A 57,671-nucleotide genomic window follows, 5' to 3' on the forward strand; every position below is an offset into this window, starting at 1 on the left:
ACGTTCTTCTTCTCGTTGGTCAGGAAGTAGTTTTCGACCTGATGCGCGACCGCGTCGGTGCGCTCGGCGGTGGCGCCGGCGGGGAGCGTGAACTGCACCAGCGCCTGCCCTTGGTCCTCGGTCGGCAAGAAGCCGGTCGGCAACCGCACGAACAGTACGGCAAGCACAACGCAGATCACCGCATAGATGCCCAGATGCACGGCACGACGCCCGACGACAATGCGCACCGCGCCGACATAGCGCGCGGTCGTGCGGGCGAACCAGCGGTTGAATTTGCCGAACGGCCCCTTGCGCGCGAGCGGGTCCTGGTGGTTCGGCTTGAGCAATGTCGCGCACAGCGCCGGCGTCAGGATCAGCGCGACGAGCACCGATAGTAGCATCGCCGAGACGATCGTGATCGAGAACTGGCGATAGATCACCCCGGTCGATCCACCGAAGAACGCCATCGGCAGCAACACCGCCGACAGCACCAGCGCGATGCCGACCAGCGCACTGCCGATCTCGCCCATCGACTTGATCGTTGCGTCGCGCGGCGACAGTCCCTCCTCGCTCATGATGCGCTCGACATTCTCGACCACGACGATCGCATCGTCGACGAGCAGGCCGATCGACAGCACCATGCCGAACAGCGTCATCGTGTTGATCGAATAGCCGAACAAAGCGAGCACGCCGAACGTGCCGAGCAGCACCACCGGCACCGCGATCGCCGGAACGAGCGTCGCGCGCCAGCTCTGCAGGAAGACGAACATCACGATCACGACGAGCACGATCGCCTCGAACAGCGTCTTGACGACTTCCTCGACCGACAGCTTGATGAAGTCGGTCGTGTCGCGCGGATAATCGATGACATAGCCGCTCGGCAGGCCGGGCTCGAGTTCCTTGACCTTGGCCTTGACCGCGGTTGCGGTGGCAAGCGCATCGGCGCCCGGCGCGAGCTGGATCGCGATCGCGCCGCCGGGATGCCCGTTGACGCGTGACACGGTGTCGTAGCTCTCATTGCCGAGTTCGATCCGCGCGACGTCGGACAGCCGCACGACCGAACCGTCGGTCTGCGCCTTGACGATAATGTTGCGGAACTGCTCGGGCGTCTGGAACCGCGACTTGGCGGTGACGGTGGCGTTGAGCCGCTGGCCGGCCGGCGCAGGCTTCTGCCCGATCTGCCCGGCCGAGACTTCGACGTTCTGCGCGCTGATCGCGGTCTGGACGTCCGACGGCATCAATTTGACCGCGGCGAGCTTGTACGGATCGAGCCAGATCCGCATCGCATATTGCGACCCGAACACCTGGCTCTGCCCGACGCCGTTCACGCGGGCGAGCGGGTCCTGATAGGTGTTGACGAGATAATCGGCGATCGCGGTCTGGTTGGCGCGGTCGGTCTTGTCATAGATCGCGACGATCATCAGGAAGTCGCTGTTCGACTTGGTGACGGTCACGCCCTGCTGCTGCACCTGGTTCGGCAGCCGCGACAGCGCCTGCTGGACCTTGTTCTGGACCTGCACTTGCGCGGTGTCGGGATCGGTGCCCTTTTCGAAGGTCACCGTGATCGACGCGCTCCCCGCCGAGCTCGAGCTCGAAGAAAAATAGAGCAGGCCGTCGATCCCGGTCAGCTGTTGCTCGAGGATCTGCGTCACGCTCGTCTCGACCGTCGCCGCCGATGCGCCGGGATAGGTCGCGCTGACCGAGACCGAGGGGGGTGCGACGTCGGGATATTGCGCGATCGCCAGCGACATCGCCGAGGCGATGCCCGCCAGCATGATCCCGATCGCCAGCACCCAGGCGAAGATCGGGCGGTTGATGAAGAAAGTGCTCATCGCTCAGTTCGCCTTGACGGCAACGGGCTTGACCAGGGCACCGGGCCTGGCCTTGTCAACGCCCTCGACGATCAGGCGGTCACCCGCCTTGAGCCCGGCGGTGATCAGCCATTTGTTGCCGATCGCGCGGTCGGCAGTGACGGTCTTCTGCACCACCTTGTTGTCCGCGCCGACCACGAGCGCGGTCGCGGCCCCCGTCGGATCGCGACTGATCCCGTCCTGCGGCGCGAGGATCGCCTTGGGCACGATCGCCTCGGGCGAGACGATGCGGACGAACATGCCCGGCAGCAGCAGATTGTTGGGATTGGGGAAGCGCGCGCGGATCGTCACGCTGCCGGTATTCTGGTCGACCGTCGCCTCGGCGAACTCGACGCGGCCCGCCTGCGGATAGTCGGTGCCATTCTCGAGCTTGAGCCGGATCGTCGCGCTCGCGGGCAATACGCCGCCCGAGGCCAGCGCCTGGCGCAGCGCGATGATCTTGGCCGAGGATTGGGTGATGTCGACGAAGATCGGGTCCAGCCGCTGGATCGTCGCGAGCGCGTCGGTCTGGCTCGCCGTGACGAGTGCGCCCTGGGTATAGGCCGAGCGACCGATCCGCCCACTGATCGGCGCGGTGATCCGCGTGAAGGCGAGGTTGATCCGCGCGGTGCGCAGCGTTGCCTGTGCCTCGGCGACCGAGGCGCGGGCCTGGCCAGCCGCGGCGATGACATCGTCCTTGTCCTGCTTGCTCACCGCCTCGATCTCGGTCAGCCGGCCATAGCGCGCCGCCTTGGCGGTCGCGGTAACGGCATTGGCCTGCGCGTTGGCGAGCGATGCGGTCGCCTGCTGGACGGTCGCGCGGTAGAGTGACGGGTCGATCTGGTAGAGGGGCTGCCCCGCCTTCACGAGCGCGCCTTCGGTGAACAGCCGTGCCTTGATCAGCCCCGAAATCTGTGGCCGGACTTCCGACGACATGAACGCCGCGGTCCGCCCGGGGAGCTCGGTCGTTAGCGTCACCGACCCGGCGGCCAACGTCACCACGCCGACCTCGGGCGTCGGCATCGCGGGCGGCCCTGCCGGCTTGCCGCACGCGCCGAGCCCCAGCAGCAGCGGCGCGACAAGCAAGGCAGCCGAGCGGGCTGGCATCGAACGGGGCATCGTCATCTCCGGGGCAGTCGACCGAGCTGTCACACCTGCGCAGCGTGCCCTGCACCTCGCGGGCGGGTGCAAACAGGCAAGGTTGATGTCGCGACCAGTGGATCGGTATTGCCGTGTAGCGGCGCACGACGCGGTGTATCGACGTGTATCAGCCCCCCGGATTTGAAGACTTGGTCATCACGCGATGCTATCGACAGCCATGGTCCCAAGCCTCGATCCCGCTCAGAGCCGCGTCCTGGTCGTCGATGATGACGAGGATATCCGCGAGCTGATCATCGCCCAGTTGGTGCGCGACGGACATGAAGTGGTCGGCGTCGGCACGGTTGCCGATATCCGCCCTGCGCTCGCCGAACGCCCCGCCGACCTGATCGTGCTCGATCTCAACCTGCCCGATGGCGATGGCCTCAATCTGTGCCGCGAGCTGCGCACGCAGGGCATCACGATCGGCGTGATCATGGTGACGGCGCGCGACAGCGCGATCGATCGCGTGCTCGGGCTCGAACTTGGAGCCGACGACTATCTCACCAAACCGTTCGAACCGCGCGAACTCGTCGCGCGAGTGCGCAACCTGCTGCGCCGGACGCGGGACGAAGCGAGCAACAAGTCGCGGAACGCGCGCACCGCGACCTTCGGCGGCTGGCGGCTCGATCTGGTCCAGCGCCGCCTCGTCGCGCCCGACGATCGTCTGGTGATGCTGTCCTCGGCCGAGTTCCGCTTGCTCAGTCGGTTCACCGAAGCGCCCAACGTCGTGCTCACGCGGGAGGAATTGCTTCCCGAACGCGCCGCGACGGTCACCTTCGATCGCTCGATCGACCTGCAAATCAGCCGCTTGCGCCAGAAGATGGCGAGCGTGCCCGGCGGGGACGCGCTGATCCTGACCGTGCGCAACGAAGGCTATGTACTGGCGAGCGATGTCACTTACGACTGAACCCCCGACGCTGCTCGCCCGCGCGCGCGATTTCGTCGGGTCGATGGCGGGGCGAATCTTCCTGATCCTGGCGATCGGCATGTCGGTAGCATCGATCGGATCCTTGTTCGTCGCGGAACAGGCCCGCCTTCACGATTTCGAGCATGTTCGGTTGGAGCGCGTAGCGCTGAGCACGGTCGACGTGGTCAATCGGTTGCAGCAATCTCCCGATGTCTTTGGCAGGCTGCTCGCCGAACGGCGGATTTTCGGTGCGATCCCCGCCCCGGCCAACATTGCGAAGGTTCGTCCGAATTCCGATCTATCGGAGATCTTGCGGCTGCGCCTTGGCGCCGCGGCCCGGCCTGAGGCGGGTCAAGTGCCGAGCCGTCTGTGCTTGCCGCAACCAACGCGCGACATCGGCCGACTCGCTGCCGGCATCGCCGACCTGCCCGAGCCGGATTGCTGGGTGATCCGCTTCACCGACCATGCAGGCGTCGCGCACGCGCTTGCGATCCTGCTTCCGGCCTTGATCCTGCCGCGCAGTTCGACGCTCGACCCCGCGTACCTTTCGATCGTGATCGGTGCGAGCGCCTTGCTCGCGATGATCGTCGGGCGGCTCGCCGCGGCACCCCTGCGGCGGCTTGCCGAAGCCGCACGCGCGATCTCGATCGCGTCCGAACCGGAACCCGTCGTCGAGCGCGGCCCGACCGAGGTGCAGGCGGCGCTGCATTCCTTCAACGTGATGCAGCAGCGCGTGCGCGACGGCGTGCGTGATCGAACGCAATTGCTCGCGGCGATCAGCCACGATCTGCAGACCCCACTGACCCGCCTCCGCTTGCGGCTGGAGCAAGTCAGCGACGAAACGCTGCGCGAGCGGCTTACCGCGGATCTCGTCGCGACCCAGACCCTGGTTCGCGAAGGGCTGGAGCTGGCGCGTAGCAGCGAGAATCGCGAGCCCTTGTCGAGCGTCGATATCGATTCCCTGCTCTCGAGCATCGCGGAGGATTCGCGCGACGTCGGGTCGGATGTGCAATTTGTCGGCGGCTGCAACGCCGTTACGCGCGTCAAGCCCAACGCGCTTGCCCGCACCATCGTCAATCTGGTCGACAATGCCGTAAAATATGGCGGTAGCGCACGGATCGACTGTTGGGAAACGCCGGGCAAGTTGACGATCACGATCCGCGACTTCGGATCTGGCATTCCAGACAGTCGTATCGAAGCGATGTTCGCACCGTTCGAGCGCGGCGAGGCAAGTCGCTCGCGATCGACCGGCGGAACTGGCCTGGGCCTGACGATCGCGCGTGCGCAAGCACGGACGTTCGGCGCGGAAGTGACGCTGTCCAACCATCCTGCGGGAGGTTTATTGGCAACGATTGTGGTCCCTCGAGTCACGCGATAATCTTTGTTGACGAACACCGCCGTTGCGCGGCGCCATGCCCGCGGCCAAGCCGAGGGCACGGCGTGCGCAGATCAGGACTTCAACTTTGTCACAGGTGCGATCCTGACAGCGCCTTACCCCGCATCACGCGGGATGGTACGTCGATCTCATCGAAGATCCCGTGCGCCAAGCCATAGGACGTCGTCCGTGACGGTCGCGCCGGCAGGAGACAGCCGGTCCAGTCCCATCGCCTCGTAGAAGCCGATCGCCGAAGCGTTCCTCGGATCAACGCCAAGGTGAAATCCGGTGGAGCCCATCGCTCGGGCGCGCGCATGCCAGGCGATCAACAACGCGCGACCGTGGCCCCGGCCTTTGAGGCGCGGGAGAAGGTTGATGTGGAGATGGGACGGGTAGGCATCCACCAGCCAATCGGGGGAACGGGGCGGATGATGGGTCATCTGGATGATGTTGGAGTCCCGCGCCGTACGCCAATCCGCGCCGCTGACCGGTGACAAGGGATAGCGCCGCCGCAACGCTGGCCACCATCGTAGCTCTAGCAGAGCCTCAAACGTTCGGCTGTGCAGTGCACCCACGCAGTATCCCGCCACTCCGTGCTGATCCTCGACCACCAATGCGAGTTCGGGCTCGAAGGTGCCGTATGGGGCAGCGTAGACATGCCCGAGCAGATCCCGGTCGTTGAATTCGCGAGAGGCGTCAGAGCCACTATCGCCGGTTGCGATAGCGATGGCGTACAGGGCGTCGATGTCGGTCGACGCATAATTGCGGATGATCGGCATGGGCGGGGCGTAGACTTATCGCTTCAAATGGACCGAGGACAGCTCGGCCCTGGTCAAGCTGACCCTCCACACGAGCGTTACCCTCTCGGCCGATACAATGCATCGAGCGTGCTCGGCCCTTTGCCCGTTCGTACCAGATGCGGGTAGCGCAGCCCCCCGGTCCACGTCACGGCGACGGTGCGGTAGGTCTTGCCCTGCTTGATCAGGAGCGCGATCGGCTTCCCATCGTTCTTGGCCCGCGTGATCGCCGCCTTCAGCCCATCATCGTCATAGGCATCGCCATCGACCGCGGTAATCTTACTGCCGACGCTGAGCCCGGCCGCGAACGCCGGGCCGTTCCAGATCACCCCGGTGACGGCGCCTTCCTTGCCGACTTTCAGGCCGAGCGAGTAGCTCAAGTCGAGGGTCTCGCCGGCCTTTTCGCGCGCCGTCCAGACATGGCCAGGCTGGTCCGAATAGGTCAGCGCGTAACCACCACGCGCCAGCCCGTCGAGCGGTGGCTGCGGTGCGAGCTCATCCACGCGGGCGTGGAGAAAACTCGCCCAGTCATAGGGTTGGACCTTGTTCAAGGTCGCGACGACATCGTCGAAGGTATAGGTTAATTCGCCCCAATCGCGGTCGCGCACGCCGAAAAAGGCCTTGGCGAAATCGTCGAGCGAGCGCTTTCCGCCCGACTTTTCGCGGATCAGGCTGTCGGCGTCGAGCCAGATCAACTGACCTTCTTCGTAATAGGCTTCATCGCGCTGGTAGCTCGGGAACGGCTCGGGCCGACGGTTGGACAGGATTTCCTCGTTGGTCGTGTCGACCAGCGGACGCCAGTTGCGCCCAACCTGCGCCGCATATGCGGCCGCGGTCTGCGCCAGGGAATCATAGGCATCATCGCGCGAGATCAGCCCGGCGCGGGCGGTCAGGACCTTGCCCCAGAATTGCGTCTGGCCCTCATAGACCCACAACAGGCTGTTGCGCATCGGCGTGCGGTAATCCGGCGTCCAGAGATCGGCGGGCCGACGAAACTTGCCATTCCAGCTGTGGGTGTATTCGTGCGCCAGCAGATCGCGTTCGGCGACGCCGTCGGTCCAGTTGAGGAAGCTGTCCGGTGCCATCTGGTCTTCGGACGAGCGGTGATGCTCGAGCCCGACACCGGTCAGCACGCGATCGCTCAGCGCGACGAGGAAGTCGTAGTGACTGTAATGCCGGGCGCCGTAGAGTTTGGTCGCCTGCTCGACCAACGCGCGTTCGAGCGCGAGTTGGGCCGGCGCGATGGCCAGCTGATCCGGGCGGTCGGCGACCATGTTGAGCGTGACGTCGGGCGATAACTGCTCGCTACGGGCGAAGCGGCCCGCGAACACGGGGGAATCTGCCAGCGTATCGAGCGCGACCGGCTTGTAGTGAACCGTTCCGCCCGTGGCTGGCTGGACCGGGCGCAGCGCCGTCGCGGCGGTCCAACCGGCCGGAAAGGTCGCGCTAGGCTCGACCACGATCTGACGAACGTAATGGCCGGCCGGGTACAGCATCGTCGAGATCCACTCGAGCCCAAGGAGATTGGGGGACGTTACGACCTGACCCTGATCGGCGTCGGTCGCCGAAACGAAGTCGAACGTCACGCTGATCTCGCTTACGCCGGTCGGGACGTCGACGTGGAATGCGTACATGTCGGTCTGGTCGCGTCGCCACGCGAGTACGCGGTTACCGGCGTGAAACGTCAGACCGGCGACCTTGTCGATCTGCCCCTGCGGCGCATGCGCTCCGGGCAACCATTGCGGATAGAGCAGGACGATCGGCCCCGCCTTGACCGGAATGGTTTCCGACACGCGGAACACGCCATGCGCGACGTCGGTGGCATCCACGGCGATCTTCAGTGACCCCGGATACGGCAGATCGCGCGGGGGCGGTATGCTGTCGGTTGGCAGCGTCGGTGTCGGCTTGCTCGTGCCGGTGGCCGCGGACGAATCCTGCGCGACGGCGGAAGCCGAAACGAACGGTGCAACCATCAGGAGGGAGAGGCGGGCGATCGAGAATGGGCGTGGCATGGCAAGGTCCTGCGCACGAAAGACGACATTGTCCAGTGCCGCGATCGGTCGGCTGGCGCACAAACTCGGACGGTCGTGCGCCTGCCGGAAGCGTCGGGCAATCCGCTTCCGGGCGACCGCTGCCGAACGCTTTCAGCAAGCCGACGGCAGCTGTAGCGAGGGAAGGCGGACCATGCTTATCGCAGTGGCAGGAACAGGTCCGTGATCGCTTCATGGGCTGGCACGACTGGGAAGAATTTCTTGCGTTCACAATAAAGCGGAAAATCGCGCAGGTCCTCGCCACTTCCAGGCAGCCAGTCGCGGTATAGAAAGAGCGCTGCCGGCTCGAGGTCCTCGCCAGCCGTGCCCAACACCCGCAGGGCGGCTACCCTGCCGCCGGGGATGGTTGCGGCTTCTACGCCATCGTCATTGGGGGCGATCTCGCGATCGGTGGCGACGCAGATCTGCATCCGGAACTCCGCCGGTGCGGTGACACGTGTGTCGGTCGGGAAGATCCCGTAAATCGGCAAGTCGGGATCGGTCAGGCCGTTCGCTTGGCGCCACGCGATGAAGCGCGCCACCGTGGCGGGGATCGTCGCGGGGTCGCCAACATGCGTCATGCTCGCCACCGTCGTTGACGGCAGCTCGCGGATGGTCACGTCGTCGGATGAAAAGCTCGGCATCAACTGGCTCCTTGCGTGGTGGAAGGTCGAGAACGCCGCGTCCAGCGCGGCCCAGTCCGGGGCCGCACGAAAGGCCGATGGGGCTTGTCCAAAGCGCTGACGGAACGCGCGGGCGAACGCGTCAGGCGCGTCATAGCCCGCCTCCAAGGCGACATCGGTCACGCTCGATCCACGCGCCTGTGCCAGACGGTGCGTGGCGCGCTTGAGGCGGGCAAGCTGGACGTAGCGGTGCACCGTCAAGCCGAACACTGCCGTGAACTGGCGGTGGAAATGGTATTTGGAAAACGCCGCGATTCCGCTCAGCACATCAAGGTCGAGATCATCGTCCAGATGCCGATCGATGTGGTCGAGCACGCGCACCATGCGAGCGCGGTAGCGTTGAGGCGGATCGACCAGGGCGTTCTTCATATGTGTTCCGTAGCGCGGGTCGAGCAGCGGGCGCTCGATCAATCTTGCTATTCTGCGGGAAACGCGCGCGCGGGCTCGGCAGCGCCGCTCGCCTCACGGGACGGATGTCGGCTGACCGGCAGCGCAGATGACCCCTGCGGGGGCGGACTGTGGGTCATTCGGGCGTGGACGGCGCATGACTGAACCGTGCCACGGGATCCTGGTCGGTCCCCCGCGCGAAGATCACCGTGTCGATCGGATGCATGTCCTGCTGCGCCCAACGGTCCCAGTCGCGGTGGATGAAGTCGGGTTTGCCCCATATCCGTACGGCGGAGTGATATTCCTCGCCTCGGAAGCCAACGAAGTGGAGGGCGGGCGTAATCTCGAACAGCTCTGCCATGACGTTCGTTCGCGCTCCTTCGGCGAGCCGGGCTTCCCGCAGGCGTCGGGAATGGCGGGGCTTGGATTGCAGGCACGTCCGGCCAGCGACTCCACCCGGGCTATAGCAATAGGACGCTTTTTCCGCGTAATCAGCAGAATGATCGAGCAGGCGCACACTGTCGTGGATGCCCTCGCCAAGCTTCTGGAGCTGGTGGGGGCGGCGATAATCCTTGGCGGTGTCGTGCTTGCCTCGGCAAGGTTCGCTGTCGACGGCCGGAGGACGAACTGGCGCGATGCGTATCAGCGGTATCGGGCAGGGCTGGGGCGTGGCATTCTCCTGGGGCTCGAGCTCCTCGTCGGGGCGGACATCATTTCGACGATCACCGCGCCGCTCACCTTCGCGAGCGTTGGGCTCCTTGGTGCCATCATCGCGATCCGCACCTTCCTGAGCTTCTCGCTCGAAACCGAGATTGAGGGGTGTTGGCCATGGCGGCGAACCGCGCGTGACGCGGATCGCAACAGGAGCCGCGAGCAGGGGCACGGCTAGCGTCTCGTGGCGAGGGTCCGCGCGCCGGATGGCGAGCGCTGCCGTCCGCAGGCGTCGCTGGCAATATCCGCGATGACCCGATACGGCGGACGCAGAGATCAGTGGGTGACCGACCCACGCGCCAACGCCAGAAACGTCAACTCGATCGCGGTGTCTTGACCAAAGTAAAAAACATCACGGATCTCGCCAAGCTTGCCGGGGTCAATCCCGCTACGGTCTCGCGGGCCTTGTCGAACAGCACGCTGATCAAAGCCGCGACCAAGGCACGCATCGTCGCCTTGGCGGAGGAGCACGGGTTTCGCGTGAATCAGATGGCGCAACGCTTGCGCACGCAGAAGACCGGGGTGATCGGCGTCGTCGTTCCCCTCGGCCACGAGCGCCGCCAGCATCTGTCCGATCCGTTCTTCATGGCCATGATCGCGAATTTGGCCGATGCGTTCGAGGAATCAGGGCATGATCTGATGTTGTCACGCGTCATACCCGATGCGGACGACTGGCTGGAGCGGGTCGTCGATTCGGGCATGATCGACGGGGCCTTGTTATTGGGCCAGTCGGATCAATTCAGGGCGATCGAGCGGGTCGCGGCCCGGTATCGTCCGCTCGTGGTATGGGGGCGGCACTGGCCGGAGCAGGTCCACTGTTCGGTGGGCAGCGACAATGTCGTGGGCGGCCGGATCGCGGGCGATTGCCTGATGGCGACGGGCGCGCGCAAGATCGCCTTCCTGGGGCAGCTCCGGGCGCCGGAAATCGCGCTGCGCTATCAGGGGCTTTGCATGGCGCTGGCGGCAGCGGGGGTGGACGCGCCGCGTCATCTGGCGGTTCCCATGGCATCCGAAGGGATGGAGCAGGAAATCGCTGACCATCTGGACCGGGTCGGAAAGGATATCGACGGGATCTTCGCCGCCACCGACGTGATCGCCATGCAGACGCTGCGGTTGCTCGCCGATCGCGGTTTTGGCGTTCCGGAGCAAATTCGCGTGGTCGGCTATGACGATCTGCCGATCGCGATCCAGACCGTCCCGCGGCTGACGACGATCCGGCAGAACATCGAGGAGGGAGCCAAAATCATGGCGGGAGCGCTGCTCGCCCGTCTGGCCGGGGAGGATACCCCATCCGTCCAGATGCAGCCCGTGCTCGTGCGGCGGGACACGGCGTAGCGCGCGATCCGGAAGGGGGCGTCCGCGCGCACCGACGACCCACCGTGGGACGCGTTGCAATCGTTTGATTCGCGCCATATTGCGCTCGGGCCTGGCGACTTGCGGCAGCGGGTGCCTGGCGTGGGACATGACCCGCGTGGGGACGCTGCCGCGCGCGAAAGTGAGCAAGCCGATGGGACGACCGATCATGCCGATGACGGCACGGGACCTTGATCCCGATGCGCACGCAGCCGTCGGCAGGCGGAATGCCGCGTGACGCGGGTCCGCAAGGTCGTCATCCTCGGGGGTGGAACCGCCGGCTGGATGACCGCCGCGGCGCTCAGCGCCACCTATGGCCCGTCGCTCGCCATCAGCGTGCTCGAGTCCGACGCGATCGGCACGGTAGGGGTCGGTGAGGCGACGATCCCGACGATCCACTGGTTCAACGAATTGATCGGCCTCGACGAAGCCGCCTTCGTTCGCGAAACCAAGGCGAGCTTCAAGCTCGGGATCGAGTTCGTCGACTGGACTCGTCCCGGGCATCGCTATTTCCATCCGTTCGGACGCTTTGGGGTCGATCTGGGGACGGTGCCGTTTCACCAACGGTGGCTCCGCGCACAAGCTGACGGGCTGGACCGGCCGCTCGCGGCCTATTCGCTGGCGACGCAACTGGCGGAGGCGGGGCGCTTCGCCAAGCCGGTGGGCGATCCGCGCTCGATCCTGTCGACGCTCGGCTACGCCTATCATTTCGATGCGGGGCTGTACGCGCGACACTTGCGGGGATTGGCGGAGGCGCGCGGCGTCACGCGGCACGAAGGAATGCTGACCCGGGTCGAGCGCGATCCCGCGACCGGGTTCGTCAGTGCGCTGGAGACCGACCGGGGCGATACGCTGCGCGGCGATCTGTTCGTCGACTGTTCCGGCTTTCGCGCCCTGCTGATCGGCGGAGAGATGGGCGCGCCGTTCGAGGATTGGTCGCACTGGCTGCCGTGCGACCGCGCGGCCGCGGTGCCGTGCGCGCGGATCGCCCAGACGACGCCGTTCACGCGCTCGACGCGGCGGGAAGCCGGGTGGCAGTGGCGCATCCCGCTACAGTACCGCACCGGCAACGGTTATGTCTATTCCAGCGCATTCCTGTCCGACGATGCGGCGATCGCGACGCTCCTTGCCAATCTCGATGGGGAACCGCTTGGCGATCCGCGCCTGCTCCGCTTCACGGCCGGGTTCCGGCGCGAGGCGTGGCGCGGCAACGTCGTTGCGATCGGGCTGTCGTCGGGGTTTCTCGAGCCGCTCGAATCAACCAGCATTCACCTGATCCAGAGCGGCATTGCCAAGCTTATCACGCTCTTCCCTGATGCCCAATGCGATCCCGCGCTGGCGCGGCAGTATAATGCGCTGCTGGGGCGCGACATGGATGGCATCCGGGACTTCCTGATCCTCCATTATCACGCGACGCACGGGCACGACGCGCCGCTGTGGCAGCATACGCGGACCATGGCGGTTCCGGAGACGCTGGTGGAGAAGATGAGGCATTATGCGCGGACCGGTCGGCTGATGCTGGACGCCGAGGAACTGTTCCGCGAGGCCAGTTGGCTTGCCGTGCTCGATGGTCAGGGCGTGCACGCGCACGGCCATGTACCGCTCGCGGATACGCTCGATGGCGCGACCAACCGGCGGCAGCTCGACCAAATCGAAGCGGTCGTCGCGCGCGCCGTGCCGACGCTGCCGATGCACGACGCGGCGATCCGGACGCTCACTGGCGCAGCGACATGAGCGGGCCGCGCGTGGTCGCGCGCCGCGTCGGCAAGGAAGCCGAGCCGGTCGTGATCATCGACAATTTTGCGCCGGATCCGCAAGCCCTTCGCGACTTCGCGGCCGGGCAGCCGTTCGTGCCGGCGGGGCGGCATTACCCGGGGATCAAGGCTGCGCTGCCGCCGGACTATATGCGGTCGCAGGGGCCGCTGATCGGCAAGATCCTGCGGGAGGTATTCGGCGTGCTGGGCAAGGTTTCGGTGCTGGAAGCCGACTTCTCGATCGTGACCGCCGCGTCCGACCAGCTATCGATCGAACAATGCCTGCCGCATGTCGATGCGCTGGAGCCCGGGAGGCTCGCGCTGGTCCAGTATCTGGTCCCGGAGGGGACCGACGGCACGGCGTTCTACCGGCATCGCGCGACCGGGTTCGAGACGGTCGATGCCGGGCGCAGCACGGCCTATTTCGCCAGTCTGCAGCGGGATCTGGCTGCGGCCGAAGCGGCACCCAGGTCCTATATCGCGGGGGATACCGCGCTATTCGAACAGACGGCGCTGGTTCCCGGTGTTTTCAACCGGGCGCTGCTGTATCGCGGCCGGATGCTCCATTCCGGTGCGATTGCGCGCGATGCCGCGCTGCCGGCCGATCCCGCACGCGGCCGGCTGACGGTCACCGGGTTTTTCGCGGCCGCCTGAAAACGGGCATCGTTCGTCCGGGTCCGCCCCGTGTGATCCGCCGACACCGACCGGGAGCGGAACGGTGGAGCGGACGTATCGCGGATGCCAAGGCGCGCGCTTACCCCCGCTTCGGCGGCTGGACCGCGAGATAGACCGTGCTCCACAGTTGCGCCGCGTTGGACTCGTCGACGTCCGCCTTGCCCGCGCCGAACGGAACCACGGTGTAACGGCCATCCCGGTACGCCCAGGACCACAGCTCCGAACTCTGTACCGCGCGGGTTGCGCCGATCGCCTTCCACAAGGTGGTCTGCGCGCCCACGAGCCTTGCGCGCGTTGCCGCGGGAAGGTCGGCGCGCATCAATTGCCGTTCGAGCCCGGCCGCCAGCAAAGCCTGCTGCCACGACCACACCACCGCCCCGTGATATGCTCCGGCGGTAAAGCGCGCCTGCGTCGCTGCATCGGCAAAGGCGGCGTTGGCGACGACGAGCCCCACGTCGGTCATCAGCCCGGCAGGGAAGGGGCGCGTGATCGCACCCACGAAGGTGTCGAGATCCGCCGGCGATGGCTGGCCGAACAACAGCGCGAACCCTTCGTCGGAATTGACGATCGGTACCGGGCTGCCGTCCGCGAGCAGCGACAGCGCATGAAAGACCAGTGATCCCTGCCCAAGTGCCGCAACCGGCCCGGCAGCGGGGACGCCGAGCGTCGTGGCATAGCGCCGGACCTGCGCCGCCGCGGTCGCCGCGGGAATCGAGACCTGGAACAGCCCGGGTGCCTTTGCCCGCCACGTCTGCGCCATTGCACTGGCCTGCGCGAACAGTGTCCGATCGGCGGGGGTCACATAGGCGTTGAGCAGGCCGGCGCGCTGCAGCCGATCCGCCGCCTCGAGCGCGGCCGGAACCAGCGTCGCATTGACGTCATAGGCATAGATGCCGCCGCCAAGCCCGTCATTGCTGTCCCGCCATTCGCCGGTCATGCGACCGGGTTTGATCGCGACCAGATTGCGCCAGGCCGGCGCTGCGGCGAACGCCCGTCCTTGCGCGAGCACGAAGCGCAGGTTGCGGACCAGCGCCCTGCCGACCGGCTCGGTCTTGCCCGGCTGGCTCTCGCTTGCGAGGGGGGCGGCAAGATAAGCGCGTGCGCGTGCCTGGCCAGGGCCGAGCAGATAGTCCGCCGTGATCGGCCCGAGCATGTAATCGTCATCGACCATGCCATAATCGAGATCGGCGGCGGCACCGGCGCGGCCGGCCTTGCGGTTCTCGAGCACGGCGAACTCGCCGATCCCCTCCTCATGCGCGACCTCGCCACCCGGCGACAGCCGCGCGATGACCGCGTTGAGCCCTGCTTCGATCGATCCCGTCTGGAGCGCGGGCATCAGCAGCCGCACCGACATCAGCGTATCACGTCCGAAATACGTGTCAAAACGCCACGACCCGGCCAGAAACTTCTCGCGATAGCTAAGGAAGGCGAGCGCATTGCGCGCTGCGGCGTCCTTCGCTGCCGTATCGTTGAGCAATTGCGCGAGCGGGATCGGCGTGAGCGGGGTTTCACCGGTCAGCGCGGTAATCTCGATCCGGATCCGGCCGTCCGCGCCGGCAACGATCGCGCCTTGCTCGATCCGCCCGCCGAGAACGCGCACCGCAAGCGCATAGCCCGGCGCGCCGTCGAGCCGCTGGCGACGATAGGTCAGGGTATTGCCGCTGATCTCGGGCGCTGTCGCAAGCTCCGCCGGGAAATGCCCGACCGCCTGATAGTCCCGCAGAAAACGGATGTTCGACAACACCGCCTGCCTGGGCACCAGGCGCGCCGCGTCGATGCTGGCGACCGCAAGGATCCCGTGCATCGCGCCACGAGTCAGCGGCACGGGCGCAGTATCGAGCTGCCAGGTCGCTGCCTTCTGTGTCGGTTGGAACCACAGTCCCACGCCGCTGTTCCCGGCCGGGAACGCCACCAGGATCCGCGGATCCGTGCCGTCGCGTAGGAGCAGATGCGCGGCAACGGCCTTGTCGCGGACGAACGCGTTGAGGTTCTTCCCCTCGACGACCTGATAGGCAAGCTCGGGGCGGGGGGCCTGTTGCGCGACGCTCCCGCTGGCCAGCGTAAGGAGCGCAGCGGTCGACAGCTGCAGGATCTTGTTCATTTCGCCATTCCCTCAGCAAACGGGCGGGTGACGCGTTGCCACGTCCCCGCCCGCCGGTCTTGCCGTATCGTTCAGAACTTCATCGTGATCGTGCCGCCGTAGGTCGTCCCGACGATCCCGCGGGCGTAGAAATAGCCGTCGTTGATCGCCTGCGTCTGGCCCTGGCGCGGGTTGCCTTCGGTCAGGCCGATGACGTTGAAGATGTTGTCCGCGTTGAAGCTCGCCTGGAGCTGCTTGGTCAGGTTGAAGGTGATCCCGGCGCTGGTCACGCCATAGCTCGGCAGCGCGACCCCATTGCCCGCGTCCGCGAAGATCCGGCCGATGTACTTATAGCGGCCGTACACTTCGCCAAGACCGTGCGGCAGCTTGATCGACGGCGTGATCGTGAACAGCTTGGCCGGGGTGCGTTCCGGACGATTGCCGGTAAAGCCCGACTGGTTGGCGCCGTTGATCTGCAGGTTGACCAGTTTGGGCTCTTGGAAGACGCCTTGGAGATCGATCGAGAACCAGTTGATCGGCCGCACGCTGGCATCGATCTCGATCCCGCGGGTCTTGAGATCGGCGTTGATGTTGCTCTGCACCGCCGGGTTCAGCGGATCGGCGAAGTTGTAGTTCTGGTTCTTGAAGTTGGTGCGGAACACCGTGGCCGACCCGCTGAACAGACGGCCGTAATTGTAGCGGACGCCTGCCTCGTAGAGCTCGATCGTCGTGATCGGATCGGTGGTATTGGTCTGGAACCCCTTGGCGTAGCGCGCATACAGCGCGAAGCGCGGCGTGATCAGATAGTTGGCGCCGACCGTATAGGCGGCCTTGGCGCGCGTGCGGTGGAGCGTCGTATAGGTGCCGTCGAAGGTCGATCCGACCGTGCGCACCACGCCGACGACGCCCGGCTGGACCGGCTGGTTGACCAGCGCCGCATTGCCGTCGATCGCGGTCGCGTCGTCATTCTCCCAGCGGATGCCGCCGTCGATGTGCAGATCGCCGAACGAGAGTTCGTCGTTCGCGTAGAGCGAAACCGCCGAATTTTTGCGGACGCGGATGCCAGCGCCCCAGTCGCCATAGGAGACCAGGCCGTTGTCGCTCAGCGTGCCGACCACCGCATTAGCCGCGTTGAGCGCGACGATGTCGTAGATGTCGCTGTTGGTCTTGACGTCGTTGACGACGCTCGCGGTCGCGGACTGGTCCTGCGAAGTCTTGACGTTGTAGTACATCACGCCGACCGTGAGCGAGTTCTTGAAATTGCCGTGGTCGACGTCCCAGCGGCCACCGACGTTGAGCCCGAAATCGCGTCCGTCGATAGAATCGTGGTTGAGCGTCGTACGCTGCAGGAAGCCGTTGCCGTTGAGCGCGTTGAGCGTTGAGGCCTGATCCGATCCGATCAGCACCCCGGTGCGCAGGTCCTTGATCCCGAAGTGAGTCGCGTTCGGGAAGGCGGCCTGTCCGGCGGTCAGCAGGTCGTTGATCGGCGAGGAGGCGCCTGGCGTCAGATAGGAGAGCGCGCTGGCGAGGCCTGCGTTGCCAGTCCCGGACCCGGGGAACAGGCCGTTGAAGTCATACGAATACTTCAGATAGCGCGTGTGCAGGAACAGGTTGATCGAATCGCTCGCCGGCTTTTCGATGTCGAACCGGACCTGCGCGGTCTTGGCGACGATCCCCTGGTCGTAGCGGAACGGGCGGAAACCGCTGGCGTGCGCATTGGTCGACACCGGTACCGCGATGTTGGTGAAGGCGTCTCCGCCGACATTGCCGAACTGCGTGTCGAGGCTGGGGATGCCGGCGGGCTTGCCGTTGGTGAAGCGATAGGGCTGGTCGGCATAATAGGCGTTCTTGACCTCGCCACCCTTGGCCGAGAGGCTCATGTAGCCGCCACCGTCGAACTTGTATTCCAGCGTGCCCTTGATCCGCCAGCCCGGATAATCGAACGGATTGTCGCGGACGCCGGGGCTCGACTGGACATAGCCGCCCACGTTGAACGCGAGCTTGTCGCTGATCGGCTGCGAGTAATAGAAATCGCCGCGCTTGAGGCCGTAATTATAGGCGGTGACGCGCGCCATGCCCTCGGCATGGTCGAAATTGGGGCGCTTGGAGACGAAGTTGATCGTCGCGCCGGCGCCATTGACGGTAAGCACGCCCGACGACCCGCCCTTGACCGCCTCGAGCCGGTCGATCGTCAGATCCTGATCGAAGAAGAAGTCGGCGCCGCCGCCGCTGTAGAGGATCGGCAGGCCGTCTTCCTCAAGCTGGACGAAGCGTTGCCCGCCGCCCTGCAGGCCGCGGACGGAATAGTTGTTCGAGACCGAACCCGCCGTGCTCTCGACGAAGATGCCCGGGACGAGCTCGAGCATGTCGGCGGTCGAGCGCGGCGCCTTGCGGTCGATGTCCGCGCGCGAGGCGAGCGTGATGTCGGCGGATGCGGTGATCAGCGGGCGGTTCCGGCTCGTCTGGCCGGTCACGACGATATCCTGATTGTCCGCGGGGGCAGCTTGTGCCGCGTCCTGGACTGGAGCGGCGTCCTGCGGTGTTGCCGTTTGCGCAAGCGCCGGAACGGCGATCGTTGCGCTGCCTGCGAACAGGAGGCTGCGGATGGTACGACGGTTACGCAACGGGAATCCCCTCAAACGATCGGCCTTCTTGTGAAGCCGGTGTAACGATGATGGCGCGCAAATCTCAAAACCGGCAATCGTTTGCAACTTGCGCTTCCGTAATCTTTACCATTTGTGCAGGAGGGTGACATTTGCGTCACACCCAAGCGGGTTGCGCGGCGTCTTTCACAAGGAGGGCGTTTCGGCGCGCCGGGTCGCCCGCGGGTTGCGCTACCGGAATGCAGGCCTGCGGTACGGATCTCTCGCCAGCCGTTTTGCGAGCGTCACGCGGCCGGATGGGCGTCCGTTTGTGCGCTACCGGCGGTTCGGACGATCTTGAGGAAATGCTCCCCCGACAGCGACGGCGTGTCCGCATGGACCAGCCACATCGCCGACGTCGCGCGATCGTCGAGGAGCGGGACGTATACCAGGCCGGCCGATTGCAGCGCGGAAAGCGATTCCGCGACGATGGTGATCCCGACCCCGGCCGCGACGAGCCCGAGCAGGGTCGACACTTCCCGCACGCTTTGCGCTACCAGCGGTTCGACCCCGGCATTGCGCATCAGTGCGAAGAGCGCCTCGGTAAAACCCCCGCTGCGGTCGCTGGCGTAGACCACCAAGGAATGATCGCTCAAGTCGGACAGGCGCAACCCCGCACGGTTGGACAGCGGATGGTCGGGCCGCATCGCGACGACCAGCCGTTCGCTGAGGATCAAAGTAGCGGTAAGGCCCTGCGCCAGAACCGGGCGGGCTGCGCTGCGCAGGAACCCGAGGTCGAGCAGCCCGTCGACAAGCGCTTCGATCTGCGCGGGACCCGCGACTTCGGTCAGCGATAGCTGTACGTCGGGATAGTGCTGCCGGAACGCGTGGATCGCCGCCGCGACCTGTGGAATGAACGGCGCGGACGCATTGAAGCCGATCCGCAGGTCGCCAAGCTCCCCCTGCGCGGCGCGGCGCGCGATCAGCACCGCGCGATCGGCTTCCTCCAGCGTACGCCGCGCCGCTTCGAGAAACAGCGCCCCGGCGGGGGTCAGCGCGACTCGTCGGCTGGTGCGTTCGAGCAGCAGCACCCCCAATTCCTCCTCGAGCAGGCGGATCTGCTGGCTGAGCGGTGGTTGCGAAATACCGAGATGCGCGGCCGCCCGGGCAAAGTGAAGGTCGGTGGCGACCTGAACGAAGTACCGAAGGTGGCGCAATTCCATCAATAGCTTTTACGTCTCAATCATGTGGGAAACAATATTAGACACACCAGCAACATTGGCCGAATGGTGCAGTGCCGCATCGGTCCCGGTGATGGTCAACGCATAGCTCAGGTGTCCTCCCCAAGCATGAACGATCGTTCCAAGCACGGGCCCGCCCAAGCCCCGACCCTTCGCAGAAGCGCCGCATGATCGGGATCGTCCGCGTCGCGTTGATGCGTCCGTTGACGTTCATCGTCATGGCGATCCTGATCGCGATCGTCGGCGTGCTCGCCGCGATCCGGACGCCGGTCGACATCTTCCCCGACATTCGCGTGCCGGTGATCGCGACCGCGTGGCAGTATAGCGGGCTTTCGCCCGACGAGATGTCGGGCCGGATCATCACCCCGTTCGAACGCGTGCTGACGACGACGGTCAACGACATCGACCATATCGAAAGCCAGTCGCTTCCCGGCATCGGCGTCGTGAAGATTTATTTCCAGCCGGGCGCCGACGTCCGCACCGCGACCGCGCAGGTCACCTCTGTCTCGCAAACAGTGCTCAAGCAGCTTCCGCCTGGCGTCACGCCACCGCTGGTGCTCAACTACAGCGCGTCCACCGTGCCGATCGTCCAGCTCGCTCTGTCGGGAACGGGGCTGTCCGAGGGCAAGATGTTCGATCTCGCGGTCAACCAGGTCCGCCCCGGGCTGGTGACCGTGCCCGGCGCGGCGATCCCCTATCCGTCGGGTGGCAAGACGCGGCAGATCCAGATCGATCTCGACCCGGAGGCGCTCCAGTCGAAGGGACTGTCGGCGCAGGACGTCGGCAATGCGATCGCCGCGCAGAACCAGATCAACCCCGCGGGTTTCGCCAAGATCGGTGGGTTCCAGTATAGCGTCCGGCTCAACAACGCGCCGGGATCGATCGAGGAACTCAACAGCATCCCGGTCAAGGTCGCCAATGGCGCGACCATCTACATGCGCGACGTGGCGCATGTCCGCGACGGTTCCGCACCGCAGACCAACGTCGTCCATGTCGACGGATCGCGCTCGGTGATCATGACCGTGCTCAAGAACGGTGCGACCTCGACGCTCGCGATCGTGCAGGGGATCAAGGACGCGCTGCCCAGGATTCAGGAGACGCTGCCGGCGGCGCTCAAGATCGTGCCGATCGGCGACCAGTCGCTGTTCGTGAAGGCGGCGGTCGAGGGTGTGGTCAAGGAAGGCGCGATCGCGGCGGCGCTGACCTCGCTCATGATCCTGCTGTTCCTCGGCTCGTGGCGCTCGACCGTGATCATCGCGATCTCGATTCCGCTCGCGATCCTCGCGGCGATCATCGGGCTGGCGGTGACGGGCAACACGCTCAACACCATGACGCTCGGCGGGCTCAGCCTCGCGGTCGGCATCCTGGTCGACGACGCGACGGTTACGATCGAGAACATCAACTGGCACCTCGAACAAGGCAAGCCGGTGATGCAGGCGATCCTCGACGGCGCGGCGCAGATCGTGACGCCCGCGTTCGTCTCGCTGCTGTGCATCTGCATCGTGTTCGTGCCGATGTTTTTCCTGCCCGGCGTCGCGGGGTTCCTGTTCGTGCCGCTCGCGCTCGCGGTGGTGTTCGCGATGATCGCGTCGTTCATCCTGTCGCGCACGCTCGTGCCGACGATGGCGATGTATCTGCTCAAACCGCACGCCCCGGGGCATGAGCATGAGGCGGGAACGCCCGGATCGCGCAACCCGCTGGTCCGCTTCCAGCGCGGGTTCGAGCATCGCTTCGAACGCTTCCGCCTGAGCTACGGGGGGATGCTCGAGCGGGTACTGGCGACGCCAAAGCCGTTCGTGATCGGCTTCCTCGCGGTCGTGCTGCTGTCGTTCCTGCTGACGCCGTTCCTCGGGCAGAACTTCTTCCCCGCGGTCGATGCGGGGCAGATGGCGCTGCACGTGCGCGCGCCGGTCGGCTCGCGGATCGAGCAGACCTCCGCGCAGTTCGACCTGATCGAGCGACGGATCCGCCAGATCGTCCCGGCGAACGAGCTCGTCTCGGTGGTCGACAACATCGGGCTGCCGGTCAGCTCGATCAACACGACCTACAACAATTCGGGCACGGTCGGGCCGCAGGATGGCGACATATTGATCCAGCTGTCGAAGGACCACGCGCCGACCGCCGAGTACGTCCGCCAGCTGCGCGAGCGGCTGCCGCGCGATTTCCCGGGCTCGACCTTCTCGTTCCTGCCCGCCGACATCACCAGCCAGATCCTCAACTTCGGTGCACCGGCCCCGATCGACATCCAGATCTCGGGCAAGGATGCCAAGGCGAACCAGGCCTATGCGCGGATGATCCTGCGGCGGATCGCCGCGATCCCGGGCGTGGCGGACGGGCGGATCCAGCAATCCGCGCGCTATCCCCAGCTCAACGTCAACGTCGATCGCAGCCGGATCGGGCAATACGGCCTGACCGAGCGCGACGTCACCACCAGTGTCGCAAGCTCGCTCGCGGGGACATCGCAGACCGCGCCGGTGTTCTTCCTCAGCCCCGAGAATGGCGTCTCCTATCCGGTCGTCGCGCAGGCGCCCGAATATCGCGTCGGGTCGATGGACGACCTTGCGAGCATCCCGGTGACGGGCGCGGACGGGACGTCGCAAGTGCTTGGCGGGATCGGCACGATCGTCCGGTCGAACGGCGCGGCGGTGGTCTCGCATTACAACATCGCGCCGGTGACGGACATTTACGCGACCCCGGCGGGGCGGGATCTCGGCGCGGTCGCGGGCGACATCAAGGCGGTGCTCGCGGAGCTGAAGGACAAGGCCCCCAAGGGCGCGACCGTCACGCTGCGCGGGCAATATGCGACGATGAACGGGGCGTTCTCGGGCCTGGGCTTCGGGCTGCTCGGCGCGATCGTGCTGATCTATTTGCTGATCGTCGTCAATTTTCAGAGCTGGCTCGATCCGTTCGTGATCATCACCGCGCTGCCGGGAGCACTTGCCGGGATCGTGTGGATGCTGTTCGCGACGGGGACGACGCTGTCGGTCCCGGCGTTGACCGGCGCGATCATGTGCATGGGCGTCGCGACCGCCAACGCGATCCTGGTCGTCAGCTTCGCGCGCGAGCGGCTGGCCGAACTGGGCGACGCGACCGCGGCTGCGCTGGAGGCGGGGATGACGCGCTTCCGCCCGGTGCTGATGACCGCGCTCGCGATGATCATCGGCATGTTGCCGATGGCGCTCGGGCTGGGCGAGGGCGGCGAGCAGAACGCGCCGCTCGGCCGCGCGGTGATCGGTGGGTTGCTGGTCGCGACGTTCGCGACACTGTTGTTCGTGCCGGTGGTGTTCAGCCTGGTTCACCGGCGCAGGGCGGACGTTGCGACGTCGCCGACCCCCGAATTGGAGAAAGTGCATGTCTGAGCGCGGCCAGGGCGGATCGCTGAAAACGGTCGGGATCGTCGCGGTGGTGGTGGCGGTCGGCGTCGTCGGCTTCGGCATCGCCAACCGTTCGCATTCCGAGCAGAAGCTCGCGGGGTGGACCAAGGCGCAGGCGACGCCGACCGTTACGGTGATCCACCCCAAGGCGGCGGGGAGCGCCGCCGCGCTGACGCTGCCCGCGAACCTCCAGGCGCTCAACAGCGCGCCGATCTTCGCGCGGACCAGCGGCTATGTCCGCAAATGGTATGTCGACATCGGCGACAGCGTGCGCGCGGGCCAGACGCTCGCGGTGCTCGACGCGCCCGAGGTCGACCAGCAGCTTGCGGCGGCGCAGGCGGATCTCGAGACGGCCAAGGCGAACCAGATGCTCGCTGCCTCGACCGCGACGCGCTGGCGCAACATGCTGAGCAAGGATGCGGTTTCCAAGCAGGAGACCGACGAGAAGATCGGCGACCTTGCCGCCAAGACCGCGGTGGCGAATGCCGCGCGCGCCAATGTCGCGCGGTATCGCTTCACGCAGGGGTTCACCCGGCTGATCGCGCCCTTCTCCGGCGTCGTGACGACGCGCTCGACTGATATCGGCGCGCTGGTGACGGCAGGGACGGCGGCGTCGACCCCGTTGTTCACCGTCGCCGACGTCAGCCGGATGCGCGCCTATGTCCGTGTGCCGCAATCCTATTCGGCGCAGGTCCACCCTGGGCTGCACGTCGGGCTGACGCTCCCTGAATATGCCGGGCGCAAGTTCGATGCGGTGCTGACGCGGACCGCGGGTGCTGTCGACCAGCGCTCTGGCACGGTGCTCGTCGAACTGCAGGCTGCCAATGGCGACCGCGCGCTCAAGCCCGGCGCCTATGCGCAGGCGAGCTTCCCGGTCGCCGGCGCGACCGGTGCGATGACGCTGCCGGCCAGCGCGCTGCTGACGGGCGAGCACGGGACGCAGGTCGCCCTGGTCGGCACGGACGGCAAGGCGCATCTCAAGACGATCGTGATCGGCGAGGATCGCGGCGAGACGGTCGAAATCCGTTCGGGCCTGACTCCGCAGGATCGCGTGATCGACAATCCGCCCGACGCGCTGGCGGATGGCGATGCGGTTACGGTCGGGCGCGGCGGGGCGGGGGCTGCCAATGCCGCGCGCTAAGACCTGGCTGCGGCGGATTGCGACGGTCCAGGCGTTACTGGCGACTGCGGCCTGTTCGGTCGGGCCGGCCTATGTCCGTCCGTCGGTCGCTGCGCCCGCGGCCTTCAAGGAAGCCGCCACCCCCGGCTGGCAGACCGCCGGAATAGCGGTGCCACCGGCCGGGCGCTGGTGGGAGGCGTTCGGCGATGCCGAATTGAGCACGCTCGAAAGCCGGATCGAGGCCGCCAACGCCAATCTCGCCGCAGCGGTCGCGCGCTATGACGAGGCGCAGGGCTTGTTGCGGCAGGCGCGGGCCGACCGCTTCCCGCAAATCAGCGCCGGTGCGGATGTCGCGCGCCAGCGCGTCTCGGCCGGTCGGCCGCTGTCGCCCGGCTATGCCGCGACCTATTCGGCGGTCACGATCGGTCCGTCGGTCGAATATGAGGTCGACCTGTTCGGCCGCGTCCGCAATTCGATCCGGGCGGGGCAGGCGAATGCCGCCGCCAGCGCCGCCGATCTCGCCGGAGTCCGCCTCGGGCTGCAGGCGCAACTGGCGAGCGTCTACTTCGACATGCGCGGGCTCGATGCGCGGATCGTGCTGCTGCGCCAGACGGTGGACGCCTATCAGCGCGCCTTTACGCTGACCGATACGCGCCATGCCGGCGGGATCGCGTCGGGGATCGACGTCAGCCGGTCGCAGAATCTGTTGTCGAGCGCGCGCGCCGAATTGCAGGCGGTGTCGATCGACCGCCAGCGCGACGAACATGCGATCGCCGTGCTGGTCGGCGAGGCACCCGCCGCGCTGGCGATTGCCGTTGTCGAACGGCAGACCGCACCGCCGGTTCTTCTGGCGGGGCTGCCATCGGGACTGCTCGAACGTCGACCGGATATTCTCGCGGCGGAGCGTCGCGTTGCGGCAGCGAATGCGCGGATCGGTGTCGCGCGGGCGGCCTTGTTCCCGAGCATCACGCTCGGTGCATCGGGCGGGTTCGAGGCGGCAAGCGGTGCATTGCTGAGTGCAGCGAACGGGTTCTGGGCGCTCGGTCCCTTGTCGACGGCGCTATCGCTGCTGGATGGCGGCCGCCGCCGCGGCGGGGTCCAGGTCGCCCGCGCGCAATTCGACGAAGCCGCCGCCAACTATCGGCAGACCGTGCTGGTCGCGTTCCGCGAGGTCGAGGATGACCTCGTCAGCCAGCGGTTACTGGCAGCGCAGGAGCGTGATCAAGGCGTCGCGGCGGCCGCTGCGGAACATACTCGAGAGCTTGCGCTGATCCGGTATCGCGATGGTGCCGCGGATTATCTGGAAGTCGTGACGGCCCAGACCGCCGCGCTCGATGCCGAACGCGCGCTGCTCGATGTGCGGAACCGGCAGCTGCAGACGGCGACCGATCTGGTCCGCGCGCTGGGCGGGACGTGGCAGCCCTGAGCTTCCCGTCCCGTCGGGCGCTCGCGCATTCACTGTAGCACGGGATAACCCGCCGCGATCGCGTCGTCCTCCAGCGTGCGAACCGCGGCGAACCGCTCGACCCCGGCGGGAAGCACGTCCTTTAGAAACAGCGCGTCCCGCGCGCGCGCAAGCGCGGGATCGCCGATCATGTCGGCAAGGGCGATGCGCAGCGCGGCGACCGTCTCGATCGGCGTGGAGCGCGCGGTCACGAACGGGAGCGCGGGCGATGCGGCGGTTCGCGCCACGATCCGGAGACCGTCGACCGCCGCCGGCTCGAACCGGCACAAGGCGGCATAGCTTACGGCATCGATCGCCGCGATGTCGGCGATGCGGTCACGCACTGCGGCGACGCTCGCGCGATGCGAACCGGTTTCCACGACGCCGGCGAAGAACCGTCCGTCACGGGCGAGCGGCGCGATCGCCGCACGGAACAGGTTATGCCCGCTGTTGGACGTCCGCGCGTTGATCGCCGCGCGTCGGGCACGATACGCCGCAAGTCCCGCCGGCGCGTCCTCGCGCCGGCCGATCAGGTAGCTCAAATGGGTGCCGATGCCGCAATCCGGTACGTCGTAGACGGGGATTCCGACGACGCGGAGCGCCAGCCTGGGATCGGTCACCAGAGGATAGCCGCAGGCCTGCGCGAGCAACAGGCGCGGGTCGCGCCAGATCGCCTCGACGGAGCGTGCTCGGTCGAGCTGTCGAGGCGCGGCGATCCCGCGTGCGACGAGGCGATGGGCGAGCGCGCTCCAGAGCCGGTCGTTGGCCGCATGCTGGGCGGGATGGTCGTACATGCCGAGCGATGCGACAGGTGTGCTCACGGATGGGGACTCCTGTCGCCGGGGTAGAGCAGGGCATCGTGCTGCCGGACGGCGAACCGCCGGAAGACCGCGCCATACCCGCGATACGTTGCGCCGTCGTCGGGTGCGAGCCGGGCGCGATGCCAGCGGTGATAGGCGGGCAACCGATACCAGGCGAGCTCCGGTCGATCGTGATGCGCGGCGTGCAGATTGTTGTTGAGATACAGCAACCCAAGCACGCCCCCGCGTTCGACCGTGGCCGCCCGGCCCGGTGCCCGCAGATCGGCGCGATGTTCGACGAAGGATCGCAGCAGGGTCAATGCCATGCCGGGATAGACGAACAGCAGGCAATATCGTCCCATGCCGAATCCGGTCCACGACAGCCATGCGACGAGGATCGCCACCCCGGCGGCGTGCGGCAACCAGTCGCGCGCGACAGCCACGGGGGTCTTGCGCGCCCGCTGCGCTTCCTCGAGGATCAGGCGCGCAATGGCGATCGGCGGGCCGCACACCAACCGTCCCAGCAACGGCGCCTGCATCCGCGCGGCCATGGCCGCGAGCCCCGAATGCCGCGTGACGTACCGCGATTCGGGATCGTGGTCCGGGTCGGTGATCGAAACGCTGCGATGATGCGCGACGTGGCTCGTGCGATAGAGACCATAAGGCAGCCACAAGGCGAGTGGTGGAAACCCGATCGCGCCGTTGATCGCGGCGACGCGGGTCGGATGCCCGTGGATCGTCTCGTGTTGCAGGGATCCATGCCAGGCGATCAGCCACGCGCCGATGGCAGCAAGAGCCGCATCCGGGATTACCGCATGCCACCATGTCGCGGCCAGCCACCCGGCATAGAGCGTCACCGCAACCAGCAGGGTCGGCCATTCGATTGCCATACGCTGCCGCCGAATTGCCGGAAGCCGGCGTGTTGCAATCCTGGGCGGGAATGCGGCGTGGGGGGAGTGCTGTGGCGACATTGGCAATCTCCGACGGATGCGTCATAGTCTATCTATTCAATGGGAATTGAACCCGGCTAAATCTATCCACCGGATAAGCTGCGCTATTTGCCGGACCTTGGGAGGGACCGGCGGAACTGGCGACACGGTTGGGACGTCCGGGCAGGGTGCGGCAAGACATGGGGACGGCGATGGACGGACGACAAAAAACGCAGCTGGCCGAATGTTCCGACCCTGGGACCGTGACGTGATCGAGCATGTCGCAATCGTCGGGGGCGGGTTCTCGGGCTCGCTCGCCGCGATCAACCTGGTTCGCCACGACGGCCCGCGCGCGACGTTGATCGATCGTCAGGCCGATGCCGGGACGGGGCTCGCTTACGGCGCTGCCGACCCGGCCCATCTGCTCAACGTCCGCGCGTCGAACATGAGTGCCTTTCCCGATGATCCGGGACATTTCGTCCGGTGGCTCGAGGAACAGGGATATGCCGCGGTCGCGCAGACCTTCGTGCCGCGGCTTGTGTATGGCGATTATCTGAAGGCCGTGCTCGCCGGCGTGGCCACGCAAAACCCGGATCGTCTGCGGATCGTGCGCGGGGAGGTTGTCGACGTCGTCGACTCGGCCGGCGTGCAGGTCGTGCTCGCGGACGGAACTCGCCTTGCCGCCGATGCCGCCATTCTTGCGGTCGGCAACCTGCCCCCGCACGCACCGGCCGGGCTCGACCTCGATGCGATCGCGCCGTCTCGCTACGCCGGGGATTGCTGGGCGGCGTCGGCTACCGAAGGATTGGGCCGCGACGATACCGTGCTGGTGCTCGGTACCGGGCTGACGATGGTGGATGTCGCCCTGCTGCTCGACGCCAAGGGGTTTGCAGGCCGGATCGTCGCCCTGTCCAGGCGCGGGTTGTTGCCACACGCGCATACCGCGCCCGGGGCGCCGTGGGTCGCGATCAAGGATCGTCCAGGGACGCGCCTGTCTCAGCTGGTGCGGACGTTGCGCACGCGCAGCACGGTGATCGGCTGGCGCAGCGCGGTCGATGAATTACGGCCGTTCACGCAGCACATGTGGCACGCCGCGTCGGCCGCGGAACGCGCGCGGTTCATTCGCCATGCACGACCCTGGTGGGACATCCATCGGCACCGCCTGGCGCCCCCCGTGGCCGACCGGATCGCCGCGCTTCGATCGACCGGTTGCCTTTCGCTCGTCGCCGGCAAGATCGAGCGCGTCGCGGTGGGAGCGACCGGCGTGGACGTCACGTGGCGGCCGCGGGGAAGCGCCGCGTCGCAGCCGCTGAACGTGCAGCGGATCATCAACTGCACCGGGCCACAGGGCGACTTGCGCCGAACGGGCCAGCCCGTACTTCGCCAACTGACCACGCGCGGCGCGATCCGTCCGGATGCGGCCCAGCTCGGGATCGACGTGGACGAGCAGATGCGCGTGATCGGACGCGATGGCCGACCGAACGACCGCCTGTTCGCCTTGGGCCCGATGACCCGCGGCGCGTTCTGGGAAATCGTCGCGGTTCCCGATATCCGGACGCAGGCCTGGACGCTGGCCCGACGACTGTCCAATGCGCATTGGGTCGCGGAAGGATTATGACGTGACGAGCCAGCTCGTCATAGAATTGCTTGGTTTGCCGCAAGCAGGTGTTTGCCGACGCCAGAACGTGCAGACGGCATTGGCATCACTACCGTGCGCCCCGGTACAGGAGACCCCGTGACAGATCTTGCTTTGCTCTACGAACACCCGGTCTGGTTTGCGCCGCTGTTCGACGCACTCGATCGGCGCGGGATCGATTACGTCGCCGTGCGCCCCGACGGACATTTCGACCCCGCCGACGGTACGCCACCGGCGCGCGTCGTGTTCAACCGGATCGCGATGTCGAGCTTCCTGCGCAGCGACGAGCATCCGATCTTTCACAGTATCGCGCTGCTCGATCACTGGCAGCGCGGGGGTGCGCGAATCGTCAACGGTCCCGACGTGCTGGCGATCGATTCCTCCAAGGCGCGGCAATTGTCGCTGATCGGCGGCCTCGGACTCGCCATTCCGGAGACTCGCGTCGTCCACCGCTCGGCGGACGTGCCGGCGGCCGCCGCGACGCTCGCCTTCCCGCTCGTGGTCAAGGCGAACATCGGCGGATCTGGCGCGGGAATCGTTCGCTACGACTCGATCGACGAACTGCGGGCTGCGGTCGCCGACCGGACATTGCCGACGAGTGTCGACGGCGTGCTGCTGGTGCAGGATTATGTGCCCGCGCGGAACGGCACGGTCACGCGGATCGAGACGCTCGACCGCGCCTTCCTCTATGCGCTCGACATTGCCGGCGGCGGAACGTTCGATCTGTGTCCGGCCGATGCATGCCAGGTGCCCGGCGCCCCGATCCCGATGGTGGCGGCCGATCCCGGACCGCATTTGCGTCAGGCGGCCGACGCGATCGCCCAGGCGGCCGGGCTCGACGTCGGGGGTGTCGAGGTGATGATCGACGATCGGGACGGCGTGCCGCGCTTTTACGATATCAACGCGCTGTCCAATTTCGTGGCAAAGCCGCTCGACGTGCTCGGCTGGGATCCGCACGAACGGCTGGTCGATTATCTCGAGACCGTGATCAAGGAAGCGCGCTGATGCGATTTGGCTATTGGACACCGGTGTTCGGCGGCTGGCTGCGCAACGTCGCGGACGAAGGCATGGAGGCAAGCTGGGACTATACCCGGCGCCTGACCCAGCGCGCGGAACGGATCGGCTATGATCTGACCCTGATCGCCGAACTCAACCTCAACGACATCAAGGGCGTGGAACAGCCCGCGCTCGACGCCTGGTCCACCGCGGCGGCGTTGGCCGCGGTGACCGAGTCGATCGAGCTGATGGTTGCCGTCCGCCCGAACTTTCACCACCCGGCGCTGTTCGCCAAGGCGGCCGCCAATATCGATCGGATCGCGGGCGGCCGATTGGCGCTCAATGTGGTCTCGTCCTGGTGGGCCGACGAGGCCAGGCAATACGGCCTGCAGTTCGACGAACACGACGATCGCTACGCCCGCACCGCCGAATGGCTGACCGTCGTCGACGGGCTGTGGAGCGAGGAGCGGTTCAGCTTCGCGGGACGCTATTATCGGACCGAGGATGCGATCTGCGCACCAAAGCCCGCCAAGCGCCCGACGGTATACGCAGGCGGTGAAAGCGAGAAGGCCAAGGCCATGATCGCGGCGCAATGCGACGCCTATGTCATGCACGGGGACCCGGTGGCGGCAATCGCCCCGAAGATCGCGGATATGGCCGCGCGCCGCGCGGCTGCCGGCGGCGCCCCGATGCATTATGGCATGGCGGCCTATGCCATCGTGCGCGACAGCGAGGCCGAGGCGCAGCGGGAACTCGAACGGATCACCACCGTCACCGATCTGCCCGCGGGATACGCCAATTTCGACCAATGGCTGTCGGGCACGCAATTGGAACGCGATCTCAAGATCCAGGAATATTCGGTCTCCAACCGCGGCCTGCGCCCCAATCTCGTCGGGACGCCCGAACAGATCCGGCAGCGTATCGCGGATTACGAGGGGGTCGGGCTCGACCTGCTGCTGCTGCAGATGAGCCCGCAGGCGGAAGAGATGGAACGCTTCGCCGCGCAGGTGATCACCCCGCGGTGATCGCGCTCGTCGACATCCACAAACGGTTCGAGGGAAACGGCACGGCTGCGCTCGACGGCGTGACGCTGTCGGTCACGCGAGGCGAGGTGTTCGGCGTGATCGGACCGTCCGGCGCAGGCAAGTCGACGCTGATCCGGCTGATCAATGCGCTGGAACGGCCGAGTTCTGGGCACGTCGAGATCGAGGGGATCGATATCGGTACGCTACCCGCCGCCGGGCTGCGGACGTTGCGGCGCCGGATCGGCATGATCTTCCAGAATTTCGGATTGCTGTCGTCGCGGACCGTGGCGGACAATGTCGCCTTCCCGCTGAAGCTGGCCGGCGTTCCTGCGACCGAACGTGCGGTGCGGGTGGCCGCGTTGCTCGATCGCGTGGGGCTGGCCGAGCATGCGGCGAAATATCCTGCCCAGCTCTCGGGCGGCCAGAAGCAACGTGTCGGGATCGCCCGCGCGCTCGCCACGGGACCGGACGTCCTGCTGTGCGACGAGGCGACCAGCGCCCTCGATCCGGAATCGACTCGCAGCGTGCTGGCCTTGTTGCGCGAACTGAACCAGGATCTGGGACTGACGATCGTGCTGATCACGCATGAAATGGATGTGGTCCGCGCGGTCTGCGACCGGGTCGCGGTGCTGGAGCGCGGGAAGGTGGTCGAAACAGGAACGGTGGACGCCGTCTTCGCCGCGGCACGTCATCCGGCGACGCGGCAGATGCTCGCTGGGCTGCACGCATGAGCGGCTGGTTTTCCAACGTCAATTGGGCGGACATCGGGACGGCCTGTATCGACACGCTGGTGATGCTGGGCGCGTCGCTCGCGTTGACCATCCTGCTCGGGTTGCCGCTGGGCGTGTTGCTCTACCTCACGGGCAAGCGGCAGATCGGCGCCAACCGGGTCGTGCATGGGATGCTCGGGATCGTCATCAATATCCTGCGGTCGGTGCCCTTCATCATCCTGCTGATCGTGATGATCCCGTTGACGGTCGCGCTGGTCGGAACGTCGCTCGGCGTCGTCGGCGCGATCCTGCCGCTCGTCGTGGGGGCTGCACCCTTTTACGCACGGCTGGTCGAAGGCGCGCTGCGCGAGGTCGACCGGACCACGATCGAGGCGACCCAGGCGATGGGCGCCACACCGCTCCAGATCGTCACCGGGACACTGATTCCCGAGGCGCTTCCCGGCCTGATCTCGGGCGCGACGGTGACCGCAGTGGCGCTGGTATCGTTCACCGCTATGGCCGGCGTGGTCGGGGCAGGGGGGCTCGGCGACCTCGCGATCCGCTTCGGGTATCAGCGCTTCCAGACCGATGCGATGGTCGTGACCGTTGCCTTGCTCGTGCTGCTCGTCCAGGGGATCCAGTTCGCCGGGGACCGGCTCGCCCAGTCCGTCACGCGTCGCTGAATTCAGGAAACCCCGCATGAATCGTCGCCTCTTGCTTGCAGCCCTTCCGTTCCTGGCGATCGCGGCCTGTTCGCGGGGCGGTGTGCCGACCGACGGGGCCACGCTCACGATTGCCGCCACCGCGGTGCCGCATGCCGAGATCCTGGAATCGGTGAAGCCCGCGCTGGCGAAGCAAGGGGTCGACCTGCAGATCCGCGTCTTCAACGATTACGTGCAGCCCAACCTGCAGGTCGACCAGAAGCAGATCGACGTGAACTACTTCCAGACCAAGCCGTATCTCGACTCGTTCAACACCGCGCGTGGGACGCATCTGGTGCCCTATGCCGGGATCCACGTCGAGCCGCTCGGCGCTTATTCCCGTAAATGGAAGACGATCGCGGCCCTGCCGGCCGGTGCCACGGTCGCGATCCCGAACGAGCCGAGCAACGGCGGCCGGGCCCTCCTGCTGCTGCAGAAAGCCGGGTTGATCCGATTGAAGAACCCGGCAGACCCGCTGGCGACCCTCAACGACGTGGCAAGCAACCCGCGAAAGCTGCAGTTCAAGGAACTCGAGGCGGCGACCCTGCCGCGCGTGCTCGACCAGGTCGACCTTGCGCTGATCAACACGAATTACGCCCTCGACGCGAAGCTCAACCCCGTGCGCGACGCGCTGGTGATCGAGGACGCCAAATCACCCTATGTCAATTTCGTGGTCGGGCGCGCGGGCGGGGACAAGGATCCTCGCGTGATCAAGCTGATCGCGGCGTTGCAAAGCCCGGCGACCCGCGCCTTCATCACCACGCATTACAAAGGCGCGGTGTTGCCCGCTTTTTGAGCGGTCGACCCGCGGCCGGCCCGGGAGCGTGCTGCCCGCCCAGATATTTGGCGTTGGTGACGTGCAACCGCGGGGTGTTGCGGGGTACGAAGGTTCTGACCAGCTGGTCCTGTTCCCCCCGGATCCGCATGACGGTGTAGCCGCCCGTCGCCTGCAGGCCCGACCAGATGGTGCGTTGGGGAACACCAGGAAATTTTGACAATGCCCGTGCATGCGTGAAAACAATCGCGCAGCAAGTAGAGTCAGGACTCCAATGGAGCAGGCGTGGGCACCTTGATCCTATCACCAACGGATGTCTGCCGATCATCGGAGGCGATGGCGCGCGCGGGCGGCACCGCAACATGACCCGGGTGATCGACGCGCATCAGCACTTCTGGTCCCTGACGACGCCCGGGCACAGCTGGCCGACAACGGCCGAGGTGGCGATCCATCGGGATTTCCTCCCGCAGGATCTGACGGAAGCGACAAGCCCCGCACTGGTGGGCACCATCCTGGTGCAGTCGCAACCCACCGACCAGGATACGGACTGGCTGATTGCGCTCGCGGATCGCACACCGCTGGTTCGGGCGGTGGTCGGCTGGGTCGATCTCACCGCGCCGGGGGCGCCGGACCGGATCAAGGCACTGGCCGCCGCCCCGAAGTTGCGCGGACTGCGCCCGATGCTGCAGTCGATCCCCGATACGGAGTGGCTGTTACAGCCCGCCATCGTCCCCGCGCTGGAGGCGATGCAGGCGACCGGCCTGCGGCTCGATGCGCTCGTGCAGCCGCGCCATCTCGAGATGCTCGCGCGTTTCGTCGAGCGCTGGCCCGATCTTCCGATCGTGATCGACCACGCGGCCAAGCCCGATGCCGCCAACGGCACGCTCGACCCATGGCGCGCCCGGATCGCGACGCTGTCGCGGCTCGGCGTCCATTGCAAGCTGTCGGGACTTCGAACGGAACAGGCGCGGGGACAGCCCGCGGCGGCGCTCGCGCCCTATGTCGATCATCTCGTCAGCGCATTCGGCGAACGGCTGATGTGGGGCAGCGACTGGCCGGTCGTGCTGATGTCGGGTGACGATTGGCACCAATGGTACGCGGATGCCCGGCACCTTGCGGTTCAAGCCGGGGCGGACGTCGCGAGCCTGTTCAGCGGAGCCGCAACGCGTTTCTATGGAATTGCCACGGACGACGATGCCGCCCCGGGCCTCCAGCCGCATCGATGTGCCGGGTTTCAGTCGCGCCGGAGGAACATCCAATAGCCACCCGAACTGGCCGACTGGATCCGGATGCTCATCTCGCGGTCGCGATCCTCAAAGTCGCCGACATGGCTGAATTCGAGGTCGAGCGTTCCAGCCGCCCGTGCGCGTTCCACCCGACCGCGGAACTCCGGATTGTCCATGCAGGGGGCGATGCGCGCGAAAAAGTCGAGTCCCACCCGGTCGCGGTCCCCCGACCCCGACAGCCGCCGTTCCGTCGCGCTGTAATATTCGACCCGGCCATCGTTGCCGATCCGGATGACGCCGAAGGGAAGTCGATCCACGATGTCGCCGGGCAGCGCCTCGATCGCGCTGGCCAGATGCCGCGTTTCGAATTCTGGTAGATCGCGATCGATGATCATGGTCGCCCCCCAGCCGTTTCGCGGTCGATGACGATCGCGCCAACGATCCGGTCTACCACCGTCCCGTTGGTCGAAAAAGGCAGCAGTAGCCGCTCGAACGTCTCGACCTGCCCGTCGCCGAGATCGATCCGCGCATATTCATAGGACGGTTTCCCGGTCAACGCGCACCGCTGGTACGCCGCCGTCCGCGCCGCCGGGCTGTCGTCCCCGCTGATCGGCAGAGCCGCTATGCTCGCGCCGTCCGCGCCGGTGTCGCGCAGGGTCGTGCCGACCAGCGTGAAGTCGAACGCAATCGGGACCCGGCCCAGGTCGACCGCGGCGACGACGATGCGGTGCGGCTCGCTGCAGGCGGTGAGCGTGAAACGATCGAACGGCGGGACGGTCGGGCTGGTGCGGATCGCGCGCCAATGCTCCATCAGGGTTCGCGCGCAGTCGGACTTCAGGCGGAGGGCCAGCCGGTCGATGCGGGCGGCGTCGGAGGTGCGCTGGTTGTGGATCGCCAGCATGCGACGGATTGCATAATGCAGCACGGCCGGGCTGAACGGCTTCTGCACGACCGTCTCGCCATCCAGCGTGCCGAGGCCGTTGACGGCAGTCATGAAAAGGCAGGGCATGTCGAAGCCCGCGGCGCGTACCGCCGCAACCAGCTCGGCTCCCGACCCGTCGGGCAGATCCACGTCGGTGACAAGGACGTCGATCGCGCGGGTTCGCGTTATTTCAAGCGCGGTCGTGCCATCGTTCGCGACGCGGACATCGAACCCATAGTCGGACAGGCCCTCGCGGAGAATCGCGGATAACTCCCGATCGTCGTCGACGATCAGCACGGTTTCGAAGGCGCGACTTGAAAGATCGGTCGCGCTCGACGCTGCCTCCGGTGGCAAGTCCGCCGGGTCGCCGTTCATCGCGCGTGGCAGGTAGAGCGAAAAGGTCGTGCCCCGGCCGACCTGGCTTTCGATCCGCAACGCGCCGTTCGATTGCTGGACGAAACGCTGCACCATCGCCAGCCCCAGGCCGGTCCCCTGGCCACGCGCCTTGGTCGTGAAGAACGGCTCGGTAATCCGCTGCAGCGTCTGGCTGTCCATGCCCGGGCCATTGTCGGTCACGACGATCAGGACCGCGTCCTGCCCCGCCAGTTCTGCCGGATGGTCGGCGGCGGTGGCGGGGGCATTGCCGATGTCGATGCGCAGGTGCCCGCCGCCGCTCATCGCGTCGCTGGCATTGTTGACCAGGTTGAGCAGCGCCGACTGCAATTGCGTCGGATCGGCGAGCGCGGGCCACGCGTCCTCGGCACATTGGATGTCGAGCGCGACCGTGCGGCGGATGCCGTGAGCAATCAGGTCGGAGATCTCGCCGATCGCGGCTGCCAGGTCGACCTGCTGCGGCACGACGTTCTGCAACCGCGCAAACGCGAGGAGTTGGCGGATCAGCGCGGCACCCCGCTCGGCGGCGCGCTGACCCATGCCGGCGACCTGACGGATCCGCGGGTCGTCGGTGCGGTTTTCGATGATCGTGAACCCGCCGATCACGGCACCCAAGATGTTGTTGAAGTCATGCGCGATGCCCGAGGTCAGTTGGCCCACGGTTTCCAGTCGCTGGTTCTGCAGTTGCGCCGCCTGCATCGCCTCGCGCCGTTCGATTTCGGCGGACAGGCGTTCGTTGGCCTGGTTCAAGGCGGCGGTGCGGACGCGGACGCGGCGTTCGAGGTCGGTGGTCAGGTCGCGGAGCTGCGCCTCGCGCTCGGCCAAGGCACGGGTCCAGTGTTCGCGTTCGGTCAGGTCGTAGAAATAACAGACCACGCCGTGGCGTTCGTCGGGCAGCGTCACGCGTTCGATGCGCCAATCGTAAGCCTCGCGCACGGGTACGTCGGCACGGCGCTCGAACGTCGTCGGCGCCTCATAGGCGGTCCCCGTCTCCAATGTCTGCCGAAAGTGGCCGATCGCCTCGCTCGCGAACGGTTCTGGCCAGATCGCGCGCAGAACATCCGCGAAGGGCCGTCCGATCAGCGGACGGACGTTTTCGAACACCTTCTGCGCGCCTCGGCTGACAACCCTCAGTGTGAAGTCCGCATCGACCAGATATACGCCGAACGGATTGTGGGCGATCAGCGCCTCGAACGTTTCGACCTGTCGGCGCAGCTGATGCTGTTCGCCCTTGATCTGGGTGATGTCCTGCATCACCGAAACGAAGCCGGTGACGTCGCCCGGCGGCGAGCGTAGCGCGAAGGTGGAACGCCGGGTCTCGATCACCGCGTTGGTTTTGCGATGGATCAGGCGCATCTCGCCCTCCCAGACGCCATCGCGCTCGGCCGTGGGGAGAATTTCGCCCTCGACCAGCGATCGCTGTCCGGGGTCGACATAGTCGGTCAGCCGCAGCGGGAAGATATCGGCATCGTCGATCCCGATCAGGCGACGGCCGGCGGGATTGAGATAGGACAGCGTGCCGGTGGCATCGCAAAGCCCGATCAGGTCGCCGGCATATTCCGCGATCTGCAGCAGCGCGGCGAGGCCGTGCGATCCCGTGTCGCCCGGGCCGTCGCGACGGTCGGCCGATGGCGGTTCCGGCGACGGGGAGCGATCCTTTTCCCTACCATCCATCTGGAACGTCCCCCCATCCGGGCGCGTTGAACCTGCTATACGACAATGACCAGATCGGGCCTTTTTACCATCACGGATCGTCGCCCTACAACCAATGAACGACCAGTGCCGACACCGCCGGCGGCGAAAATGTGTCGCGGCGCTGGAAACGTGGCGTCCTTTCAGCGCGGCAGGAGCGGGAGCCGGCCATGGCAAACGAACGATCCTCAGGCGGCGTCATGAGGCCCCGCCCCGATCCCGCGGGTGCCGGCCAGGAGAGTGTCTGGGCCTACCCGCGCCCCGCCATTGCCGAACCGAGCCCTGCCAGGATCCAGATCGAGCAGCACGGTCGCATCATCGCGGATACACTGGCCAGCATCCGGACGCTGGAGACCAGCCACCCGCCAAGCTATTACATACCGGTCGATGCCATCGCGCCCGGTGTATTGCGGCGGGCGCAGGGGAGTTCGTTCTGCGAGTGGAAGGGCGCCGCGACCTATTGGGACGTTCTCCTCGACGGCATCGTGTTGCCTGCGGTCGGCTGGAGCTATGCCAGCCCGACAGCGGGCTTCATGATGCTGCGCGATCATGTCGCTTTCTATGCTGGCCCGTTCGATCGTTGCAGCGTGAACGGAGAAACTGTCGTGCCGCAGCCAGGGGGTTTTTACGGCGGCTGGATCACCAGCGCGCTGGCCGGTCCGTTCAAAGGCGTGCCGGGCAGCCGCGGTTGGTGAGCTTGCCAGATGCCGCGCGGGCCCGTTTGGCGTATCCTGCCGGGAGGCGAGGCGATGGCGAGCCTCCCGAATGCCGATTTCTGGTGGAGTGCGCATGAAGATTGCTGTGGTTGGAGCCGGCATTGCCGGCCTGTCCTGTGCCGAGGTGTTGCAGGCGCAGGGGCATGTGGTCGAGGTGTTCGACAAGGGACGCGGCGCAGGGGGACGGATGGCGACCCGGCGGGTGGCCAGCGCAGCGGGCGAAATCGCGTTCGATCACGGCGCTCAATATTTCACGGCGCGCGATCCTGCCTTCGCGGCGATGGTCGAGCGCTGGCGTAGCGAAGACGTCGTGGCGCACTGGCCGAGCGCTGGGGACGACGCCTGGGTCGGCACTCCGGGGATGAACGCCGTGGTCAAGGCGATGGCGCAGCGGTTCGACGTGCATTGGAACAGCCGGGTCGAGACGATCCGACGCGTGGGCGCGGGCTGGGCGCTGGACCCGCTGTCCGATGCGACGTTCGATGCGGTCGTGGTCGCGATCCCGGCCGAGCAGGCCGCTGTTCTGCTGGAAGCGCCCGACGCGACGATGGCGACCGCCGCGCGCGCGTGTTCCTCCGCGCCATGCTGGACCGCGATGGTCGCGTTCCACCAGCGCGTCGCGATCGCCGCCGACATCGTCAAGCAGTCCGGCATCATCGGCTGGGCTGCGCGCAACAGCGCGAAACCGGGTCGCGGCGGCCCCGAGGCCTGGGTCATCCAGGGCAGCCCGCAATGGTCGCGCGACCATCTCGAGGACGCGCAATCGGATGTCGTCGATGCCCTGCTGGCGGCGCTTGCCGCCGAGGCGATCGATCCGCTTCCCGAGCCGATCCTGCGCATCGGTCATCGCTGGCGCTATGCGCGCGTCGCCGCGGGTGATGCAGGCGCGCTGTGGAACGACGCTGCGCGGATCGGCGCGGTCGGTGACTGGCTGCTTGCCCCCAGGGTCGAGAGTGCCTGGCTGTCCGGACGAAAGCTGGCCGAGCGGATCGGTGCGGCACACGCGTAACGCGGCGGCCGTCACCGTCCGTTGGAGCGCCCGCTAGGCCGGCATGCCTTCAACGATCCGACGTTCCACCTGATAATCGCGCGCGATCTCGCGCGCGGTCATCTTGGCGGACATCATCACCGACGGCGTGCCGCCGCCCGGCTGCGTGCCCTGTCCGACGAGGTAGAGGTTGGCGATATCCTCGCTGCGATTGTGCGGGCGGAAGAACGCGGTCTGCGTCAGCCGTGGCTCGACGCCAAAGCCGTTGCCCGCATAGGACCCGAGCGTCTGCTCGAAATAGTCGGGCGTGACGAAGCTGCGATACACCAGCCGCTCGCGCAGGCCGGGGATGTAGCCGCGATCGTCGAGGAAATTGAGCACCTTCTCGGCAAACCCTTCGCCGACCGCGTCCCAGTCGATATCACCCAGCGTGTTGGGGACGGGGATCAACGTATAGGCGGCATGATGGCCCGGGGGCGCGAGGCTCGGGTCGGTCAGCGTGGGGACGTGCAGATATTGCGAGAAATCCTCGGCGAGGATCTTGCGCTCGAAGATGTCGGTCAACAGTTCCTCGTAGCGCGGCCCGAGGATGATGTTGTGGTGCCGTACATCAGGATCGCCCTCGCGCTTTTTATAGCCGAAGTAGATCACCATCAGCGACATGCTCTGCTTGCGGAACTTGACCACGGCATCGCGATTGATCCGCCGGTGCGCCTTGTCGATCAGCTTGAGATAGGTGGTGGCATAGTCGCCGTTGGACACGACCAGATCCGCCGCCAGCGTTTCGCCCGAGGCGAGCGTCACGCCGGTCGCGACCCGCTTGCCGCCGCGCTTTTCGACTTCGATCCGCTCCACCTTGGCGTTGAGCTGGACCGTCCCGCCGAGCTCCTCGAGCTTGACGACGAGCGCCTTCACCAGCGCGCCCGTGCCACCCATGGCGTAGTGGATGCCCCAGGTCTTCTCGACGAAGTGGATCATCGCATAGATCGCGGGGACCTTGAGCGGATTGCCGCCGATCAGCAGCGGCTCGAAGCTGAACACCTGCCGCATCTTGTCGCTCTTGAAATATTTGCTGATGAGCGAGAACAGCGGCTGGATCGCGCCTAGCTTGAGCAGATCGGGCACGACGCCGACCATCGAGCCGAGGCTGCCGAAATAGGTGTAGCCGAGTTCGAGGAACCCGCGCTGGAAGATCGCGCGCGCCGCCTCGTGGAACCGCTCGTACCCCTCGAGATCCTCAGGCGCGAGCCGCGCGATCTGCGCGCGGACGTTCTCCGGATCGGCATCGTAATCGAAGAAGGTGTCGTCGTCGAAATAGATACGGTAGAACGGGAGCACCGGGACGATCTCGAGATAGCGGCTGGTGTTGGGCCCGCCGCTGGTGCCCGTCAGGATCCGCTGGTTGTCGCCGAGCACGTCCTCGGGGAAATCGGGGGCGGCCAGCATCGCCACGTCACGCTCCAGCGAGAAAAGCTCCTCGATGAAATGCGGGACGGTCAGCACCGTCGGCCCCATGTCGAAGGTGAAGCCTTCCGCCCGCCGGACATAGGCGCGGCCTCCCACGTCATCCAGCTGCTCGACGATCCTGGTGTCGAAGCCAAGGCTCTGCAGGCGGATCGCACAGGCGATACCCCCGATACCGGAGCCGATTACGATCGCTGTTCGACGGGTCATAGGGGCGCTGTCTTTTCTCGGGATCGCAGGCACCGGCATGATGCTGATCGATCCATTTCCTCTCCCGGACGCACCGCATACGGGATGCGGTACGACCAGCGACACGAGCCTCGGGAAAGGTCGCGTCGACACACACCGTACATGTGGCACGGCCGTGGCATCCGCAACCCCGGCGTGCCCCGTGTGGACCGAAGCGCGGTGGGTTTTGGCGGTTTTCGCCGCGCGTCCCCGCGCGACAGCACGATCGCGCCGGCAACCCGCGCAAACGTCCCGCATATGGTGGATGTCGTTAACCTTCAGAGGGTAAGCCACCATCGTCAAGAAGATGGTGGTGTCCGTGTTAACATCGTTCGAAGAGATTCCCCTTGCTGGTCTTGCAGGCATGGACGCGCCGGACCGCGACCAGCTGCCGTTTGGCGTGGTGGGGCTGGATGCCTCGGGGATCGTGGTCGTGTACAACGCCACCGAAGCCCATATGGCGGGACTGGATCGCGACGCGGTGATCGGCGTGTCGTTCTTCGACGCCGTGGCGCAGTGCATGAACAATTTCATGGTCGCTCAACGCTTTGAGGACGAAGCGCTACTGGATGAGATCGTGCCGTACGTGCTGACGTTGCGGATGCGACCGACCCGCGTTCGGCTGCGCTTGCTGGCGGCCCCGACGGAACCGCTGAACTACATCCTGATCGAGCGATAAGGCGCGGCATGCGAGACGATCTCGAGCGCGATCATCAGCAGTTGCTGGAGTTTCTGTACGCCTGTCCAGTGGGCCTCGTACAGTTCGACAGCGCTGGGGAGATCCTGATGATCAACCCCTATGCGATGAAGCATCTGCTGCCGATGGCGGGCACGCGGGATCCCGCGAACCTGTTCGCGATGCTCGAGGGGTGCGCGCCGGAGCTGCGTAATCTGTTCGACGACTATGGCAAGGAGCGCGGAACAGTCTGTGACGGCCATCGTATCGCCGTCGACATCGGCGCGGTGCGCAAGGGCAAGGATCCCAAGGTGCTCGCCTGTACGCTGGTCAAGCTGGGGGCGGACCGAGCGATGGCGACCTTCACCGAAATCACCGTCCAGGTCGCGCAGGAACGACGGCTCAAGCAGACCGAGACATGGTTCGGCTCGCTGATCAGCGGCGTCAACGACTACGCCGTCCTGTCGCTGACGCCCGAAGGGATCATCGACGGGGTCAACGCGGCCTTCGCGCGGCAGACCGGCCGCCGGATCGAGGATGTCGCAGGGCAGGCGCTCGACGCGATCCTCAACACCGACACGGCGTCCGGAACGCTGTCCCTATCCGATCAATTGCGCCTTGCCGAACGCGACGGCTGGTATCTCGACGAAAGCTGGCAGCAACGCAGGACGGGCGAGCGCTATTGGTGCCAGCGGTTGTTCGCGGTACGCCCGGCCGGCGAGCGGGGGGCCTGCGGAGGCTATTTCGTCGTGTTGCGGGATGTCGCGCGCGATGAGTCGGACACGTCGGATCTGCGTCGGATGCTGCTGTGCGATCACCTGACCGGCGCGGCCAATCGCACGCATTTCCTGCAGGCGTTCGAGCGCGAGCAACGGCGGTGGCGCCAGGATCGCCAGCCGCTGTCGCTGATCCTGCTGGACGTCGATCACTTCAAGGCGGTCAACGATACCTACGGGCATCCGACCGGCGACGTGGTTCTGAAGCAACTGACTCAGGTTTGCAGCGCGATGCTGCGCCCCGCGGATCTGTTCGCCCGACTGGGAGGCGAGGAATTCGCGGTTCTCTTGCCGAACACCCCGCTGGACGAAGCGGCGCGGATCGCGGACCGCCTGCGCCAGAGCGTGGAAGCGATGGTCGTCACGGCCGACGCCGGGCCGCTGCGGATCACCGCGAGCTTTGGCTGCGTGACCGCCTCCGATGCCTGCTCCAGCGTCGAAGGGCTGATCGGGCTCGGGGATACGCAGCTCTATGCGGCGAAGCATGCCGGCAGGAACCGCGTCTATACGCGCGCGGCCCTGCCCGCCGCCGCATGACAGGATCCCCCCTGCCGCGCGAGGCGCTGCGCCGGATCGTCGCATCGCTCGTTACCGCCGAGATCGCTCGCACGCGCGGCGGTGCTGCGGCCGGGATCGCCGTGGATCCGATCGCATGGAGCGATGCGCGGACGCTCACGGTCGGATCGATCGCGCTGGATTCGCTCGAACTCGTACATGCCGCTGCGGCGCTGTACGAGATGTTCGACCTCGATGCGCTTCCGTCCGATGGCGAACGCGAACAACCGGCGACCGTGGGGCAGTGGCTGGACGCGATCGCTGCGGTTCAGCGTCGCGGCGACGCGACGCTGAGCGTCATGACATCGGGATCGACCGGCCGGCCGAAACGCTGCCCGCACGCGCTTCAGGACCTCCGGGACGAAGCCGCGCATTTCGCTTCGGTGCTTCCCCCGGTCCGCCGCGTCATCGCGCTCGTTCCGGCCCATCACATCTACGGTCTGCTGTGGACAGCCTTGCTGCCGGCCATGCTGGACGTTCCTGTGGTGTCGGCGTCGGTCGCGGCATTGCCGCGGCTCGAGACCGGCGACCTTCTCGTCGGGGTTCCGGATCATTGGGCCGCGGTGGCGCGGTCGATCACGCGCTGGCCGGATCGCGTCTGTGGCGTCAGCGCGGGCGCGCCGCTTGATGACGGCCTGGCGGGCGACCTGCGGTCGGCCGGCCTCGCTGCGCTGTACGATGTCTATGGCACGTCCGAAACCGGCGGGATCGCGGTTCGCCAGGCTCCGGACGCCCCATATGCCTTGCTGCCGAGATGGCAATTCGTCGCGCCGATGGGTGCAGACGGCGCGACGATCGTCGACCAGCAGGGCAAGCGGCGCGTGCTGCCGGATCGCCTGGCAATGACGCCCGACGGTCGGTTTGCCATCGGTGGCCGTAACGATGGGGCGGTACAGGTCGGCGGCGTCAACGTCTGGCCCGAACAGGTCGCCGCGGTTCTGCGACGATGCCCCGGGGTTTCCGAGATCAGCGTAAGGCTCGGCGAGCATCATCGACTGAAGGCCTACGTCGTTCCGTCCGGGACAAAGGATGCCGACATGCTGCACGACCGGCTGCGACAGCATGCGTCCAGACTTTTGCTTTCCGAACAGCGTCCTACGGCGTACACCTTCGGGTCTGCCCTTCCGCGTAACGCGATGGGCAAGGTGTGTGACTGGTCATGACGTTTATGCAGCCGAACGCCTTTTCCAGCGAAGCCGCGTTTCCGGCCGGTTGTCGCGGGTGCCGAGCGGGCACTACCTTGCCGTTCGACTTCACCATGGCGTTTCAACCCATCGTGGACATCGTGGCCGACCGGGTGTGGGGGTATGAAGCCTTGGTCCGGGGCATGGCGGGTGAAAGCGCCGGCTTCGTGCTCGACCAGGTCGATCCCGATCTCGTCTACGGGTTCGACCAGGCGTGTCGGGTCAAGGCGGTCGAGTTGGCCGCCGCGCTGTTGCCGGCCGATCCCGCGCTGAAGCTGTCGATCAACTTCATGCCGAACGCGGTCTACGAACCCAATGCCTGTATCCGCGCGACTCTCGCGGCGGCGGGGCGTGCGGGGTTCGATCCCGGCAGGCTGATGTTCGAATTCACCGAAAACGAGAAGATGCGCGACGTTCCGCATCTCCGCCGGATCGTCTCCGCCTATCGCGAGCGGGGCTTCACGACCGCGATCGACGATTTCGGGGCGGGCTACGCCGGGCTGGGCCTGTTGGCCGATCTGCGCCCCGATGTGCTCAAGATCGACATGGCGCTGATCCGCGATGTCGATCAATCGGCCACCAGGCGCGCGATTGTCGCGGCGATCGTCGCGATGGCGCAGGCTATCGGGATCGAGCCGCTCGCCGAGGGGATCGAGACGGCGGGAGAGCTCGAGACCCTCCGCGGCCTCGGGATCCGGCTTTGCCAGGGGTTTTTGCTGGGACGGCCGATGTCGGCAGCGGCGTGATCCGCTAGCCGTTCAGCTTGGCCGCGAACGCGTCGAGCGTGCACAGGCCGGGAATGCCCCGCGCGGTGCATCCGGCGATCGGCAGGCGTTGGCGATACAGTGCCCGGGCCGTGCCGGCGCGGAGTTCGTCCAGCGATTGCGCGCGATATGCTGCTCGGATGAAATGATTGCCCGCGGCGTCGCTCAACCGCTCGATCAGGATGGCGCCGCCGGGAACCGGATCATCCACCGCAATGCCGGGGACGCGCCAGTGCAAACCCAGCAGGCCTGCCAGATTGGCGATGTTGGTATCATGCCCCGCGATCATCGCGAGCGTTGGTGCATCGGGCGATGCGTCCGCCAGCCATCCGATGATGCGCGGCGACAGGCCCGCCATGTTGCGCGCGGCGAGATAGGGCGGCCGCGCCAGCATGGCGAATTCGAGCGCATGGAACGCCCCGAACGCGGTGATCTCGTCAGCGGTGACACGACCCCAGCCGACGTCCGCGGCGGGTTTTCCGTCCGCATATTCGAGGAGCAGGATCTGCGCCGCGGTCGACGCGCGATCGAGTGCCCCGCGAAGCTTCGGGCGGCCGCGTTCGGTGGCGGGCGCGATCGTCGTGGGCTCCCGCGCAATCCCGCAACGCGTGGCGCTCGCTGCGCGCCCGCAAAGCACCTGGTCAAGCCGCGCGAGCAGCGGCCGCATCCGCGCCTCGATCGCCGCGATGCCGCCCGGGCCCACGGCTGCCGCGACGGCCGCCTGCGCGCGCGCCGGGTCGAGCGGGGCATGTCCGCCGTCGATCTGGTCGAACAGGGGATCGGGGGTATCCTGTGCGAGATGCTCGATCGACAGGGCGCAGCCGGGGGCTAGGCCATCGGCATAGGACCGGGCCGTGGCGATGGTGCGCTGGTCGCTGTCGGCGAGAAGCGCGATGTGCGTCGGACAGGCGTGCGCCGGCAGCAGTCGTGTCTCGAGGAACGCTGCGCGATCGGCCGACGCGATCGCTTCCACCGCGGCGGCGCCATGGGGGGTGAGCCAGCCGGGGGCGACCGGCCAGCGTGGCCAGGGATCGCGTGCCACGCCTTCCGGCATCGGCTGCGCCTTGGTCGGCGGCCGCACGCCGTGGCGCATCACCACCACGGTGCGATCGACCGTCAACCCGGCGGGCGCGACCAAGCGCTCGTCCGCGGACGCACCGGCCGGAAGCGAGTTGGCGGCCATGGCAACCCATAGAAGCGTGCGAAACCGGCGCATGATCGTCATTCGAAATCCCCTTCGGAGCGCTTTTGCCCGCGAGATATGACACGGGTGCGGCGGACGACTTCGCTGCACCGATGCCGCAGAGCCCCCCGGGCGTCAGGGCGTCAGGGCAGGCGGGGCGGGGTCCGAAGCATCGGGTCTTCGGGTACAACTGGCATCATGCTGGCAACCTTGTCGATCAGCTGGTGCAGGCTGAACGGTTTGGTCAGCAGCTCCATCCCGGTTTCGAGGTGCTTGTCGCCGAGCGCCGCATGCTCGGCATAGCCCGTCACGAACAGCACCTTCAGATCGGGTCGCAGCAGTCGCGCCAGATCCGCCACCTGTCGACCGTTCATCCCGTTGGGCAAACCCACGTCGGTAATCAGCAGATCGATCTTCGCACCCGATTGGAGCACCTTGATCCCAGCGGCGCCATCCGCCGCGCCGATCACGGTATAGCCGAGCTCGTCGAGGATTTCGTCGATAAGATGGCGAATGCTGGCTTCGTCATCGACCAGCAGGATCGTGCCGCGACCCTTGACCGGAATCGCGCTGCTCACGGGGGGCTCGTCGTGCGGTACGGCATCGCCGACATGCTGCGGCAGATAGAGGCAGATCGTCGATCCCTGCCCAAGCTCGGAGGTGATCCGCACCTGCCCCCCGGACTGGCGCGCGAACCCGTAGATCATCGACAGGCCAAGTCCCGTGCCCTGGCCGATCGGCTTGGTCGTGAAGAAGGGTTCGAACGCATGGTCGATCGTGTCCGCCGACATGCCCGTGCCCGTGTCCGTCACGCATACGGTGAGGTAGGGGCCGGGGGGCAAGTCGCGCTCGCGCGCGCCGGCGGCGTCCAGCCAGAGATTGTCGGTCTCGATCGTCAGGTCCCCGCCGTCGGGCATGGCGTCCCGCGCGTTGATGCACAGGTTGAGCAGCGCGTTCTCGAACTGCGCGGGGTCGATCATCGCGGTCCACAGGTCCGGCGTCCCGACGATCCGGATCGCGGTCGCTGGCCCCACGGTCCGGCGCAGCAGATCTTCCACGCCGGTGATGAGGCGGTTGACGTCAGTCGGGCGCGGGTCGAGCGTCTGGCGCCGGGAGAAGGCCAGCAGGCGCTGGGTCAGGGACGCGGCGCGCCGGCTGGCTTGCTGCGCGGCCGCGATGAAGCGTTCGGCATCGTCGGTCTGACCGCGTGCGATGCGCAGTTCCAGCAATTCGAGGTTGCCCATCACGCCGGTCAGCAGGTTGTTGAAGTCGTGCGCGATGCCGCCGGTCAATTGCCCGACGGCTTCCATCTTCTGCGCCTGGCGGAGCTGTCCCTCGGCTGCTTCGAGCGCGCGGGCCTGTGCCTGCTCCTCGGTCGAATCTCGCCCCACCGCAATGATCTTGCCGTCGCCCGGCCCGGCGTTCCAGACGATGTCGCGGTAGCTGCCGTCCTTGTGGCGATACCGGTTGCCGAAGCGAGCAAAGGCACGACCTTCGCCGATCCCCTGCGCGGCCGCGATCGTGCTGGCAAGGTCGTCGGGATGGATGAAGGCGAACAGGGGGTGCCCGATCAACTCGGTATCCGCCCATCCCAGGGTCTGGGTCCATGCCGGGTTGACCGCCTTGATCGTGCCATCGAAGTCGGCGACGAGCATGATGTCGGAGGACAATTGCCAAAGACGGTTGCGATCGGCCGTGCGGGCGGCGACCTGCTGCTCCAGCGTGGCGTTCAGCTGGATCAGGTCGGCCTGCGCCCGCAACAAGGCGGCGTCGCTCAGCACGCGATCCGTCGTCTCGTTGGTCAGGATGAACAGGCCGGCGATGTCGCCCTTCGCATCGAGGATGCGGGAATAGGAGAAGGAAAACCACGTATCCGCCGCGCCGCGATCGGTGTCCAGTTTCCACGGAAGGTCGCTGAAGCGCTGGCTTCGTCCGGCGAAGGCATCGTTGATGATCGGCTTGGCCTGGTCCCATCCGTCCGCCCAGACCTCCTTGAACGGGCACCCCATCGCCCACGACACGCGGGGGCCGAGCAAGGGGATGTACGTCTGGTTGAAGAAAAAGCTCAGCCGCTCTTCGCCCCATGCAAGGATCATCGATTCCGGCGAATTGAGAATCGTGCTCAGGTTCGATTTGAGAATGTCGGGCCAGCCGGCGGGATCCCCCAACGGATGATCGGACCAGTCGCGATCCAGGATCAGCTGCGTCGCCCGGCCACCACCGGCGAGAAACCGCAAGGCCGGCGCCAGCACGGCCGGGTTCCGAACATCTTCAGAGATCATGGAAAGCTCATACAGATCAACGACGTCGATCGCTCGTAAAAAACGTGAACGGTGCCGCGCGGCGGTTGGATGGCCGTCGACGACAGCGATCGTGCCGCATTTTTCCGGCACATGCAAAAGGGGCCCGGATCGCTCCGAGCCCCCTTTTGCCTACGCCCTGGTACGGGTCTCAATCGCGATCGCCGGTCAGGAAAGCCGGCGCGAACTCGGGCGCGGGGCCGTCGTCGTCGCTCTGCTTTTCGCTGCGCGGGGCGCGCTCTGCGCCACCGGAACCGCCGTCCCGGCGCGGACCGCGTCCGCCGTCGCCGTCACGACGCGGGCCACGGCCTTCACCGCGACCACCGCCGTCACCACGACCGCCACCGCCTTCGCTGCGCAGCGGACGACCACCGTCGCCATCACGACGCGGGCCGCGATCGCCACGGCCTTCACCGCGCGGACGCTCTTCGCGTGCCGGACGGGTGTCCTCGATCTCGGCACCGGTCTCCTGGTCGACGACGCGCATCGACAGGCGAACCTTGCCGCGCGGATCGATCTCGAGGACCTTGACCTTGACTTCCTGGCCTTCGCTCAGCGCGTCCGAGACCTTCTCGACGCGCTCGTTCTTGATTTCGGACACGTGGACGAGACCGTCCTTGCCACCCATGAAGTTCACGAACGCCCCGAAGTCAACGAGGTTGACGACCTTGCCGTCATAGATCTTGCCGACTTCGGCTTCCTCGACGATGCCCTTGATCCACTTGATCGCGGCTTCGATCTGCGCGGTGTCGGACGAGCTGATCTTGATCAGGCCCTCGTCGTCGATGTCGACCTTCGCGCCGGTCTGCGCGACGATCTCGCGGATCACCTTGCCGCCGGTGCCGATCACTTCCCGGATCTTCGACTTGTCGATCTGCAGCGTCTCGATCCGCGGCGCGTGCGCCGACAGCTCGGTCCGCGTCGAATCGAGCGCCTTGTTCATCTCGCCGAGGATATGCGCGCGGCCTTCCTTGGCCTGCGCCAGGGCAACCCGCATGATCTCGTCGGTGATGCCGGCGATCTTGATGTCCATCTGCATCGTGGTGATGCCGGCCTCGGTCCCTGCGACCTTGAAGTCCATGTCGCCGAGGTGATCCTCGTCGCCGAGGATGTCCGAGAGAACCGCAAAGTCCTTGCCCTCGAGGATCAGGCCCATCGCGATGCCCGAAACCGGACGCTTGAGCGGAACACCCGCGTCCATCATCGACAGCGAACCGCCGCAGACCGTCGCCATCGACGAGGAGCCGTTGCTCTCGGTGATGTCCGACAGGACGCGGATCGTGTACGGGAACTCGTCCTTCGACGGCAGCACCGGATGCAGCGCGCGCCACGCAAGCTTGCCGTGGCCGACTTCACGACGGCCCGGCGCACCGAAGCGGCCGACTTCACCGACCGAATAGGGCGGGAAGTTGTAGTGGAGCATGAAGTTCTCGTACGACAGGCCGGTCAGCCCGTCGATCATCTGCTCTGCGTCCTTGGTGCCGAGCGTGGTCGTGCAGATCGCCTGCGTCTCACCGCGGGTGAACAGCGCCGAACCATGCGCGCGCGGCAGGAAGTGCACCATCGCCTCGATCGGACGGATCTGCGTGGTGGTGCGGCCGTCGATGCGCGTGCCATCCTTGAGGATCGCGCCACGGACGATCTCGCCCTCGAGCTTCTTGACGAGCTTGCCCGCTGCCATCTGGTCCTGCGGGGCTGCATCGGCGAACGCCTCGCGTGCCTTGGCGCGGACTTCGTACAGCATCGTCGAACGCTTGGACTTGTCGGTCACCTTATAGGCGGCGGCAATGTCGGCACCGACGAGCTTGCGCAGCTTGTCCTTGGCGGCGGTCAGATCGCTCTGTGCGGGCATTTCCCACGGATCCTTGGCAGCCTGCTCGGCCAGATCGATGACGAGGTTGCAGACTTCGCGGCACGCCTTGTGCGCGAACTGGACCGCACCGAGCATGACCTCTTCCGAAAGCTCCTTGGCTTCGGATTCGACCATCATCACGGCATCGCCGGTCGCAGCGACGACGAGATCGAGCTCGCCCGCCTTGATCTGCTCGACGGTCGGGTTGAGGATGTACTCGCCATCGATGTAGCCGACGCGTGCCGCGCCGATCGGGCCCATGAAGGGCACGCCCGAGATGGTCAGCGCAGCCGATGCTGCGACCATCGCCAGCATGTCCGGCTCGTTCTCGCCGTCATACGACAGGACCTGGCAGATCACGTTGATCTCGTTGTAGAACCCTTCCGGGAACAACGGGCGGATCGGACGGTCGATCAGGCGGCTGGTCAGCGTTTCCTTTTCGGTCGCACCGCGCTCACGCTTGAAGAAGCCACCGGGGATACGGCCGGCAGCCGAATATTTTTCCTGATAGTGAACGGTCAGCGGGAAGAAGTCCTGGCCTTCCTTCACCGACTTGGCGGCGGTCACGGCGCAGAGCACCACGGTCTCGCCGAGCGTTGCCATCACGGCACCGTCTGCCTGGCGCGCGACGCGGCCGGTTTCCAGCGTCAGCGTCTTGCCACCCCACTGGGTGGTTACGGTCTTGGTATCGAACATGCTTTTTCCTTCAACACCGCCGGCCGGATGCCGACGGGGCCACTGTGCGGACTAACCGGTCCGCGCGGTCTGGAGCGCTTGATCGCTCCCGACGGAAGGGCCGAATTGCCGTTCCCTCTGCACTTCCCCGGCGAAGGCCGGGGTCCAGGTGCGCAACGTCGCTTAAAGGACCGCTGCGCCCGAACTCGTTAGGCCCGATGTCGGGCCGGAATGCCAAAAGGGGCGACCTTTCGGCCGCCCCCCGGTGTTACTTGCGAAGACCGAGCTTCGCGATCAGGTCGAGATACCGCTGACCGTCCTTGTGACGGAGATAGTCGAGCAGCGAACGCCGCTTGTTGACCATCATCAGCAGACCGCGACGCGAATGGTTGTCTTTCTTGTGGCCCTTGAAGTGCTCGGTCAGGTTGCGAATGCGCTCGGTGAGGATCGCGACCTGGACTTCGGGGCTGCCGGTGTCGCCTTCTACACGGCCATGTTCCTTGACGAGCGCGTCCTTGCGCTCTGCAGTGATCGTCATTTCAGTCTTCCTTCGACATCGTCACAGGTTGAAGCCACGAACGACGCGGACCTCGCGGTCCTGAACCTCCACCAAGGCAACCGGACTGTCGTCCAACGTCGCGAAGTAGGGGCCATCGTCTGCGGCAATCCCGACCAACACCCGCCCCTGTCGGAGCAGCTCTGCCTGATCGGGGGTGAGGGATAGAGCCGGGATGTCGTCCAGCCCCGCCCTCAACGGCAGGAGATTGTGTTCAAGGGTGCGCGCTTGGCCGAATTCGGCCAGTTTGTCCAGCGATATCGCGTGGGACAGGTCGAACGGACCGGCCTTGGTGCGGCGAAGCATGGTGACATGCCCGACCGTGCCGAGCGCGATCGCGATGTCGCGCGCAAGGGAGCGGATGTAGGTGCCCTTGGAGACGTGCGCGGTGAGGGTGACCTCCGTCACCCCGGCGGATGCCGGGGCCGTCACGTTTGGGGCAGCCGGCTCGCCAGATAACCCAGCGGCCCCGGCCTTCGCCGGGGTGACGGTGAGGGCGTGGATCGTCACCCGGCGGCTCGCCAGTACGACGTCCTCGCCCGCGCGGGCGCGATCATAGGCGCGCTCGCCATCGACCTTGAGCGCGGAATAGATCGGCGGCACCTGGTCGATCGGCCCGGTGAACTGCGCCAGCACCGCCTCGACCGCGGCCAGCGTCGGCCGCACGTCGGACGTCGCGATGACCTTGCCCTCCAGATCGAGCGTATCGGTCTGCGCGCCGAACCGAACCGTGAAGTCGTAGATCTTGTCGCTGTCGAGCATGCGTCCAGCGAGCTTGGTCGCCTCGCCCAGCGCGATCGGCAGCACCCCGGTCGCGAGCGGATCGAGCGTGCCGCCATGCCCGACCTTGATTCCGCGCTTGCTCGCATCATAGCCCGCTGCACGCAGCGCGCGCTTGACCGCGGTGACGCCATCGGTCGACCCGAGTCCGAGCGGCTTGTCGAGGATCAGCCAGCCGTTGATGCCGCTCACAACCCACCCAATTGCGCAAAGCCAAGGAAGAAGTCCGCGACCGTGCTCGCGATCGGGCCGATCACGCGGCGGACGATATCGGCCTGCGGGCTGATCATCGGCAGCACGAACAGCAGGAACAGCAGCAGCGGAAACCCGAAGCGCGCGAGCTTCGAATATTGGATCGCGGCGGCGCGCGGCAGCAGCCCCTGCACGACATGCCCGCCATCGAACGGCGGCAGCGGGATCAGGTTGAAGACGCCGAGGAACACGTTGACCAGCACGAAGCTGTAGAGGCTGTCGAACACGAACCCCGCCACCGTATGCGGTGCGCCTTGCGCGGGGATCCCGCCATGCAGCCCGACGAACGCGCCGAGCGCCAGCGCCGCGAACGTCGCCAGCACGAAATTTGTCGCCGGGCCCGCCAGCGCGACCAGCATCATGTCGCGCCGCGGGTTGCGCAGCCGCGACGCATCGACCGGCACGGGTTTGGCCCAGCCGAAGATCGGTGCATGTGCGATCGCCAAGATCATCGGCAGCACGACCGTACCGATCGGATCGACATGGCGGAGCGGGTTGAGCGTCAGCCGTCCGAGCCGGTCCGCGGTCGGATCACCGAAGATCCGTGCGACATAGCCGTGCGCGACTTCGTGGAAGACGATCGCGATGACGAGGGGAATGAGCCACACCGCGATGGTGTAGGGCAGGTTGGGGTCGGTCATTCAGGTCCGTTCGGGTCAGGAGGCGGCAAGCGCTTTCTGGAAATGGCGACGACACAGCGCGATGTACAGGTCGTTCCCGCCGATCTCGGTCTGCGCGCCCTCGGCGATCGCGCGACCGTTCGAGCCCATCCGCAGGTTCATCGTCGCCTTGCGCCCGCACGCGCAAACCGATTTGATCTCGATCAGCGAATCCGCAATCGCCAGCAGCCGCGCCGATCCCTCGAACAATGCGCCGAGGAAATCGGTACGCAGGCCATAGGCGAGCACCGGAATACCGTGGTCGTCGGCGAGTTCGGCGAGCTGGTCGACTTGCGCGGCGGTCAGGAACTGCGCTTCGTCGACCAGCACGCAGGCGGGCGGCGTCTCACCCTCGCGCACGACGACCGCGACCAGATCGGTATCGCGCTCGAACGCGATCGCATCCGCGGCGAGCCCTATGCGCGAGGTGATCGTACCCGCGGCAAAGCGATCGTCGATCGCCGCGGTGAGCAGGACGGTGCGCATCCCGCGCTCGCGATAGTTGAAGTCGGCTTGCAGCAGGTTGGTCGATTTGCCCGCGTTCATGCTGGCGTAGTAGAAATAGAGCTTGGCCATCAGGAAAGGGTTTCGATTGCGAGGGGGGTATCGGGGCCGGCCTGGGCGACGATGCCGCGATCGAACGTAACGAACGTCTCGGCGACACCGCGCGCCGTGATCAGATGAATCATGTCGGCCCAATCGGCGCCTGCACGGTAGCGCTCGATCGCCCAGCCGATCCCGTCGCGGTCGGCGGTGTGGACGGTCTCGATCAACAGGATCGTGCGAAGGGCGTCGCTGACGACTGCGCGATCCAGTCGCAACCGCTTGCTCAGGACCCAGCCCAGTTCGATCCACACCGTGGTCGGAACCCAAACAGGTTGGCCGATCAGCGCGATCGCCGATGCATATTGCGCGTCGTCATCGGCCAGGATCAACCGCGCAAGAATATTGGTATCGAGTGCTTTCACAGATCGGCATCGTCGACAGCCGCCGACCAGTTCAGCTGTTCCAATGGGACAGGCGCGCCTTCGTGCCGATAGAGGCTCCTCAAGCGTGCGACTGCGGCGTCGACCGTCAAAGTATTGGGCATGGCGCGACGGCGCAGCATTATACCGTCGCCCGTCTCGATCACGTCAAGATCTGTTCCCGGTTGCCAGCCAAGCCGGTCGCGCGTCGCCTTGGGAACGACGACCTGACCCTTTTCAGAAATGCGCGTTTGCAATGTCATTCCTGTAAGATACGTCTTACCGGCGCGAGGGTCAATCTTCGGAGGGCTCCCCCAGGTCGCGCGCAACTTCGGGCTTGCGCAGCAACGCGTCGATGTGGCTGCCCTCGTCGAAGCTGTCGTCAGCCAGGAACTTGAGCTTGGCGGCGTATTTCATCCGCACCTGCGAGGCGACCTCGCGTTGAAGGTACGCGGTATTGGTGCGCAGCGCCTTGAGCACTGCTTCCTCGTCCTTGCCGAGCAACGACTTCATGAACACCGTCGCGTGGCGGAGGTCAGGCGACATGCGGACTTCGGTGATGGTCACCGGATGCTTGGCCAGCGTCTCGTCGTGCACGTCGCCGCGCGCGAGGATCTCGCTCAGCGTGTGGCGCATCTGTTCGCCGACGCGGAGCAGGCGGACGTTGCGGGATTCTGGGGTATCGGTCGGGCGCATATTCTTCTTCCTCCCTCTCCCCTCCGGGGAGAGGGTCGGGGAGAGGGGCAGTCCAGCAGACCAACGTCCGCGTCACTGCCCCTCTCCCGACTTCGCTTCGCTTGTCTGCCCTCTCCCCGCGGGCGGGGAGAGGGAGAAGATTACAGCGTGCGTTCGCGCAGTTCGACTTCGAACGTTTCGAGGAAGTCGCCCGGCTTGATGTCGACGAAGTTCGACGTGAAGGTCACGCCGCACTCCAGACCTGCGCGCACTTCGGCGACGTCGTCCTTGAAGCGGCGCAGCGAGGCGATCTCGCCCTGGTAGATGATGACATCCGCCCGGGTGATACGCGCCTTGAGCGCCTTGCGGATATTGCCCTCGGTAACGAGCAGACCCGCCGCCTTGCCGTGCTTGCCAGCCGAGAAGACGTCGCGGATTTCGGCGCGGCCAACGACCGTTTCGAACGCCTCGGGTCCAAGCTCGCCCGCCATGCCGGCGCGGATCTCGTCGGTCAGGTCGTAGATCACGTCATAATATTTGAACGCGACCTTCTGCCGTTCCGCGATCTCGCGTGCCTTGGCGTTCGGACGGACGTTGAAGCCGATGATCGGTGCGCCCGATGCACCCGCCAACGTCACGTCGCTCTCGGTGATGCCACCGACGCCCGAATGCAGGACGCGCGCCTTGATGAGATCGGTCGAGATCTTGTTGATCGCGCCCACGATCGCCTCGACTGACCCTTGCGTGTCGGCCTTGACCACCAGCGGATACTCGATCGCCTGCTTTTCCTTGAGCGCCGAGAACATCGACTCGAGGCTGGCCGGGCCACCCCCGGTACGCTTGTCGGTGATGACGCCCTTGCGATATTCGGCGACTTCACGCGCACGCGCCTCGCTCTCGACCACCGAGAGTGGATCACCCGCACGCGGGACACCCGAGAGACCGAGCACCTCGACCGGCATCGACGGACCAGCGACCTTGATCTGCTGACCCTTGTCGTTGGTCATCGCGCGGACCTTGCCGCTCTCGGCGCCGACGACGAATATGTCGCCGACCTTGAGCGTGCCGCGGTTGACGAGGATCGTCGCGACCGGGCCGCGGCCCTTGTCGAGCTTCGCCTCGATCACGGTGCCCTCGGCGGTACGGTCCGGGTTGGCCTTGAGCTCGAGCAGTTCGGCCTGGAGCTGGATCTTTTCGATCAGCTCGTCGAGACCGGTCTTCTTGAGCGCCGAGACCTCGACGTCCTGGACGTCGCCCGACAGTTCCTCGACCACGACCTCATATTGCAGCAGCTGCTCGCGCACCTTCTGCGGATTGGCGTCGTGCTTGTCGACCTTGTTGATCGCGACGATCATCGGCACGCCAGCGGCGCGCGTATGGTTGATCGCCTCGACGGTCTGCGGCTTGATGCTGTCGTCCGCTGCGACAACGAGCACGACGATGTCGGTCACGTTGGCGCCGCGCTGGCGCATCTCGGTGAACGCTTCATGGCCCGGGGTGTCGAGGAAGGTGATCTTCGACTTGTCCTTCAGCGTGACCTGATAGGCACCGATATGCTGGGTGATGCCACCGGCCTCGCCGCGCACGACATCGGTCCCGCGCAGTGCGTCGAGCAGCGAGGTCTTGCCGTGATCGACATGACCCATGATCGTCACGACCGGCGGACGCGTGACCGCGTTCTCGTCGTGATCCTCATGCGTGTCGTTGGTCAGATCGATGTCCGAATCGCTGACGCGCTGAATGTTGTGGCCGAATTCGGTCACCAGCAGCTCGGCGGTATCCTGGTCGATCGTCTGCGTCATCGTGACGGGCATCCCCATCTTGAACAGCGTCTTGACCAGGTCCGCGCCCTTTTCCGCCATGCGGTTGGCGAGTTCCTGGACGGTGATCGCCTCCGGCACCACGACGTCGCGGATCTGCTTGGCCTGCACCTCGCGCGGGCCGCCCATCCGGCGGTTTTCCTTCTCGCGGGCCCGCTTCAAGGCAGCAAGCGAGCGCGCCCGCGCGCCGTCGCCGTCGTTGAGCGCACGATTGACGGTCAGCTTGCCGCCGCGACGCTCGTCACCCTTGCGGTCACGCGGACCGGCACCTGGACGCGACGGCGCTTCGGTCGGGGCAGCCGAGGGCGACCCCGGACGCTTGACCGTACCAGCGGGCGTCGGCGTTGCCGATGCGGTGGTTGCAGCAGCAGGCGTCGGCTCGGGAGCAGGCGCGGGTGCCGGCGGCTTGGGCCGCTCGGGCCGCGGAACCGGCGTGAACAGACGCGGCGCGGGCATCGACGGATCGCGCTCGAGCGACAGCGGGCGCAGCACGGGGGCTGGCGCTGGCGCAGGGGCGGGCGTCGGCTTGGCTGCGACCGGCGCAGGCGCAGCAGCTACGGGCGCCGGTGCGGCCGGCGCAGGCGTTGCCACCGGAGCAGGCGTTGCGGCGACCGGCGCTGCCGGGGCGGCGGGTGCCGCGACCGGAGCAGGCGCTTCGGGCGCTGCAGCTTCGAGCGGAGCCGGGACAGGAGCCGCCTGCTCTGCGACGGGCTCGGGCGTCGGCTCGGGAGCGGGCGTCGGCTCAGCCGTCGGCGCAGGCGCCTTGGCCCGTTCCTCGGCGCGGCGACGATCTTCCTCGAGCGCCTCGGCACGAAGACGCTCGTCACGACGACGATTCTCCTCCTGCGCCTGCATGCGCGCCTCATCGGCCTCGCGCAGCAGCTTGGTCTGGAGTTCCTGCCGCGACAGCAGCGAGTTGGCGGGCGACACCGGCGCGGGCGAAGGCGCGCGGCGGGGTTCCGGCACGCGCGCAGCCGGGGTTGGTGCCGGTGCGGGGGCCGCAGCCGGAGCCGCTGCTTCCTCGACGACGGGCGCATCGACCGGGGTGCCGCCCGGGCCGAGCACGCGGCGGCGCTTCACCTCGACCACGACGGTGTTCGACCGTCCATGGCTGAAGCTCTGCTTGACCTGGCCGGTCTCGACCGTACGCTTCAAGCCCAAAGGCGCGCGCATGCCCAGCTTCGGCTTTTCGTTCTCGGTATCGCTCACTCAAATTCCTCGTGTACGTCGTCTGTCGGCACTCGGGCCAGATCGGCCAGCGGACCGGCGTCGTGGTGAGACGCCGATGCCCCCTGCGAGGCCGTTTCGCAAGGCGC

Annotated in this window: 48 protein-coding genes (2 of these 48 cut by a window edge); 22 read left to right on the forward strand and 26 right to left on the reverse strand. The window is 66.5% G+C overall.

Features of this window, described 5'->3' with window-relative positions; all coding sequences use genetic code 11:
* On the reverse strand, window positions 1-1,811 hold the 5' portion of the coding sequence (locus L8K25_RS17275; protein ID WP_242140230.1) for an efflux RND transporter permease subunit. 1,348 nt of this gene lie to the left of the window's left edge; 1,811 of the gene's 3,159 nt are visible here — the first part of the coding sequence; it begins with the start codon at window positions 1,809-1,811; the stop codon falls past the left edge of the window.
* Window positions 1,812-1,814: 3 nt separating this feature from the next.
* Complete coding sequence (locus L8K25_RS17280; protein ID WP_242140231.1) at window positions 1,815-2,948, reverse strand: efflux RND transporter periplasmic adaptor subunit; 1,134 nt, start codon at window positions 2,946-2,948, stop codon at window positions 1,815-1,817.
* Window positions 2,949-3,147: 199 nt separating this feature from the next.
* Here L8K25_RS17280 and L8K25_RS17285 point away from each other — a divergent pair, with 199 nt between their 5' ends.
* Together L8K25_RS17285 and L8K25_RS17290 are read left to right on the forward strand one after the other, a co-directional pair.
* Complete coding sequence (locus tag L8K25_RS17285; RefSeq protein WP_242140232.1) at window positions 3,148-3,876, forward strand: response regulator transcription factor; 729 nt, start codon at window positions 3,148-3,150, stop codon at window positions 3,874-3,876.
* Window positions 3,860-5,254, forward strand: coding sequence for an ATP-binding protein (locus L8K25_RS17290; RefSeq protein ID WP_242140233.1), 1,395 nt, complete (start codon window positions 3,860-3,862; stop codon window positions 5,252-5,254). The genes L8K25_RS17285 and L8K25_RS17290 overlap by 17 nt, the downstream gene beginning before the upstream one ends.
* 146 nt (window positions 5,255-5,400) lie before the next feature.
* Here L8K25_RS17290 and L8K25_RS17295 read toward each other — a convergent pair whose 3' ends face one another.
* The 4 genes from L8K25_RS17295 to L8K25_RS17310 all read right to left on the reverse strand — a co-directional run bounded on the left by L8K25_RS17295 (window position 5,401) and on the right by L8K25_RS17310 (window position 9,509).
* Complete coding sequence (locus tag L8K25_RS17295; protein WP_242140234.1) at window positions 5,401-6,030, reverse strand: GNAT family N-acetyltransferase; 630 nt, start codon at window positions 6,028-6,030, stop codon at window positions 5,401-5,403.
* Window positions 6,031-6,107: 77 nt separating this feature from the next.
* The gene (locus L8K25_RS17300; RefSeq protein WP_242140235.1) at window positions 6,108-8,060 is read right to left on the reverse strand and encodes a peptidase M61; all 1,953 of its coding nucleotides are present in this window, start codon (window positions 8,058-8,060) and stop codon (window positions 6,108-6,110) included.
* Between the two features lie 176 nt (window positions 8,061-8,236).
* Complete coding sequence (locus tag L8K25_RS17305) at window positions 8,237-9,130, reverse strand: AraC family transcriptional regulator (protein WP_242140236.1); 894 nt, start codon at window positions 9,128-9,130, stop codon at window positions 8,237-8,239.
* Window positions 9,131-9,284: 154 nt separating this feature from the next.
* A complete protein-coding gene (locus L8K25_RS17310; protein ID WP_242140237.1) occupies window positions 9,285-9,509 on the reverse strand; it encodes a hypothetical protein in 225 nt (74 codons plus the stop codon).
* Between the two features lie 138 nt (window positions 9,510-9,647).
* Here L8K25_RS17310 and L8K25_RS17315 point away from each other — a divergent pair, with 138 nt between their 5' ends.
* The 4 genes from L8K25_RS17315 (at window position 9,648) to L8K25_RS17330 (ending at window position 13,620) form a co-directional block, all read left to right on the forward strand.
* Window positions 9,648-10,037 carry a DUF1622 domain-containing protein gene (locus L8K25_RS17315; protein ID WP_242140238.1) on the forward strand — a complete coding sequence of 130 codons (390 nt, stop codon included), beginning with the start codon at window positions 9,648-9,650 and terminating at the stop codon, window positions 10,035-10,037.
* Window positions 10,038-10,192: 155 nt separating this feature from the next.
* Window positions 10,193-11,194 carry a LacI family DNA-binding transcriptional regulator gene (locus L8K25_RS17320; RefSeq protein WP_242140239.1) on the forward strand — a complete coding sequence of 334 codons (1,002 nt, stop codon included), beginning with the start codon at window positions 10,193-10,195 and terminating at the stop codon, window positions 11,192-11,194.
* 252 nt (window positions 11,195-11,446) lie between these two features.
* The gene (locus tag L8K25_RS17325) at window positions 11,447-12,946 is read left to right on the forward strand and encodes a tryptophan halogenase family protein (protein ID WP_242140240.1); all 1,500 of its coding nucleotides are present in this window, start codon (window positions 11,447-11,449) and stop codon (window positions 12,944-12,946) included.
* Complete coding sequence (locus L8K25_RS17330; protein ID WP_242140241.1) at window positions 12,943-13,620, forward strand: DUF6445 family protein; 678 nt, start codon at window positions 12,943-12,945, stop codon at window positions 13,618-13,620. The genes L8K25_RS17325 and L8K25_RS17330 overlap by 4 nt, the downstream gene beginning before the upstream one ends.
* A 100-nt stretch (window positions 13,621-13,720) precedes the next feature.
* Here L8K25_RS17330 and L8K25_RS17335 read toward each other — a convergent pair whose 3' ends face one another.
* The 3 genes from L8K25_RS17335 to L8K25_RS17345 all read right to left on the reverse strand — a co-directional run bounded on the left by L8K25_RS17335 (window position 13,721) and on the right by L8K25_RS17345 (window position 19,526).
* A complete protein-coding gene (locus tag L8K25_RS17335) occupies window positions 13,721-15,742 on the reverse strand; it encodes a hypothetical protein (RefSeq protein ID WP_242140242.1) in 2,022 nt (673 codons plus the stop codon).
* Window positions 15,743-15,813: 71 nt separating this feature from the next.
* Complete coding sequence (locus L8K25_RS17340; protein WP_242140243.1) at window positions 15,814-18,345, reverse strand: TonB-dependent receptor; 2,532 nt, start codon at window positions 18,343-18,345, stop codon at window positions 15,814-15,816.
* A 263-nt stretch (window positions 18,346-18,608) separates the two neighbouring features.
* Window positions 18,609-19,526, reverse strand: a complete 918-nt coding sequence (locus tag L8K25_RS17345) for a LysR substrate-binding domain-containing protein (protein WP_242140244.1) — start codon at window positions 19,524-19,526, stop codon at window positions 18,609-18,611.
* Window positions 19,527-19,711: 185 nt separating this feature from the next.
* Here L8K25_RS17345 and L8K25_RS17350 point away from each other — a divergent pair, with 185 nt between their 5' ends.
* Genes L8K25_RS17350 through L8K25_RS17360 form a run of 3 tightly spaced genes read left to right on the forward strand, consistent with a single transcriptional unit; the run spans window position 19,712 to window position 25,464 of the window.
* A complete protein-coding gene (locus tag L8K25_RS17350) occupies window positions 19,712-22,903 on the forward strand; it encodes an efflux RND transporter permease subunit (protein ID WP_242140245.1) in 3,192 nt (1,063 codons plus the stop codon).
* The gene (locus L8K25_RS17355) at window positions 22,896-24,059 is read left to right on the forward strand and encodes an efflux RND transporter periplasmic adaptor subunit (protein WP_242140246.1); all 1,164 of its coding nucleotides are present in this window, start codon (window positions 22,896-22,898) and stop codon (window positions 24,057-24,059) included. Before L8K25_RS17350 ends, L8K25_RS17355 begins: the two co-directional genes overlap by 8 nt.
* A complete protein-coding gene (locus L8K25_RS17360) occupies window positions 24,046-25,464 on the forward strand; it encodes an efflux transporter outer membrane subunit (RefSeq protein WP_242140247.1) in 1,419 nt (472 codons plus the stop codon). The genes L8K25_RS17355 and L8K25_RS17360 overlap by 14 nt, the downstream gene beginning before the upstream one ends.
* 29 nt (window positions 25,465-25,493) lie before the next feature.
* Here the strand turns inward: L8K25_RS17360 and L8K25_RS17365 are convergent, their stop codons facing one another.
* Entirely contained in the window at window positions 25,494-26,303 is an 810-nt protein-coding gene (locus L8K25_RS17365; protein WP_242140248.1) for a PhnD/SsuA/transferrin family substrate-binding protein, read from the reverse strand.
* Window positions 26,300-27,172, reverse strand: coding sequence for a fatty acid desaturase (locus L8K25_RS17370; RefSeq protein WP_242140249.1), 873 nt, complete (start codon window positions 27,170-27,172; stop codon window positions 26,300-26,302). Before L8K25_RS17370 ends, L8K25_RS17365 begins: the two co-directional genes overlap by 4 nt.
* A gap of 283 nt (window positions 27,173-27,455) precedes the next feature.
* Between L8K25_RS17370 and L8K25_RS17375 the strand changes: the two genes are divergently transcribed.
* The 7 genes from L8K25_RS17375 (at window position 27,456) to L8K25_RS17405 (ending at window position 34,316) form a co-directional block, all read left to right on the forward strand.
* Window positions 27,456-28,829, forward strand: coding sequence for an FAD/NAD(P)-binding protein (locus L8K25_RS17375; protein WP_242140250.1), 1,374 nt, complete (start codon window positions 27,456-27,458; stop codon window positions 28,827-28,829).
* 117 nt (window positions 28,830-28,946) lie between these two features.
* Window positions 28,947-29,852, forward strand: a complete 906-nt coding sequence (locus L8K25_RS17380) for an alpha-L-glutamate ligase (protein WP_242140251.1) — start codon at window positions 28,947-28,949, stop codon at window positions 29,850-29,852.
* The gene (locus L8K25_RS17385; protein WP_242140252.1) at window positions 29,852-30,868 is read left to right on the forward strand and encodes an LLM class flavin-dependent oxidoreductase; all 1,017 of its coding nucleotides are present in this window, start codon (window positions 29,852-29,854) and stop codon (window positions 30,866-30,868) included. Before L8K25_RS17380 ends, L8K25_RS17385 begins: the two co-directional genes overlap by 1 nt.
* Window positions 30,865-31,599: an ATP-binding cassette domain-containing protein gene (locus tag L8K25_RS17390; protein WP_347272083.1), complete on the forward strand. Its 735-nt coding sequence runs from the start codon at window positions 30,865-30,867 to the stop codon at window positions 31,597-31,599. Before L8K25_RS17385 ends, L8K25_RS17390 begins: the two co-directional genes overlap by 4 nt.
* Entirely contained in the window at window positions 31,596-32,261 is a 666-nt protein-coding gene (locus tag L8K25_RS17395; RefSeq protein ID WP_242140253.1) for a methionine ABC transporter permease, read from the forward strand. Before L8K25_RS17390 ends, L8K25_RS17395 begins: the two co-directional genes overlap by 4 nt.
* A gap of 16 nt (window positions 32,262-32,277) precedes the next feature.
* Window positions 32,278-33,075, forward strand: coding sequence for a MetQ/NlpA family ABC transporter substrate-binding protein (locus L8K25_RS17400; RefSeq protein WP_242140254.1), 798 nt, complete (start codon window positions 32,278-32,280; stop codon window positions 33,073-33,075).
* A gap of 341 nt (window positions 33,076-33,416) precedes the next feature.
* Window positions 33,417-34,316 carry an amidohydrolase family protein gene (locus L8K25_RS17405; protein ID WP_242140255.1) on the forward strand — a complete coding sequence of 300 codons (900 nt, stop codon included), beginning with the start codon at window positions 33,417-33,419 and terminating at the stop codon, window positions 34,314-34,316.
* Here the strand turns inward: L8K25_RS17405 and L8K25_RS17410 are convergent.
* Window positions 34,289-34,675: a PAS domain-containing protein gene (locus tag L8K25_RS17410; RefSeq protein ID WP_242140256.1), complete on the reverse strand. Its 387-nt coding sequence runs from the start codon at window positions 34,673-34,675 to the stop codon at window positions 34,289-34,291. The genes L8K25_RS17405 and L8K25_RS17410 overlap by 28 nt on opposite strands.
* Complete coding sequence (locus L8K25_RS17415) at window positions 34,672-37,269, reverse strand: ATP-binding protein (protein ID WP_242140257.1); 2,598 nt, start codon at window positions 37,267-37,269, stop codon at window positions 34,672-34,674. The genes L8K25_RS17410 and L8K25_RS17415 overlap by 4 nt, the downstream gene beginning before the upstream one ends.
* Window positions 37,270-37,487: 218 nt before the next feature.
* Here L8K25_RS17415 and L8K25_RS17420 point away from each other — a divergent pair, with 218 nt between their 5' ends.
* Together L8K25_RS17420 and L8K25_RS17425 are read left to right on the forward strand one after the other, a co-directional pair.
* A complete protein-coding gene (locus L8K25_RS17420) occupies window positions 37,488-37,982 on the forward strand; it encodes a DUF427 domain-containing protein (protein WP_242140258.1) in 495 nt (164 codons plus the stop codon).
* A gap of 94 nt (window positions 37,983-38,076) precedes the next feature.
* Window positions 38,077-39,012, forward strand: a complete 936-nt coding sequence (locus L8K25_RS17425; RefSeq protein WP_242140259.1) for an FAD-dependent oxidoreductase — start codon at window positions 38,077-38,079, stop codon at window positions 39,010-39,012.
* Between the two features lie 33 nt (window positions 39,013-39,045).
* Here the strand turns inward: L8K25_RS17425 and crtI are convergent, their stop codons facing one another.
* The gene (gene crtI, locus L8K25_RS17430) at window positions 39,046-40,665 is read right to left on the reverse strand and encodes a phytoene desaturase family protein (protein WP_242140260.1); all 1,620 of its coding nucleotides are present in this window, start codon (window positions 40,663-40,665) and stop codon (window positions 39,046-39,048) included.
* 325 nt (window positions 40,666-40,990) lie between these two features.
* On the opposite strand from crtI, the gene L8K25_RS17435 reads away from it, so the two are divergent.
* From L8K25_RS17435 to L8K25_RS17450, 4 genes are all read left to right on the forward strand, one after another.
* A complete protein-coding gene (locus L8K25_RS17435; RefSeq protein ID WP_242140261.1) occupies window positions 40,991-41,362 on the forward strand; it encodes a PAS domain-containing protein in 372 nt (123 codons plus the stop codon).
* 8 nt (window positions 41,363-41,370) lie between these two features.
* Window positions 41,371-42,672, forward strand: coding sequence for a sensor domain-containing diguanylate cyclase (locus tag L8K25_RS17440; RefSeq protein ID WP_242140262.1), 1,302 nt, complete (start codon window positions 41,371-41,373; stop codon window positions 42,670-42,672).
* A complete protein-coding gene (locus L8K25_RS17445) occupies window positions 42,669-43,853 on the forward strand; it encodes an AMP-binding protein (protein WP_242140263.1) in 1,185 nt (394 codons plus the stop codon). The genes L8K25_RS17440 and L8K25_RS17445 overlap by 4 nt, the downstream gene beginning before the upstream one ends.
* 95 nt (window positions 43,854-43,948) lie before the next feature.
* A complete protein-coding gene (locus tag L8K25_RS17450) occupies window positions 43,949-44,620 on the forward strand; it encodes an EAL domain-containing protein (protein WP_242140264.1) in 672 nt (223 codons plus the stop codon).
* Between the two features lie 4 nt (window positions 44,621-44,624).
* Here L8K25_RS17450 and L8K25_RS17455 read toward each other — a convergent pair whose 3' ends face one another.
* The 12 genes from L8K25_RS17455 to L8K25_RS17510 all read right to left on the reverse strand — a co-directional run.
* A complete protein-coding gene (locus L8K25_RS17455; RefSeq protein ID WP_242140265.1) occupies window positions 44,625-45,863 on the reverse strand; it encodes a histidine-type phosphatase in 1,239 nt (412 codons plus the stop codon).
* A 101-nt stretch (window positions 45,864-45,964) separates the two neighbouring features.
* Window positions 45,965-48,103 (reverse strand): ATP-binding protein, encoded by a 2,139-nt coding sequence (locus L8K25_RS17460; RefSeq protein WP_242140266.1) that lies wholly within the window; start codon window positions 48,101-48,103, stop codon window positions 45,965-45,967.
* A gap of 169 nt (window positions 48,104-48,272) precedes the next feature.
* A complete protein-coding gene (gene pnp / locus L8K25_RS17465; protein ID WP_242140267.1) occupies window positions 48,273-50,669 on the reverse strand; it encodes a polyribonucleotide nucleotidyltransferase in 2,397 nt (798 codons plus the stop codon).
* A gap of 247 nt (window positions 50,670-50,916) precedes the next feature.
* Entirely contained in the window at window positions 50,917-51,186 is a 270-nt protein-coding gene (rpsO, locus tag L8K25_RS17470) for a 30S ribosomal protein S15 (protein WP_010160983.1), read from the reverse strand.
* Between the two features lie 21 nt (window positions 51,187-51,207).
* The gene (truB, locus tag L8K25_RS17475) at window positions 51,208-52,176 is read right to left on the reverse strand and encodes a tRNA pseudouridine(55) synthase TruB (RefSeq protein ID WP_242140268.1); all 969 of its coding nucleotides are present in this window, start codon (window positions 52,174-52,176) and stop codon (window positions 51,208-51,210) included.
* Window positions 52,173-52,877, reverse strand: a complete 705-nt coding sequence (locus L8K25_RS17480; RefSeq protein ID WP_242140269.1) for a site-2 protease family protein — start codon at window positions 52,875-52,877, stop codon at window positions 52,173-52,175. The genes truB and L8K25_RS17480 overlap by 4 nt, the downstream gene beginning before the upstream one ends.
* Window positions 52,878-52,892: 15 nt before the next feature.
* Entirely contained in the window at window positions 52,893-53,471 is a 579-nt protein-coding gene (locus tag L8K25_RS17485; RefSeq protein ID WP_242140270.1) for a thymidine kinase, read from the reverse strand.
* The gene (locus L8K25_RS17490) at window positions 53,471-53,863 is read right to left on the reverse strand and encodes a type II toxin-antitoxin system VapC family toxin (RefSeq protein WP_242140271.1); all 393 of its coding nucleotides are present in this window, start codon (window positions 53,861-53,863) and stop codon (window positions 53,471-53,473) included. Before L8K25_RS17490 ends, L8K25_RS17485 begins: the two co-directional genes overlap by 1 nt.
* Window positions 53,860-54,123 carry an AbrB/MazE/SpoVT family DNA-binding domain-containing protein gene (locus L8K25_RS17495; RefSeq protein WP_242140272.1) on the reverse strand — a complete coding sequence of 88 codons (264 nt, stop codon included), beginning with the start codon at window positions 54,121-54,123 and terminating at the stop codon, window positions 53,860-53,862. The genes L8K25_RS17490 and L8K25_RS17495 overlap by 4 nt, the downstream gene beginning before the upstream one ends.
* A 31-nt stretch (window positions 54,124-54,154) precedes the next feature.
* Window positions 54,155-54,556, reverse strand: coding sequence for a 30S ribosome-binding factor RbfA (gene rbfA / locus L8K25_RS17500; protein WP_242140273.1), 402 nt, complete (start codon window positions 54,554-54,556; stop codon window positions 54,155-54,157).
* Window positions 54,557-54,696: 140 nt separating this feature from the next.
* Entirely contained in the window at window positions 54,697-57,564 is a 2,868-nt protein-coding gene (infB, locus tag L8K25_RS17505; RefSeq protein ID WP_242140274.1) for a translation initiation factor IF-2, read from the reverse strand.
* Window positions 57,561-57,671: the end of a DUF448 domain-containing protein gene (locus L8K25_RS17510; RefSeq protein ID WP_242140275.1), read on the reverse strand. It continues 636 nt past the right edge of the window; only the last 111 of its 747 coding nucleotides appear in the window; its start codon lies beyond the right edge, outside the window; its stop codon occupies window positions 57,561-57,563. The genes infB and L8K25_RS17510 overlap by 4 nt, the downstream gene beginning before the upstream one ends.

The sequence above is a fragment of the Sphingomonas sp. TREG-RG-20F-R18-01 genome (assembly GCF_022662475.1).
Taxonomy (GTDB): Bacteria; Pseudomonadota; Alphaproteobacteria; order Sphingomonadales; family Sphingomonadaceae; genus Sphingomonas.

Excerpts from the sequence above, each read along its gene's own strand:
- L8K25_RS17280 (WP_242140231.1), bottom strand. The coding sequence starts at position 2,948 with ATGCCCCGTTCGATGCCAGCCCGCTCGGCTGCCTTGCTTGTCGCGCCG.
- L8K25_RS17285 (WP_242140232.1), top strand. The coding sequence starts at position 3,148 with ATGGTCCCAAGCCTCGATCCCGCTCAGAGCCGCGTCCTGGTCGTCGAT.
- L8K25_RS17290 (WP_242140233.1), top strand. The coding sequence starts at position 3,860 with ATGTCACTTACGACTGAACCCCCGACGCTGCTCGCCCGCGCGCGCGAT.
- L8K25_RS17295 (WP_242140234.1), bottom strand. The coding sequence starts at position 6,030 with ATGCCGATCATCCGCAATTATGCGTCGACCGACATCGACGCCCTGTAC.
- L8K25_RS17300 (WP_242140235.1), bottom strand. The coding sequence starts at position 8,060 with ATGCCACGCCCATTCTCGATCGCCCGCCTCTCCCTCCTGATGGTTGCA.
- L8K25_RS17305 (WP_242140236.1), bottom strand. The coding sequence starts at position 9,130 with ATGAAGAACGCCCTGGTCGATCCGCCTCAACGCTACCGCGCTCGCATG.
- L8K25_RS17310 (WP_242140237.1), bottom strand. The coding sequence starts at position 9,509 with ATGGCAGAGCTGTTCGAGATTACGCCCGCCCTCCACTTCGTTGGCTTC.
- L8K25_RS17315 (WP_242140238.1), top strand. The coding sequence starts at position 9,648 with ATGATCGAGCAGGCGCACACTGTCGTGGATGCCCTCGCCAAGCTTCTG.
- L8K25_RS17330 (WP_242140241.1), top strand. The coding sequence starts at position 12,943 with ATGAGCGGGCCGCGCGTGGTCGCGCGCCGCGTCGGCAAGGAAGCCGAG.
- L8K25_RS17335 (WP_242140242.1), bottom strand. The coding sequence starts at position 15,742 with ATGAACAAGATCCTGCAGCTGTCGACCGCTGCGCTCCTTACGCTGGCC.
- L8K25_RS17345 (WP_242140244.1), bottom strand. The coding sequence starts at position 19,526 with ATGGAATTGCGCCACCTTCGGTACTTCGTTCAGGTCGCCACCGACCTT.
- L8K25_RS17350 (WP_242140245.1), top strand. The coding sequence starts at position 19,712 with ATGATCGGGATCGTCCGCGTCGCGTTGATGCGTCCGTTGACGTTCATC.
- L8K25_RS17355 (WP_242140246.1), top strand. The coding sequence starts at position 22,896 with ATGTCTGAGCGCGGCCAGGGCGGATCGCTGAAAACGGTCGGGATCGTC.
- L8K25_RS17360 (WP_242140247.1), top strand. The coding sequence starts at position 24,046 with ATGCCGCGCGCTAAGACCTGGCTGCGGCGGATTGCGACGGTCCAGGCG.
- L8K25_RS17370 (WP_242140249.1), bottom strand. The coding sequence starts at position 27,172 with ATGGCAATCGAATGGCCGACCCTGCTGGTTGCGGTGACGCTCTATGCC.
- L8K25_RS17375 (WP_242140250.1), top strand. The coding sequence starts at position 27,456 with ATGTTCCGACCCTGGGACCGTGACGTGATCGAGCATGTCGCAATCGTC.
- L8K25_RS17385 (WP_242140252.1), top strand. The coding sequence starts at position 29,852 with ATGCGATTTGGCTATTGGACACCGGTGTTCGGCGGCTGGCTGCGCAAC.
- L8K25_RS17395 (WP_242140253.1), top strand. The coding sequence starts at position 31,596 with ATGAGCGGCTGGTTTTCCAACGTCAATTGGGCGGACATCGGGACGGCC.
- L8K25_RS17400 (WP_242140254.1), top strand. The coding sequence starts at position 32,278 with ATGAATCGTCGCCTCTTGCTTGCAGCCCTTCCGTTCCTGGCGATCGCG.
- L8K25_RS17405 (WP_242140255.1), top strand. The coding sequence starts at position 33,417 with ATGACCCGGGTGATCGACGCGCATCAGCACTTCTGGTCCCTGACGACG.
- L8K25_RS17410 (WP_242140256.1), bottom strand. The coding sequence starts at position 34,675 with ATGATCATCGATCGCGATCTACCAGAATTCGAAACGCGGCATCTGGCC.
- L8K25_RS17415 (WP_242140257.1), bottom strand. The coding sequence starts at position 37,269 with ATGGATGGTAGGGAAAAGGATCGCTCCCCGTCGCCGGAACCGCCATCG.
- L8K25_RS17420 (WP_242140258.1), top strand. The coding sequence starts at position 37,488 with ATGAGGCCCCGCCCCGATCCCGCGGGTGCCGGCCAGGAGAGTGTCTGG.
- L8K25_RS17425 (WP_242140259.1), top strand. The coding sequence starts at position 38,077 with ATGAAGATTGCTGTGGTTGGAGCCGGCATTGCCGGCCTGTCCTGTGCC.
- crtI (WP_242140260.1), bottom strand. The coding sequence starts at position 40,665 with ATGACCCGTCGAACAGCGATCGTAATCGGCTCCGGTATCGGGGGTATC.
- L8K25_RS17435 (WP_242140261.1), top strand. The coding sequence starts at position 40,991 with ATGGTGGTGTCCGTGTTAACATCGTTCGAAGAGATTCCCCTTGCTGGT.
- L8K25_RS17440 (WP_242140262.1), top strand. The coding sequence starts at position 41,371 with ATGCGAGACGATCTCGAGCGCGATCATCAGCAGTTGCTGGAGTTTCTG.
- L8K25_RS17445 (WP_242140263.1), top strand. The coding sequence starts at position 42,669 with ATGACAGGATCCCCCCTGCCGCGCGAGGCGCTGCGCCGGATCGTCGCA.
- L8K25_RS17450 (WP_242140264.1), top strand. The coding sequence starts at position 43,949 with ATGGCGTTTCAACCCATCGTGGACATCGTGGCCGACCGGGTGTGGGGG.
- L8K25_RS17455 (WP_242140265.1), bottom strand. The coding sequence starts at position 45,863 with ATGACGATCATGCGCCGGTTTCGCACGCTTCTATGGGTTGCCATGGCC.
- L8K25_RS17460 (WP_242140266.1), bottom strand. The coding sequence starts at position 48,103 with ATGATCTCTGAAGATGTTCGGAACCCGGCCGTGCTGGCGCCGGCCTTG.
- pnp (WP_242140267.1), bottom strand. The coding sequence starts at position 50,669 with ATGTTCGATACCAAGACCGTAACCACCCAGTGGGGTGGCAAGACGCTG.
- rpsO (WP_010160983.1), bottom strand. The coding sequence starts at position 51,186 with ATGACGATCACTGCAGAGCGCAAGGACGCGCTCGTCAAGGAACATGGC.
- L8K25_RS17480 (WP_242140269.1), bottom strand. The coding sequence starts at position 52,877 with ATGACCGACCCCAACCTGCCCTACACCATCGCGGTGTGGCTCATTCCC.
- L8K25_RS17485 (WP_242140270.1), bottom strand. The coding sequence starts at position 53,471 with ATGGCCAAGCTCTATTTCTACTACGCCAGCATGAACGCGGGCAAATCG.
- L8K25_RS17495 (WP_242140272.1), bottom strand. The coding sequence starts at position 54,123 with ATGACATTGCAAACGCGCATTTCTGAAAAGGGTCAGGTCGTCGTTCCC.
- rbfA (WP_242140273.1), bottom strand. The coding sequence starts at position 54,556 with ATGCGCCCGACCGATACCCCAGAATCCCGCAACGTCCGCCTGCTCCGC.